This is a genomic window from Blautia sp. TF10-30 (assembly GCF_003481245.1).
In the GTDB taxonomy this organism is placed as follows: Bacteria; Bacillota; Clostridia; order Lachnospirales; family Lachnospiraceae; genus Fusicatenibacter; species Fusicatenibacter saccharivorans.
This window is the reverse complement of record NZ_QUKM01000018.1, coordinates 620-58,290: the sequence shown is the minus strand read 5'-3', so window position 1 is coordinate 58,290 and position 57,671 is coordinate 620. Positions and strand designations below refer to the sequence as shown.

General features: G+C 44.9%; 54 protein-coding genes and 3 pseudogenes (1 of these 57 cut by a window edge). 20 read left to right on the top strand and 37 right to left on the bottom strand.

Annotated features, from left to right (window positions below; genetic code table 11):
* The 5 genes from gyrB to dnaA all read right to left on the bottom strand — a co-directional run.
* Nucleotides 1–68, bottom strand: partial view of a DNA topoisomerase (ATP-hydrolyzing) subunit B gene (gene gyrB, locus DXD02_RS13785; protein ID WP_022462277.1) — the beginning only. The gene continues 1,864 nt to the left of window position 1, outside the view; the window shows 68 of its 1,932 coding nt (coding positions 1–68); the start codon lies at nucleotides 66–68; its stop codon lies off the left edge, out of view.
* Entirely contained in the window at nucleotides 69–1,166 is a 1,098-nt protein-coding gene (gene recF / locus DXD02_RS13780) for a DNA replication/repair protein RecF (RefSeq protein WP_022462276.1), read from the bottom strand. It lies immediately after the preceding gene.
* Between the two features lie 40 nt (nucleotides 1,167–1,206).
* On the bottom strand, nucleotides 1,207–1,416 hold the full coding sequence (locus tag DXD02_RS13775) for an RNA-binding S4 domain-containing protein (protein WP_022462275.1): 210 nt from the start codon (nucleotides 1,414–1,416) through the stop codon (nucleotides 1,207–1,209).
* A gap of 122 nt (nucleotides 1,417–1,538) precedes the next feature.
* Nucleotides 1,539–2,648: a DNA polymerase III subunit beta gene (gene dnaN / locus DXD02_RS13770; RefSeq protein WP_118666997.1), complete on the bottom strand. Its 1,110-nt coding sequence runs from the start codon at nucleotides 2,646–2,648 to the stop codon at nucleotides 1,539–1,541.
* Between the two features lie 342 nt (nucleotides 2,649–2,990).
* A complete protein-coding gene (gene dnaA, locus DXD02_RS13765) occupies nucleotides 2,991–4,331 on the bottom strand; it encodes a chromosomal replication initiator protein DnaA (protein ID WP_022462273.1) in 1,341 nt (446 codons plus the stop codon).
* 707 nt (nucleotides 4,332–5,038) lie between these two features.
* Between dnaA and rpmH the strand changes: the two genes are divergently transcribed.
* The 8 genes from rpmH to rsmG all read left to right on the top strand — a co-directional run bounded on the left by rpmH (nucleotide 5,039) and on the right by rsmG (nucleotide 12,308).
* The gene (gene rpmH / locus DXD02_RS13760) at nucleotides 5,039–5,173 is read left to right on the top strand and encodes a 50S ribosomal protein L34 (protein WP_005952426.1); all 135 of its coding nucleotides are present in this window, start codon (nucleotides 5,039–5,041) and stop codon (nucleotides 5,171–5,173) included.
* A gap of 98 nt (nucleotides 5,174–5,271) precedes the next feature.
* Complete coding sequence (rnpA, locus tag DXD02_RS13755) at nucleotides 5,272–5,619, top strand: ribonuclease P protein component (RefSeq protein ID WP_022462272.1); 348 nt, start codon at nucleotides 5,272–5,274, stop codon at nucleotides 5,617–5,619.
* The gene (gene yidD / locus DXD02_RS13750) at nucleotides 5,616–5,825 is read left to right on the top strand and encodes a membrane protein insertion efficiency factor YidD (RefSeq protein ID WP_022462271.1); all 210 of its coding nucleotides are present in this window, start codon (nucleotides 5,616–5,618) and stop codon (nucleotides 5,823–5,825) included. The genes rnpA and yidD overlap by 4 nt, the downstream gene beginning before the upstream one ends.
* A 23-nt stretch (nucleotides 5,826–5,848) precedes the next feature.
* Complete coding sequence (gene yidC, locus DXD02_RS13745; RefSeq protein ID WP_118666996.1) at nucleotides 5,849–7,144, top strand: YidC/Oxa1 family membrane protein insertase; 1,296 nt, start codon at nucleotides 5,849–5,851, stop codon at nucleotides 7,142–7,144.
* A 13-nt stretch (nucleotides 7,145–7,157) separates the two neighbouring features.
* Complete coding sequence (jag, locus tag DXD02_RS13740) at nucleotides 7,158–7,982, top strand: RNA-binding cell elongation regulator Jag/EloR (RefSeq protein ID WP_022462269.1); 825 nt, start codon at nucleotides 7,158–7,160, stop codon at nucleotides 7,980–7,982.
* Nucleotides 7,983–8,153: 171 nt separating this feature from the next.
* On the top strand, nucleotides 8,154–9,542 hold the full coding sequence (mnmE, locus tag DXD02_RS13735; RefSeq protein WP_118666995.1) for a tRNA uridine-5-carboxymethylaminomethyl(34) synthesis GTPase MnmE: 1,389 nt from the start codon (nucleotides 8,154–8,156) through the stop codon (nucleotides 9,540–9,542).
* A gap of 44 nt (nucleotides 9,543–9,586) precedes the next feature.
* Nucleotides 9,587–11,458 (top strand): tRNA uridine-5-carboxymethylaminomethyl(34) synthesis enzyme MnmG, encoded by a 1,872-nt coding sequence (mnmG, locus tag DXD02_RS13730; protein ID WP_118666994.1) that lies wholly within the window; start codon nucleotides 9,587–9,589, stop codon nucleotides 11,456–11,458.
* 124 nt (nucleotides 11,459–11,582) lie between these two features.
* Entirely contained in the window at nucleotides 11,583–12,308 is a 726-nt protein-coding gene (gene rsmG, locus DXD02_RS13725) for a 16S rRNA (guanine(527)-N(7))-methyltransferase RsmG (RefSeq protein WP_117805250.1), read from the top strand.
* 82 nt (nucleotides 12,309–12,390) lie between these two features.
* Here rsmG and DXD02_RS13720 read toward each other — a convergent pair whose 3' ends face one another.
* Nucleotides 12,391–13,737 (bottom strand): ArnT family glycosyltransferase, encoded by a 1,347-nt coding sequence (locus DXD02_RS13720; protein WP_158581222.1) that lies wholly within the window; start codon nucleotides 13,735–13,737, stop codon nucleotides 12,391–12,393.
* 310 nt (nucleotides 13,738–14,047) lie between these two features.
* Between DXD02_RS13720 and DXD02_RS13715 the strand changes: the two genes are divergently transcribed.
* The 5 genes from DXD02_RS13715 (at nucleotide 14,048) to DXD02_RS13695 (ending at nucleotide 20,089) form a co-directional block, all read left to right on the top strand.
* Nucleotides 14,048–15,157, top strand: coding sequence for an ABC transporter ATP-binding protein (locus tag DXD02_RS13715; protein WP_118666992.1), 1,110 nt, complete (start codon nucleotides 14,048–14,050; stop codon nucleotides 15,155–15,157).
* Nucleotides 15,154–16,017, top strand: a complete 864-nt coding sequence (locus DXD02_RS13710) for an ABC transporter permease subunit (RefSeq protein ID WP_118666991.1) — start codon at nucleotides 15,154–15,156, stop codon at nucleotides 16,015–16,017. The genes DXD02_RS13715 and DXD02_RS13710 overlap by 4 nt, the downstream gene beginning before the upstream one ends.
* A 12-nt stretch (nucleotides 16,018–16,029) precedes the next feature.
* Nucleotides 16,030–17,547 carry a GldG family protein gene (locus DXD02_RS13705; RefSeq protein WP_022462024.1) on the top strand — a complete coding sequence of 506 codons (1,518 nt, stop codon included), beginning with the start codon at nucleotides 16,030–16,032 and terminating at the stop codon, nucleotides 17,545–17,547.
* The gene (locus DXD02_RS13700) at nucleotides 17,547–19,133 is read left to right on the top strand and encodes a DUF4340 domain-containing protein (protein WP_118666990.1); all 1,587 of its coding nucleotides are present in this window, start codon (nucleotides 17,547–17,549) and stop codon (nucleotides 19,131–19,133) included. The genes DXD02_RS13705 and DXD02_RS13700 overlap by 1 nt, the downstream gene beginning before the upstream one ends.
* Before the next feature lie 146 nt (nucleotides 19,134–19,279).
* Nucleotides 19,280–20,089, top strand: a complete 810-nt coding sequence (locus DXD02_RS13695) for a hypothetical protein (protein WP_055266712.1) — start codon at nucleotides 19,280–19,282, stop codon at nucleotides 20,087–20,089.
* A 99-nt stretch (nucleotides 20,090–20,188) separates the two neighbouring features.
* Here DXD02_RS13695 and DXD02_RS13690 read toward each other — a convergent pair whose 3' ends face one another.
* Nucleotides 20,189–21,151: an alpha/beta fold hydrolase gene (locus DXD02_RS13690; RefSeq protein WP_117510633.1), complete on the bottom strand. Its 963-nt coding sequence runs from the start codon at nucleotides 21,149–21,151 to the stop codon at nucleotides 20,189–20,191.
* A gap of 2,006 nt (nucleotides 21,152–23,157) precedes the next feature.
* Between DXD02_RS13690 and DXD02_RS13680 the strand changes: the two genes are divergently transcribed.
* The 5 genes from DXD02_RS13680 (at nucleotide 23,158) to DXD02_RS13660 (ending at nucleotide 27,774) form a co-directional block, all read left to right on the top strand.
* Nucleotides 23,158–23,928: a ParA family protein gene (locus DXD02_RS13680; protein ID WP_022461756.1), complete on the top strand. Its 771-nt coding sequence runs from the start codon at nucleotides 23,158–23,160 to the stop codon at nucleotides 23,926–23,928.
* Nucleotides 23,928–24,860, top strand: a complete 933-nt coding sequence (locus tag DXD02_RS13675) for a ParB/RepB/Spo0J family partition protein (RefSeq protein ID WP_117510630.1) — start codon at nucleotides 23,928–23,930, stop codon at nucleotides 24,858–24,860. Before DXD02_RS13680 ends, DXD02_RS13675 begins: the two co-directional genes overlap by 1 nt.
* 11 nt (nucleotides 24,861–24,871) lie before the next feature.
* Nucleotides 24,872–25,387, top strand: coding sequence for a DUF4446 family protein (locus DXD02_RS13670; protein WP_022461754.1), 516 nt, complete (start codon nucleotides 24,872–24,874; stop codon nucleotides 25,385–25,387).
* A 179-nt stretch (nucleotides 25,388–25,566) separates the two neighbouring features.
* Nucleotides 25,567–26,856: a serine--tRNA ligase gene (serS, locus tag DXD02_RS13665; RefSeq protein ID WP_022461753.1), complete on the top strand. Its 1,290-nt coding sequence runs from the start codon at nucleotides 25,567–25,569 to the stop codon at nucleotides 26,854–26,856.
* Nucleotides 26,857–26,895: 39 nt separating this feature from the next.
* Nucleotides 26,896–27,774: a DUF3881 family protein gene (locus tag DXD02_RS13660; RefSeq protein ID WP_118666989.1), complete on the top strand. Its 879-nt coding sequence runs from the start codon at nucleotides 26,896–26,898 to the stop codon at nucleotides 27,772–27,774.
* A gap of 85 nt (nucleotides 27,775–27,859) precedes the next feature.
* Here DXD02_RS13660 and udk read toward each other — a convergent pair whose 3' ends face one another.
* From udk to DXD02_RS13590, 14 genes are all read right to left on the bottom strand, one after another.
* Entirely contained in the window at nucleotides 27,860–28,489 is a 630-nt protein-coding gene (gene udk / locus DXD02_RS13655) for a uridine kinase (protein ID WP_118666988.1), read from the bottom strand.
* Between the two features lie 13 nt (nucleotides 28,490–28,502).
* Complete coding sequence (deoC, locus tag DXD02_RS13650) at nucleotides 28,503–29,144, bottom strand: deoxyribose-phosphate aldolase (protein WP_022461750.1); 642 nt, start codon at nucleotides 29,142–29,144, stop codon at nucleotides 28,503–28,505.
* Nucleotides 29,145–29,392: 248 nt separating this feature from the next.
* The gene (locus DXD02_RS13645) at nucleotides 29,393–30,328 is read right to left on the bottom strand and encodes an ABC transporter permease (RefSeq protein ID WP_055225933.1); all 936 of its coding nucleotides are present in this window, start codon (nucleotides 30,326–30,328) and stop codon (nucleotides 29,393–29,395) included.
* Entirely contained in the window at nucleotides 30,328–31,449 is a 1,122-nt protein-coding gene (locus DXD02_RS13640; protein WP_117762018.1) for an ABC transporter permease, read from the bottom strand. The genes DXD02_RS13645 and DXD02_RS13640 overlap by 1 nt, the downstream gene beginning before the upstream one ends.
* 18 nt (nucleotides 31,450–31,467) lie before the next feature.
* Nucleotides 31,468–33,015 (bottom strand): ABC transporter ATP-binding protein, encoded by a 1,548-nt coding sequence (locus tag DXD02_RS13635; RefSeq protein ID WP_416388191.1) that lies wholly within the window; start codon nucleotides 33,013–33,015, stop codon nucleotides 31,468–31,470.
* A gap of 168 nt (nucleotides 33,016–33,183) precedes the next feature.
* Nucleotides 33,184–34,356 carry a BMP family lipoprotein gene (locus DXD02_RS13630; RefSeq protein ID WP_055225931.1) on the bottom strand — a complete coding sequence of 391 codons (1,173 nt, stop codon included), beginning with the start codon at nucleotides 34,354–34,356 and terminating at the stop codon, nucleotides 33,184–33,186.
* A 105-nt stretch (nucleotides 34,357–34,461) separates the two neighbouring features.
* Nucleotides 34,462–35,772, bottom strand: a complete 1,311-nt coding sequence (locus DXD02_RS13625; protein ID WP_118666987.1) for an amidohydrolase family protein — start codon at nucleotides 35,770–35,772, stop codon at nucleotides 34,462–34,464.
* A gap of 79 nt (nucleotides 35,773–35,851) precedes the next feature.
* On the bottom strand, nucleotides 35,852–36,697 hold the full coding sequence (locus DXD02_RS13620; RefSeq protein WP_022461581.1) for a purine-nucleoside phosphorylase: 846 nt from the start codon (nucleotides 36,695–36,697) through the stop codon (nucleotides 35,852–35,854).
* A gap of 174 nt (nucleotides 36,698–36,871) precedes the next feature.
* Nucleotides 36,872–37,525, bottom strand: coding sequence for a YczE/YyaS/YitT family protein (locus tag DXD02_RS13615; RefSeq protein ID WP_022461580.1), 654 nt, complete (start codon nucleotides 37,523–37,525; stop codon nucleotides 36,872–36,874).
* Nucleotides 37,526–37,954: 429 nt separating this feature from the next.
* A complete protein-coding gene (locus DXD02_RS13610; protein WP_055225924.1) occupies nucleotides 37,955–38,218 on the bottom strand; it encodes a hypothetical protein in 264 nt (87 codons plus the stop codon).
* Nucleotides 38,219–38,451: 233 nt separating this feature from the next.
* On the bottom strand, nucleotides 38,452–38,781 hold the full coding sequence (locus DXD02_RS13605; protein WP_022462474.1) for a cupin domain-containing protein: 330 nt from the start codon (nucleotides 38,779–38,781) through the stop codon (nucleotides 38,452–38,454).
* Nucleotides 38,782–38,996: 215 nt separating this feature from the next.
* Nucleotides 38,997–40,631 (bottom strand): hydroxylamine reductase, encoded by a 1,635-nt coding sequence (hcp, locus tag DXD02_RS13600; RefSeq protein WP_118666986.1) that lies wholly within the window; start codon nucleotides 40,629–40,631, stop codon nucleotides 38,997–38,999.
* Nucleotides 40,632–40,846: 215 nt separating this feature from the next.
* Entirely contained in the window at nucleotides 40,847–41,530 is a 684-nt protein-coding gene (locus DXD02_RS13595) for a Crp/Fnr family transcriptional regulator (protein ID WP_055225921.1), read from the bottom strand.
* Nucleotides 41,514–41,693, bottom strand: coding sequence for a hypothetical protein (locus tag DXD02_RS13590; protein ID WP_055225919.1), 180 nt, complete (start codon nucleotides 41,691–41,693; stop codon nucleotides 41,514–41,516). Before DXD02_RS13590 ends, DXD02_RS13595 begins: the two co-directional genes overlap by 17 nt.
* 26 nt (nucleotides 41,694–41,719) lie before the next feature.
* Between DXD02_RS13590 and DXD02_RS13585 the strand changes: the two genes are divergently transcribed.
* Both DXD02_RS13585 and DXD02_RS13580 read left to right on the top strand, forming a co-directional pair.
* Complete coding sequence (locus DXD02_RS13585; protein WP_243030692.1) at nucleotides 41,720–42,493, top strand: diguanylate cyclase domain-containing protein; 774 nt, start codon at nucleotides 41,720–41,722, stop codon at nucleotides 42,491–42,493.
* A 36-nt stretch (nucleotides 42,494–42,529) separates the two neighbouring features.
* Nucleotides 42,530–42,778 (top strand): annotated as a pseudogene (locus DXD02_RS13580) (ATPase); the annotation flags it as partial.
* A 495-nt stretch (nucleotides 42,779–43,273) separates the two neighbouring features.
* Here DXD02_RS13580 and DXD02_RS16290 read toward each other — a convergent pair.
* The 16 genes and pseudogenes from DXD02_RS16290 to DXD02_RS13495 all read right to left on the bottom strand — a co-directional run.
* Nucleotides 43,274–43,420 (bottom strand): annotated as a pseudogene (locus tag DXD02_RS16290) (GNAT family N-acetyltransferase); the annotation flags it as partial.
* A gap of 472 nt (nucleotides 43,421–43,892) precedes the next feature.
* Nucleotides 43,893–44,465: a CDP-alcohol phosphatidyltransferase family protein gene (locus DXD02_RS13565; RefSeq protein WP_005335451.1), complete on the bottom strand. Its 573-nt coding sequence runs from the start codon at nucleotides 44,463–44,465 to the stop codon at nucleotides 43,893–43,895.
* On the bottom strand, nucleotides 44,455–45,519 hold the full coding sequence (locus DXD02_RS13560) for an FUSC family protein (protein ID WP_118666985.1): 1,065 nt from the start codon (nucleotides 45,517–45,519) through the stop codon (nucleotides 44,455–44,457). Before DXD02_RS13560 ends, DXD02_RS13565 begins: the two co-directional genes overlap by 11 nt.
* Before the next feature lie 31 nt (nucleotides 45,520–45,550).
* Nucleotides 45,551–46,594, bottom strand: coding sequence for a sensor histidine kinase (locus DXD02_RS13555; protein WP_117802673.1), 1,044 nt, complete (start codon nucleotides 46,592–46,594; stop codon nucleotides 45,551–45,553).
* Nucleotides 46,594–47,304 (bottom strand): response regulator transcription factor, encoded by a 711-nt coding sequence (locus DXD02_RS13550; protein WP_044024695.1) that lies wholly within the window; start codon nucleotides 47,302–47,304, stop codon nucleotides 46,594–46,596. Before DXD02_RS13550 ends, DXD02_RS13555 begins: the two co-directional genes overlap by 1 nt.
* The gene (locus DXD02_RS13545) at nucleotides 47,283–48,716 is read right to left on the bottom strand and encodes a phospholipase D family protein (RefSeq protein ID WP_118666984.1); all 1,434 of its coding nucleotides are present in this window, start codon (nucleotides 48,714–48,716) and stop codon (nucleotides 47,283–47,285) included. The genes DXD02_RS13550 and DXD02_RS13545 overlap by 22 nt, the downstream gene beginning before the upstream one ends.
* 197 nt (nucleotides 48,717–48,913) lie before the next feature.
* Entirely contained in the window at nucleotides 48,914–50,473 is a 1,560-nt protein-coding gene (cls, locus tag DXD02_RS13540; RefSeq protein WP_055225912.1) for a cardiolipin synthase, read from the bottom strand.
* A gap of 35 nt (nucleotides 50,474–50,508) precedes the next feature.
* A pseudogene (locus tag DXD02_RS16440) lies at nucleotides 50,509–50,622 on the bottom strand (GTP pyrophosphokinase); the annotation flags it as partial.
* Complete coding sequence (locus tag DXD02_RS13535) at nucleotides 50,604–50,918, bottom strand: hypothetical protein (protein WP_330417024.1); 315 nt, start codon at nucleotides 50,916–50,918, stop codon at nucleotides 50,604–50,606. The pseudogene DXD02_RS16440 and the gene DXD02_RS13535, both read right to left, overlap by 19 nt.
* A gap of 74 nt (nucleotides 50,919–50,992) precedes the next feature.
* Nucleotides 50,993–52,246, bottom strand: coding sequence for an ATP-binding protein (locus DXD02_RS13530; RefSeq protein ID WP_118666983.1), 1,254 nt, complete (start codon nucleotides 52,244–52,246; stop codon nucleotides 50,993–50,995).
* 236 nt (nucleotides 52,247–52,482) lie between these two features.
* Nucleotides 52,483–53,154, bottom strand: coding sequence for a GNAT family N-acetyltransferase (locus tag DXD02_RS13525; RefSeq protein WP_243106526.1), 672 nt, complete (start codon nucleotides 53,152–53,154; stop codon nucleotides 52,483–52,485).
* Nucleotides 53,139–53,564 carry a GNAT family N-acetyltransferase gene (locus tag DXD02_RS13520; RefSeq protein ID WP_055195028.1) on the bottom strand — a complete coding sequence of 142 codons (426 nt, stop codon included), beginning with the start codon at nucleotides 53,562–53,564 and terminating at the stop codon, nucleotides 53,139–53,141. Before DXD02_RS13520 ends, DXD02_RS13525 begins: the two co-directional genes overlap by 16 nt.
* An 876-nt stretch (nucleotides 53,565–54,440) precedes the next feature.
* Nucleotides 54,441–54,656 carry a hypothetical protein gene (locus DXD02_RS13510; RefSeq protein ID WP_226977413.1) on the bottom strand — a complete coding sequence of 72 codons (216 nt, stop codon included), beginning with the start codon at nucleotides 54,654–54,656 and terminating at the stop codon, nucleotides 54,441–54,443.
* 161 nt (nucleotides 54,657–54,817) lie between these two features.
* A complete protein-coding gene (locus DXD02_RS13505; protein WP_171027973.1) occupies nucleotides 54,818–56,209 on the bottom strand; it encodes a tyrosine-type recombinase/integrase in 1,392 nt (463 codons plus the stop codon).
* A 1-nt stretch (nucleotide 56,210) separates the two neighbouring features.
* A complete protein-coding gene (locus DXD02_RS13500; protein WP_243108253.1) occupies nucleotides 56,211–57,065 on the bottom strand; it encodes a helix-turn-helix domain-containing protein in 855 nt (284 codons plus the stop codon).
* Between the two features lie 255 nt (nucleotides 57,066–57,320).
* Nucleotides 57,321–57,497: a helix-turn-helix domain-containing protein gene (locus DXD02_RS13495; RefSeq protein WP_003864535.1), complete on the bottom strand. Its 177-nt coding sequence runs from the start codon at nucleotides 57,495–57,497 to the stop codon at nucleotides 57,321–57,323.
* Nucleotides 57,498–57,671 lie beyond the last annotated feature (174 nt).

Genomic DNA, 57,671 nt, shown 5'->3' with positions numbered 1-57,671 from the left:
TCCAGACCCTCCAGAATCTGAATCTGGTCTGCACCATACTCTGTCTTTTCCATGTTCTCTGTACTCATTTAGATTCCTCCTGTTTCTTTGTGAAACACAGATCCCTCGACCACCTGGAATACGCTGTTTGCCTCAAAATGATTTTCGACAAACTCGTCCAGTCCGGTACAGGTAATCAGTGTCTGTATGCTGTGAATGCTCTGCAGAAGATAATTCTGCCGGCTGCCGTCCAGCTCCGACAAAACATCATCCAGCAGTAAAACCGGTGTATCGTGAATTTCCTCCTCGACCAGACGGATCTCCGCCAGTTTCAGCGAAAGCGCCGCCGTCCTCTGCTGCCCCTGGGAACCGTATTTACGGATATCAATGTCGTTGACCCGCACACAGAAATCGTCCCGGTGCGGCCCGGTGTAGGACTGTCCGAAACGCAGATCACGCTCTCTTCCGGCTTTTAACTCTTCGGAAAACGCTTCCTCGGACACATTCGGTTCATAGGTAATCAGAATCTGCTCCTTTCCTCCGGTCAGATTCTGATGGATCTCGGATAAAATATCATTCAGGCGGCTGATAAATTTTTTCCGCTCGGAAATAATGCTTGTTCCATAGCGGACCATCTGCTCATCCCAGATCTCGAGCGTATCCGCCATTCTGCCGGAAAACGAAATCTCTTTAAGCAGCTTGTTTCTCTGCGCCACCACTTTATTATAATTGGCAAGCTCGATCATGTATAGTCTTGACAATTGACAAATTTCGCTATCCAGGAAACGCCGGCGCTCCGCAGGACCGTTTTTGATGATATTCAGGTCCTCCGGAGAGAAAAACACAATATTTACAATGCCAAAAAGTTCCGACGCTTTGCGGATCGGAACTCCATCGATGGCGATTCCCTTGGATTTATTTTTTTTCAGATGCATATCGATTTTATGCGTGCTGCCGTTCCGCTCCACCATCATCCGGATATGGGCTTCCTCCCGGTCAAACTGGATGATTTCGCGGTCCTTGCTGCCGCGGTGCGATTTTGTCGTACCCGCGAGATATAAAGCCTCGAGAATATTCGTCTTTCCCTGGGCATTGTCGCCGTAGAGAATATTCGTTCCGGGGCTGATATTTATGCATAAACTCTCATAATTCCGATAGTTCTTCAGTTCTAAAGATTTGATATACATGAGCACTCGTCCGTGAAAAATCAGCTTAAGTTTTTAAGCCTTATTTTTTAATTTGTATCTCATTTCCATTGTAGCAGACAACATCTCCGTCATAGAGCTTGCGGCCGCGGCGGGTATCTACTTCACCGTTTACGGTCACTTCGCCGTCCTTGATGACGAGCTTTGCTTCCACGCCGTCTTCTACCAGAGCAGCAGCTTTTAATGCCTGGCCCAGTTTGATGTAATCTTCACGCAGCGTAATAATTTCCATTTTTTCCTCCTGCACTGCCGTGCCTTTTCCTCACGTAAGTTCGCAGTTTTCAACCTGTGTGGCTGTAAAACCGCTGAAAGTTCTTTCAGAAAAGGTTCCGGCAGATTTCAAACTTATGTGACTTATCTCACGGAATTGAAGTTTACCGGCAGAATCAGATAGATATAGCTCTCTTCTTCGTTCCGGATAAAACATGGAGCCTTCGGGTTGACCAGATAAATCGAAATCTCCTCGTCGTCAATAACACGAAGTGCATCGATCAGGAATTTCGGGTTAAAACCGATCATAATATCCTTGCCTTCTTTGTTGATATCGATCTCTTCTTTCATGGAACCCATCGCGGAATTGATCTGCAGTTCCATCGCTCCATCCTGGATGTCGATGATGATCGGTTTTTTGTCGCCCTCTTTGACAAGAAGCGTCGCACGGTCGATACAGCTTAAGAATTCTTTTTTGTTGATCGTCACTTTTGTCTCGTAATCACTCGAAAGCATCTGGTCGATGCGGAAATATTCACCGTCGATCAGTCTGGAAACGACCGTTGTATCATCGAACTTGAACATAATGTGGTTTTCCGAGAAGTAAATATCAATCTGATCATCCATCTCGCCGGACAGAATTTTGCTGATTTCGTTCAGGGTTTTTCCCGGAACAACGACTTTTCGGTCCGGATACGAATCTTTCAGCTCAATTCTGCGGATCGCAATACGGTGTCCGTCCAGAGATACGACGCGAAGTGTGTTATCTTTGATTTCAAAAAGCTCACCGGTCATCAGTTTGTTGTTCTCATTGGCTGCAATGGAGAAAATGGTCTGACGGATCAGTTCTTTTAAGGTGAACTGGGAAATGGAAACACAATCGGAAGTTTCGAGAATCGGCAGATAGGAAAAATCTTCTCCTGACTGTCCCGGAATGCTGAATTTTGCTTTTTCACACGTAATCGTAGTTACCAGATTTTCATCTGTTTCTATTGTAACCTGATTATCCGGAAGTTTTCTTACGATCTCAGAAAAAATCTTTGCATCCAGAGCAACAATACCGCGTTCCAGAATCATACCTGTGACAAGGGTCTCAATTCCGAGTTCCATATCGTTGGAGGTAAACTTGATCTGGCTGGAAGATGCATCAATCAGGATACACTGCAGAATTGGCATCGTAGTTTTACCGGAAACAGCTTTCATCGCAATGGCAACGCTTTTTACAAGGTCTGCTTTGTCAAACACTAATTTCATAATTGTGGATAACTCTCCTTTCCTCACGGCTGGGTGAGTATGCTTATAAAGAAAAAATATAGTAAAAATCCGTAGTCTTAGTCGTAGGGGCTGTGGATATGTGGATAACCCCTTCGAGAATGCGGAAATACTGGAAAAATGGATCTGTATAACTCTGTGAATAATCGAACGTGAACCTGTGTATGAAATGTTGATAACTTCAGGCTCCAAATTTGTCCACAATTCATCCACAGGCTTTCCACATCGGTTTGTGCATAAATAAGGGCCTGTAAACCGATGCGTTTCTTCTTATATAAATGTAGATCGGTTCGAACTGTTTTGACAGAGTTATAGCTATGCCGCTTATTTAGACGGGTTAATCTTCTTCTTTAAGATATCTACCGTGTTGCGGACACTGTCTTTGGCACTCATTTCCTTTTCGATCTTTTCAATGCCGTGCATGACAGTGGTATGATCGCGGTCGCCCATCATTTTTCCGATTCCGGTCAGCGGGGCATCGAGCATTTCGCGGCACAGATACATTGCGATCTGGCGCGGGAATACGATTTTGCTGCTCCGCTTGCTGCCGACAATGTCGGACGGCGTAATATCGAAGTGATCTGCAACGGTGTCGATGATAAATTCCGGCGTGATCACCTTCTTCTCGTTTGGGGAGATGATGTCGCGCAGCACCTGCTCTGCAAGATCAATGTTGATTTCACGTTTTTCAAGGTTTGCGTATGCAATGATTTTGTTGAGAGCGCCTTCCAACTCACGGATGTTCGATTTAATATTGGAAGCGATGTATTCGATCACATCGTCGCTGACGGAATAGCCGTCTAATTCCTGTTTCTTTCGGAGAATGGCGATTCGCGTCTCATAATCCGGGCTCTGGATATCGGCAAGGAGTCCCCATTCGAAACGGGAACGGATGCGGTCTTCCAGGATATCCATGTCTTTCGGGGGACGATCCGAAGAAAGGATGATCTGTTTGTTGGCGCCGTGCAGCGTATTGAAGGTATGGAAAAACTCTTCCTGCGTGGATTCCTTTCCTATAATAAACTGCACATCATCGATGAGAAGTACGTCGATATTGCGGTATTTCTCACGGAATTTGGTCATTGCGGTGTTGTTGCTGTTTCGGATAGCCTCGATGACTTCATTGGTAAATTCTTCACTCGTTACGTAGAGAATCCGCGAAGACGGGTTCTTCTGAAGAATAAAATGTGCGATCGAGTGCATCAGATGGGTTTTGCCCAGTCCAACACCACCGTATAAAAACAGCGGATTGTAGATTTCTCCCGGGGATTCGGCCACGGCGAGAGAAGCTGCATGGGCAAATTTGTTATTGCTGCCGACCACGAAGGTATCAAAGGTATACTTTGGATTCAGGTTCGGCACATAGAGATTTTTCTGGACGGGAGCAGGCGCTTTTTCCTGTTTCACTTCTTCCGGAAGAATAAAGCGGATCTCATAGTTGACACCTGTGATTTCCGCGATTGCCACTTTAATAGGAAGAGTATATTTTTTGCTCACGTAATCGAGACCCATTTTTTCGGATGGAACCAGGATTGTGATCAGATTGTCCTCAACCGAATGGATCGTAAGTGGTTCAATCCATGTAGTAAAGGAGATCTCAGATAATTCGTGCTCGTCCCGCACTCTCTGCAGTATTTCTTTCCATTTATCTTGTACGATTTCCATGCTTTTTCTGTCGCTCCGCTTCTATAATCATTGCTTTTTGGGGATAACTTCTGTCTGGAAAACGAAATTTTCCCCGAATAGTCGCATTTTTACTTCTATATGATATAATAAAATGCCGTTTTATTCAACCCAAAAATGTGGATAATTATTTTTTTATCCACAGAATGTGTAAAAAATTTTCCTGTTGATGAAATGGAGGATAGTTTGTGGATAACAGGGAATCTTATGTTGATAAAATTGTGGATAGAGGGCTGGAAAAACCGAAATGTGTAAAGTCTGGAAAACTTATATACACATTATACATGGCGTAAATACTGGAAAAATTGGAAATGCCCACAGGTTGTACACAGCAAAACCGAAAGTTATCCACAAGGTTATCCACAGATTGTGGATAATGTTGATTACGGTTACAAGATATCGTGTGGAAAGCGCAAAAATCGAACAGGTATTTGTACGCGTGTGGCGGACAGTGTGGATAAGTTGTGGATAAACCGAAAATCAGCACACGGAAGGCACGGGCAGCGGCAGACCGGAAAACCGCGTCAGAGCGGCATTTTTCCCGAAAAAACTGCGAAAATTATTGATTTTAGGGTTGACGAAATGGGGGTTTATGAATATAATTGAAATGATGTTTTCTGTCATACATGTAGTGAAATACTGCCTTGCAGGCAGTTATTGATTAGAATTTAAAGGAGGTGCCTTATCTTATGAAAATGACATTTCAGCCGAAAAAAAGATCCAGAGCTAAAGTTCACGGATTCAGAGCAAGAATGAGCACAAAAGGTGGAAGAAAAGTTTTAGCTGCAAGAAGATTAAAAGGAAGAAAAAAATTATCAGCATAAAACCAAAGGCCGCATAAAATTTATGTGGTCTTTTCTTCTATCTAAAGCTATTCAATGAAAAGAAAATTTAGACAAATCATGAAGGAAAGAATGGATTCATGAAATATTCGGAAAGCCTGAAAAAAAACAGAGATTTTCAGCTGGTTTATAAGCAGGGAACATCGTTTGCAAACCGATTTCTGGTCATGTATGTGAAGAAAAATCAGCTGGGACGGAACCGGATTGGAATTTCAGTAAGTAAAAAGGTTGGAAACAGCGTTGTGCGCCACCATCTGGCGAGACTGATCCGGGAGAGTTATCGTCTGCATGAAGAGGAATTTCAGTGTGGAATGGATGTAGTTGTGATCGCAAGAGTTAATGCAAAAAACTGTACGTATTTCGAGATAGAGGGAGCACTTTTGCATCTGGGAAAACTGCATCATATATTAAAGGAAACAGAAAAATGAAGACGGTATTGATAAAAGGTATCCGGTTTTATCAGAAGTACCTGTCTCCTCTGAAAAGGGTGCACTGCCCTTATACGCCGACCTGCTCGCAGTACGGGCTGGAAGCGATTCAGAAATATGGTGCTTTCAAAGGAAGTCTGCTGGCATTATGGAGAATACTGAGATGTAACCCGTTTTCACACGGAGGTTACGACCCTGTGCCGTAGATAAATAAGGAGGAAAAGACGTTTTGGATATCGTACTGAGTAAATCAACGTGGCCGATTATCGGGTGGGTATGCCAGATCCTCGGCTGGCTGATCAATGGAATTTATTTTTGTCTGGAAAAAATTGGAATTCCGAACATCGGTATTGCGATTATTCTGTATACGATTATCATTTATCTCGTTCTGACGCCGCTTCAGATCAAGCAGCAGAAGATGTCGAAGATGATGAGCGTAATGCAGCCGGATCTGCAGAGAATTGAAAAGAAATATCAGAACAAAAAAGATCAGGCTTCTCAGATGAAAAAATCTGAAGAAACCATGGCAGTTTATCAGAAATACGGTGTCTCCCCGACAGGAAGCTGCAGTACACTGCTGATTCAGATGCCGATTCTGCTTGCACTGTACCAGGTTATCTATCATATTCCGGGATATATCGGAAGTGTCCGCAATGTATTCCAGGGACTGACAACACAGATGATGGGTGTATCAGGATATTCTGACATCCTGACACAGTTTATCACAGATAACCGTGTTACCATGTACAGTAAAGTAAGTGAAACATTAACCGAAAATAACCTTCTGGACATGTTTTATGTGCTGAAACCGTCCCAGTGGACGAAGCTGGCCGATATCAGCGAGTTCTCCGGTATTGCGGATACCATTACAAAAACCGCCGCGGAGTCCAAGCATATCAACATGTTCCTTGGATTTAATATTACACAGTCTCCGATGGATGTCATCCGCGAGGGTATGGCAAACGGATCTGCTCTTCTGATTGCAGGAGCAATTCTGGTGCCGGTTCTGGCATGGTTTACCCAGTGGCTGAACTACAAGCTGATGCCGCAGGCACCATCTTCCAACAACGGAAATAAGACAGCAAATTCCATGGAAAATTCCATGAAGACCATGAACACGGTAATGCCTGTTTTCTCCGCGTTTATGTGTTTATCATTTTCCATCGGTATTGGTATTTACTGGATCGCCGGTGCGCTCGTTCGAAGTGTACAGCAGGTTATCATCAACCGTCATATGTCCTCGATTGACATGGATGAGGTGATCCGCAAAAATCAGGAAAAAGCGGCCAAGAAGAGAGAAAAAGCCGGCCTTCCGCCGCAGAAAATCACACAGGCTGCAACGCAGAGTGTGCGTAATATTCAGGTACAGGAGAATGAAGAGCCGTCTGCTGAGGAAAAAGAGGCAGCAAGAAAGGCTTCGACTGAGTATTATAACAGCAATCAGGAATACCGCGCCGGAAGCATCGCTGCGAAAGCAAACATGGTAAAACAGTTTGATGAAAAGAACAGCAAAAAGAAAAAATAGGGGGTAAATCTTTATGGAGTTTATCGAAGTATCCGCAAAAACCGTGGACGACGCCATTACAAAAGCCTGCATCGAGCTTCAGGCTGCCAGCGATAAACTGGAGATCCAGGTCATCAGCGAAGGCAGTTCCGGATTCTTTGGAATCGGAAGTAAACCGGCTGTGATCCGTGCCGCTGTAAAAGCCGCACCGGAAAAAGAACCGGAAGCACCCCAGAAACCAGAGAAAAAAGAGGCAGCTCCTGCACCGGTAAAAGAAGCGCCGAAAAAAGAAGCTGTAAAGAAAGAAACGGAAAGAAAATCTGCTCCGCGTCAGGCAGAAACTGCAAGACGCTCCGAGCCAAGAGAAGAGCGTGAAGTAGTTCAGAGAACAGACGAGGAAATCGCCCAGATCAAGGCAACGGCACTTGAGTTCTTAAGCGGCGTGTTCAAAGCCATGGAGCTCCCGGTTGAGATCCAGATGGAGTACAATGCCGAGAATGGTTCTCTTGAAGTTGATTTTGCCGGTGAGGATATGGGCATCCTGATCGGAAAAAGAGGACAGACGCTGGATTCCCTTCAGTATCTGACCAGCCTTGTAGTCAATAAAGAGCAGAAGGATTACGTTCGTGTCAAACTTGATACGGAAAATTACCGCAAGCGCAGAAAAGAAACACTGGAAAACCTGGCAAGAAACATCGCTTACAAAGTGAAAAAGACCAGAAGACCGGTTTCTTTGGAGCCGATGAATCCTTACGAGAGAAGAATCATCCACTCTGCATTGCAGGGAAATAAATTTGTGGAGACCTACAGCGAGGGCAGCGAGCCATATCGTCACGTTGTTGTAGCGCCGAAACGATAAGAAAGCGTAAAAAATATGCAAAAAGACGGTACCTGTGTAAAATACGGGGTACCGTCTTTTCTGGTTTTCTGCTAAAATGGAACTATTCAGAGCCATGCGAAAGGAAAGAAAAAATGTGGATCTGAATACTGGGATCCCCAAAAAGAGAGGTTTTAGAAAGGACTGGAAACAATGGCAGGATTTCATTTGGATGATACAATTGCCGCAGTGTCCACAGCGATGGCGCCGGCGGGAATTGGTATTGTAAGAATCAGCGGAAACGATGCATTCGAAGTGGCGGACCGCGTATTCCGTGCAAAAAAAGAAGGAAAAAAGCTTTCCGCGGTCAAATCCCATACGATTCATTATGGATGGATTACCGAAGGGGAGGAAGTGATTGATGAGGTCCTTGTCATGGTAATGAAAGGACCGAAAACATATACAGGTGAAAATACCGTCGAGATCGACTGTCACGGCGGTGTGCTGGCGGTAAAAAAGGTGCTTGAGGCAGTCTTACATGCGGGCGCGCGGGCGGCAGATCCGGGCGAGTTTACGAAACGGGCGTTTCTGAACGGAAGAATGGATCTGACGCAGGCCGAAGCGGTCATGGATGTCATTTCGGCGAAAAGTGCCTATGCCTTAAAAAGCTCCGAGAGCCAGCTGCGCGGAACGGTGAAAAAGGCGATCCGGGCAATTCGCGAGAAGCTGATTTATGAGATCGCGTTTATCGAGTCGGCGCTTGATGACCCGGAGCACATCAGTCTGGACGGATACCCGGAGCGGCTGGCCGTGGTTGTTGCGGAGCAGAAAAAACAGGTTGAAAAGCTCCTGGCATCTGCGGATGAGGGTAAGATGATCCAGGAGGGCATCAAGACAGTTATTCTTGGAAAGCCGAATGCCGGAAAATCGTCGCTTTTGAATCTGCTGGCCGGAGAGGAAAAGGCGATTGTAACGGATATCGCCGGAACGACGCGCGATGTGCTCGAGGAAAATCTGGTGCTGAAGGGTATTTCCCTTCGGATTCTCGATACGGCGGGTATCCGCAAGACGGCGGACACGGTCGAGAAAATCGGCGTGGACCGTGCGCTCGAACACGCAAAAGATGCGGATCTGATCCTCTACGTGGTGGATGCGTCGGTGCCGCTCGATGAGAATGATGCGAAAATTATGGAAATCCTGAAAGGGCGCAAGGCGATTGTGCTGCTGAATAAATCAGATCTGACCGCGGTGATCGAAAAAGAGGAGATGGAGCAAAAGACAGGTGCTCCGGTCATCAGCATTTCGGCGCGGGAAGAGACGGGCATGGAAGAGCTGGAGGAGCAAATGAAAAAGATGTTTTTCCAAGGTGAAATTTCGTTCAACGATGAGGTTTACATCACGAATGCGCGTCATAAACAGGCGCTTCTGGAAGCAAAAAAGAGTCTGGAGCTGACGGCAGGCAGCATCGAAATGGGTATGCCGGAGGACTTCTTCTCGATTGACCTAATGAATGCGTATGAGGAACTTGGCTCGATCATCGGTGAAGCGGTGGGAGAGGACCTTGTGAATGAGATTTTCAGCAAGTTCTGTACAGGCAAATAGTCACGAAACAGTTCGTAGAGTTTAGACAGAAAAGGACAGGAAAAATGGCAGTTTTAGAAGAAACAATTGATATTGCCGTCATCGGTGCGGGCCATGCGGGATGCGAGGCAGCACTTGCGGCAGCGCGGATGGGGCTGGAAACGGTTGTATTTACGGTAAGTGTCGACAGCATCGCGATGATGCCGTGCAATCCGAACATCGGAGGAACCTCGAAGGGACACCTCGTAAAAGAGATCGACGCGCTCGGCGGCGAGATGGGTAAAAATATTGATAAGACGTTTATTCAGTCGAAAATGCTGAATCAATCGAAGGGACCGGCGGTGCATTCGCTGCGTGCGCAGGCGGATAAGCGGGCGTACAGCCAGTCGATGCGCGAGGTTCTTGAAAATACCGATCATCTGACGATCCGCCAGATGGAGATTGCGGAGCTGATCGTGGAAGACGGTGTTCTGACGGGTGTAAAGGCCGTTTCCGGCGCGATTTACCACTGTAAGGCTGCCGTCCTCTGTACCGGCGTTTATCTGAATGCACGGTGCATTTACGGCGATGTGAGCACGTATACCGGCCCGAACGGACTGCAGGCGGCGACGCATCTGACGGATTCCCTGAAAGCGAACGGCGTGGAGATGGTGCGTTTTAAAACAGGAACACCGGCGCGTATTGACAAGCGGAGCATTGACTTTTCGAAAATGGAAGAGCAGTTTGGCGATGAGCGCGTTGTGCCGTTCTCATTCTCGACCGATCCGGAGAGCGTACAGATCGATCAGGAATCCTGCTGGCTGACGTATACGAATGAAGAAACGCACAAAATTATCCGCGAAAATCTGAATCGGTCGCCACTGTATTCCGGCATGATCGAGGGAACGGGTCCGCGGTACTGTCCTTCGATTGAGGATAAGGTCGTAAAATTTGCGGATAAAAACCGCCATCAGGTGTTCCTGGAGCCGGAGGGAAGATACACGAACGAGATGTACGTCGGCGGCATGTCGAGTTCACTGCCGGAGGATGTGCAGATTGCGATGTATCACACCGTGCCGGGCCTGGAACACGCGAAAATCGTGCGGAATGCGTATGCGATCGAGTACGACTGCATTAACCCGAGACAGCTTCTGCCGTCCCTCGAGTTCAAGGCGATCAAAAATCTGTTTTCCGGCGGCCAGTTTAACGGTAGTTCGGGATATGAAGAGGCTGCGGCACAGGGTCTGATCGCGGGTATCAACGCAGCGCTTTGCGTACAGGGAAAAGAGAAATTGGTGCTCGACCGTTCGGAGTCGTACATCGGCGTTCTGATCGACGACCTCGTGACGAAAGAGAACCATGAGCCGTACCGTATGATGACGAGCCGCGCGGAATACCGTCTGCTGCTCCGTCAGGACAACGCGGATCTGCGTCTGCGCAAATACGGCTACCGCGTGGGTCTGATCAGCGAGGAGCAGTATGAGGCACTGAAAGTAAAAGAACAGCAGATTCAGGAAGAGATTGAGCGCGTGGAGAATACGTATGTGGGAACGAGCTCGAACATCAATGAGCTTCTGGAAGAGTATGGATCAACGCTGCTTTCCGGCGGAAGTTCGCTCGCAGAGCTGATCCGCCGGCCGGAGCTGAATTATAAGATGCTGGCGGAAGTAGATCCGAAAAGACCCAAGCTGCCGGAGGATGTGCAGGAGCAGGTCAACATCAACATCAAGTACGACGGCTACATCAAGCGCCAGATGAAGCAGGTGGAGCAGTTCAAGAAGATGGAAGAGAAGAAGATCCCGGAGAATATCAATTACGACGAGATTCAGAGTCTGCGTATCGAGGCGAAACAGAAGCTGAACCTGTACCGCCCGATCAACATCGGCCAGGCGTCCCGTATTTCAGGCGTTTCCCCGGCGGATATTTCGGTTCTGCTGGTGTATCTGGGACATAAATAAAGGACAGATATGCATGGCTGAATTACATTCTTATGCAGCGAAACAGCAAGTGTTTTGATACTGCGTGGACAGGAACAAAAAGTGCAGCGGGCACTTGGAAGAATAGAGTAGAACGGAGAACAACATGAAAGAATACAATCTTGAAGGATTTGAGCGCGGCCTTTTTGAGCTTGGAATCACACTTTCCGAGGAGCAGAAAACGCAGTTTCTGCAGTATTATGAGCTGCTTGTAGAGTGGAATTCGTTTATGAATCTGACGGCGATTACGGAGTTCGATCAGGTGATTACGAAGCATTTTCTCGACAGTCTGTCGCTGGTGAAGGTCTGTGATGTGGAACAGGCGGGACGCATTCTCGACGTGGGAACGGGAGCCGGTTTTCCGGGAATCCCGCTGAAAATCGCGTTTCCGGAGGTGGAAGTTGTACTGCTGGATTCACTGAATAAGAGAGTGAAATTCCTGAATGAGGTGATCGGACAGCTTGGCCTTTCGAAAATCACGGCGGTTCACGGAAGAGCCGAGGATTTCGCACGCCAGAAGGATTACCGGGAGCAGTTTGATCTCGTGGTATCACGCGCGGTGGCGAATTTAAGCTCGCTTTCGGAGTACTGTCTGCCGTATGTGAAGGTGGGCGGACGGTTTGTTTCGTATAAATCGGGCAAATTGAATGAGGAGCTTGCCGCAGCTCAAAAAGCGATTCATGTGCTCGGCGGCGAAGCAAAAGAGCCGGTCTATTTCCAGCTTACGGGAACCGAGGATGAGCGATCGTTTGTCTGTATCGAGAAGGGGAAGGCAACGCCGAAAAAGTACCCGAGAAAAGCGGGAACACCGGCGAAGGAGCCGATTCAGTAAAAAATTCAAAAAAATAAAAGAAGCGCTGCAAAGAACAGAAGAAAAAAGTTCTTTGCAGCGCTTTTTGACGTTCTGAAAACGTTTAGGATGCCATACAGCAGCCCGGAATCAGAAATCCGATGTAGCTGATGAGGAACAGTACCAGCCAGATCGTTCCAGGCAGGAGTGTCAGATGGCAGGAGGCGCGCTTCCACTCGGCGGGAAGTTTCGCGGTGAGAGAAGAGTAGCCGTCGTCGATCCAGATCATCAGAGGGACGAGCGCCGGCATCAGGTAGCGGCCCTGAGACTGGTAATCGCTGAAATACGTGTTGTACATGTCCATGAACAGCGTGACCAGGCAGGCGAGGAACAGCATCACAAAGAGGAGAAGCTGCGGCTTTTTGCGGAACCAGTGCGGAACCATGCCGAGGAACAAAAACACTAGGAATCCGAATGCCATCAGGGCGCCGTACAGCAGATAAAGCACCATCGGGAGATGGACGGTCATGTAGGAGAACGAGCCGATGAAGCTGCTGACGGTCGAGAACAGCCAGTTGGAGGTGCGGCCCTCCGGGGTCTGTAAATACGTCTGCTGGAAGTTCCAGCCTTCGGATGCCGGGGTCTGACGATTCTCTGGTTTGTATTCATCGGCTGCGTACAGCGCTGCGGATTCATTCGAGGTGCGCATGCCGAGCAGATCGCCGTCGTGGATGACGGCATTGCGGATGAAGAACCAGCCGCCGATCAGGAAGGCGATAGCGAAAACAGCCAGCGCTTTGACAAAAATTTCTTTTGCCGGTTTCCGGAAATGAATCATCAGCGCGAAGAACAGCAGAATGCTGCACAGCAGGTACGCGTAGGCGTTATAGTACGACAGCGCGCAGAGTCCGCAGCCTGCTCCCAGGCCGATACAGTCTTTTTTGCAGAATGCGCTTTTCATGCCGCGAATCCAGAAATAGATGATCAGTGCGACCGTGAAAACGGCGAACGAGTCGTTGTTCACATAGCAGGAGAGGAACACAAACTGCGGCAGAAAACCGACGAAAATACCGCCGAGCAGTGCGGATTCGCGCCGTTCAAAGAGCTCTTCGCCGATCAGAAAGACAACGATCAGTGTGCCGGTGCCGGAAAGGACGCTGGTGAGGCGGGCGGCAGTTAAGAGAACCGCTGCACTTCCGTTGAACAGCGCTGCAATGCCCATAAATACCGCGCTGATGAGTGCAGTCAGATACGGATACAGCGCATAGGAAAAGCCCCACAGCGGGTGGCGCACCGCTTCCTCCATGCCGTTCGGCAATGCGTGGTGTGAGACGATGTATTCCGGAATCAGCATCCGCATCGCCTCATCGGGGGCGTGTTCGGTTTTCAGGAAAATCGAGGTGCCAAAAGAGATGCAGAAAAAGCCGAAAATCAGCATATACTTGGCCCAGTAGTAGTCTTTTTTATTCATAGAGTCTCCTAAAATCTCCAGTCCCGGACGGGAAAAAGTCCGGCGTAATATTTTGCGGCGGAACAAAAATGGAAAAGCGTCTGTCCGCGGATACGTTATAGTATACATGATTCTTATGGTAAAAGAAATTGATTTTTCGTCGAAAAACAAACAAACTGCTCCATGGCTTCACTGTTTTTTCACAAATTTTCCAGCAAATTATCACATTTTCAGAATAAGATAAAGTGTCTTTAGAAAATGAGAGCATCTCCGGCTCTTTCACCCCCAAGGGCGGGCCGGAACTGCTTTAAGAAACAAGGAGGAAGGAACATTGATAGAGGTTAAAAACCTGGTGAAACGCTATGGCGACCACGTAGCTGTCAATAACCTGAGTTTTACCGTAGAAGAAGGCCAGATCTATGGATTTCTTGGCCCGAATGGAGCCGGAAAATCAACGACCATGAACATCATCACCGGCTATCTGGCATCTACGGAGGGCGAAGTGCTGATCAACGGCCACAACATCCTGGAGGAGCCGGAGGAGGCAAAAAAATGCATCGGCTATCTGCCGGAGCTGCCGCCGGTCTACACGGACATGACCGTTCTGGAATATCTGAAATTCGTGGCGGAATTAAAGAAAATTCCAAAGGATCAGAGAAAGAAACAGATTCTTGAGGTCATGAATCTGGTGAAGATCACCGATATGCAGAACCGTCTGATCAAGAACCTGTCGAAAGGATACCGTCAGAGAGTCGGACTGGCACAGGCGGTGCTCGGTTATCCGCCGATCATCATTCTCGACGAGCCGACCGTAGGTCTGGACCCGAAGCAGATCATTGAGATCCGCGATCTGATTAAATCACTGGGCAAAAAACATACCGTTATCTTAAGTTCCCATATCCTTTCCGAGGTCAGCGCCGTCTGCGATTACGTCATGATTATCGCAAAGGGACAGCTCGTTGCGAGTGATACCCCGGAAAACTTAAGTAAACTGATGCTTGGATCAAACACGGTTACATGTACCGTTCACGGAACGAGAAAGCAGCTGGTTCCGGCGCTTAATGCGCTCGATGCAAAAGAGATCCAATATGAAAATACGCCGAATGAGGAGCAGATTAAGGTAAAAATTACCACTGAAAAGGATAAGGATATCCGCGAGGAGCTGTTCTATGCACTGGCAAAGGCCAACTGCCCGATCCTCGAGCTGACTTCCTCCTCGATGTCTCTGGAAGACGTCTTCCTGGAGCTGACCGATGATTCCGGAAAGGCTGCAAGAAAGCTGAAAAAAGCAGAGAAAGAACAGCTGAAACAAAAAGAATGTGAAAAAGAATGTGAACCGGAAGCAGACAAAACGGCTGTCGGGGAAACGTCGGAAGAAGAAAGCACAGATACAGCAGAATCAGCCGCTGAAACAAAACAGGAGGAGGGAGACGCACAATGACGGCGATTTATAAAAAAGAGTTAAAAAGCTATCTGACAAGCATGGTCGGATATCTGTTTATGGCGTTTACTCTGGCGCTGTTCGGTCTGTATTTTACGGCCATCAACCTGCAGCAGGGTTACCCGGAGATCGGATACGCACTGCAGAATTCCGCATTTATTCTGCTGATCGCAGTACCGGTTCTGACGATGCGTGTCCTGTCGGAGGAGCAGAAAAATAAGACGGATCAGCTGCTCCTTACCGCACCGGTAAAAATTTCCGATATTATCCTTGGAAAATATCTGGCACTTCTCACCATTTATGTGATTCCAGTGCTGATTATGTGCCTGTATCCGCTGCTTCTTGGAACCCACGGAACAGTTTCCTACGCTGTATCCTACACTTCGATCCTTGGCTATTTCCTGCTGGGAGCAGCCTATATTTCGGTCGGCGTGTTTGTTTCCTCCATCACCGAGAGTCAGGTCATCGCAGCCGTTGTCGGCTTTGTGATCCTGTTCCTGTGCTACGTGGAGAGCGGTATTGCAAATTTCTTCCCGGAGGGAGCCGGAAGTTCCTTTTTTGCGTTCTTTATCATCATTGCGCTGGTATGTCTCTGGATCGGCAGTATGATTAAAAACCCGATCATTACCGGCGTGATTGCCGTGATTGGCGAGGGCGCGCTGACAGCAGTTTACTTCATAAAATCCACCCTTCTTGAGGGAAAAATCCAGGATCTGCTCGGTATATTCAACATGGCAGGCCATATGGATAACTTTGTGAACGGTATTCTGGACATCGGCGGTGTTGTTTATTACCTGTCCGTTATTGCAATCTGCACTTTCCTTGCAATGCAGTCCCTGCAGAAAAAACGCTGGAATTAGGAGGTGGAGACGATGAGCAGCGAAAAGAAGGAAAAGAAACAGCATAAAATGAATTTTAACATTAAAGAAAAGCTGAAAAAGACGTTCTCCAAAGAACATCTGAAGGAAGTGTTCACCGGCGAGGAGCAGAAAAAGCACCTGAAACAGGGCTCTTATTCTTCGATTATGACGGTGATAGTTCTGGCTGTGATTGTGGTCATCAACCTGATCGTGGCGCAGATTCCGACCAGTAAAACGCAGATTGACCTGAGTACCCAGAAAATGTATTCCATTACAGATGAGACGAAAACGGCATTAAAGGATCTCGATCAAGACGTTACCCTGTATTATATTGTGCAGAAGGGCAGTGAGGATGACACCATCGAGAAGCTGCTGGAGCACTACGATGAGCTTTCTGACCATATCAAAGTAGAGACAAAAGACCCGGATCTGTATCCGAAATTTACGAGCCAGTATACCGATCAGACGGTAGCTGCAAACAGTGTGATTGTCGTATGCGGCGATAAGAGCAAGGTGGTCAGCAACAGTGATATGTGGGAGACTTCCACAAACTATCAGACCTATCAGACACAGACGACCGGCTTTGACGGCGAGGGTCAGATTACCAGCGCCATCACGTATGTGACGAGTGAAAACAACCCGAAGGTTTACTGGGTAACCGGCCACGGCGAGGCTTCCGAGAGTGATCTCTCTACAAACTTCAGTGATGCCATTAACAAAAACAATGTGGAAATTAGTGATCTTGCCCTGATGACAGACGATATCCCGGAGGATGCCGAGGAGCTTGTAATCATGTCCCCGACCACCGATTTTTCAGAGGATGAGGCAAATAAAGTCATTACCTACCTGGAAAACGGCGGAAAACTTCTGATGTTCACCAGCTATACCGGAACGGATATGCCAAATCTGGATTCCATTCTGGAAAATTACGGCGTGAAACGCTCCAGCGGAATTGTTGTGGAGACCGATTCCCAGCATTATTATCCGCAGATGCCGTATTATCTGCTGCCGAACATTCAGAGTGATGACATTACAACCGAAGTAAAGAGTAATTACATTCTGATGCCGGTTGCACAGGCAATTCAGAAGCTCGATTCTTATCGTGATACCATTACGATCAAGAGCCTTCTGACGACCACCGAGGACGCTTATATTGAAAATGACCCGGAGAACAGCACCTGGTCGAAGAGTGCGGACAGTGAGACGGGCGCATTTGACCTTGGCGTTTCCATTACAGAAACTGTAGATGATAAAGAGACACAGATCATTTATTTCTCGAGTGCATCGATGCTGAGCAGCCAGATTGACCAGGCAATCAGCGGTGCGAACTCGAAGCTGGCAGCGACTGCACTGACCTCCATGTGTGATGTGGAGCAGACCGTTGTTATTCCAAGCAAGAGCACAAGCTATACAAACCTGGTATTTACACAGGGAGCAGTTAACACCTGGTCTATTATTACCATTGCGGGAATTCCGCTGGTACTTGTTGTGATTGGCGTGATGATCTGGATGAAGAGGAGAAAACAGTGATGAAGAAAAAAGGAAAGATGGCGGCCTGCCTGATCCTTTTGGTACTGCTTCTTGCCGTACTGGTGGTGCTGACGAAGAAAAACAGCACCGCCGATGCGGACAGCGGCAGTTCGGATTCTGGTGCAGACGCCGAAAAAGTGGTTGATTTTTCAAAAGATGATGTAACAGCGCTTTCGTTCCAGATCAACGGAGAGACGGTGTCCTTTACGAAAACAGCAGGAGACGATGATACCGATATCTGGACATACGATCAGGAGGATGGATTCCCACTGGATGAGGGCAAGATAACGAACGTTTTAAGCTCTCTTAGCAGCATGACAGCAGAAAGAGTCATTGAAGGCGATGAAATCGATTCTATGGCCGATTTTGGGCTCGAGACGCCGTCTCAGGAGGTTGTAGTGACTGCGGGAGACGAGAAAACGACGATTCATGTCGGAGATAAGAACAGCTCGAGCAGATACTATATTTATCTGAACGATGATACGAGTAAGGTTTATCTGGTAAGCACATCGCTTGGAACGATGTTCCCGTCCGATATGATGGAGTGGGCGACAACGGAATCCATGCCATCTGTGACGGCGGAAAACATTACAAAGCTGCAGGTGGATGGTGAGAACGGATATACGCTGACAAAAGAAGTAAGCGCTGCTGATTCGGCACTCCAGACGGATGAATGGCAGGTTGTGAACGCAGATGGAGCGGCACATGGCGGTGATGCGGATTCGATCGGCACCATGACAAGTGCAGTGGCATCTCTTAGCTTTGGAGATCTTGTTACGTACAACGCATCGGATCTTTCCCAGTACGGACTGGATCAGCCAAAGACGACGATTCGCGTGCATTACACGGAAGAGCAGGAGGTTGAGGCTGACGATACAACAACGGCAGATACTTCTTCGGATTCCACAACAGATTCTGCATCAAGCGACAGCACTGCAACGAGCTCTTCTTCCGAAACGACAACCGTTACGGTGGAGAAAGATCTGGTATTGTATGTCGGCAATGCAAATGAGGACGGCGGTTCTTATTACGTGAAGCTGGACGGCTCGAATGAAGTTCATCTGATGACGGCTTCGAACGTTGAAACCTTCACCGGAAAGAAGGCATCTGATTTTTGGAACATGTATATCGGCATGGAAAATGTATCGGATCTGACGAGTCTTGATATTACGTATAACGGCGAGACGAAGACGTATGTACGCCATGTGGAAGAGAAAAAGGATGACGACAGCGATTCCACAACACAGGAAATCAGTTACATCTGCGGCGATGAAACGATTGATAAATCAACGTTTACCACGTTCTATTCTTCGCTCATTGGCCTGAAGGCGCAGACGAAGGATGAAAGCCTCGTGCAGGCCAAGGATGCCGAGTTTACCGCAGTCTTCCATATGACAGACGGCGACCTGACATTTGCTTACAGCCCGTATGATTCGAGCTTCTATTACACGGTAGATGAGGACGGAGTGCCGTCTCTTGTGAATAAAAATAACGTGAAGACCATGCTGGAAAATTACGGGAAACTGCTTGCGGCAAAGACGGAAGATGACAGTTCTTCAGACAGCACGTCAGAATCAGCGGAATAAAGAGTCATTAAAATCTGGTTAAAATTGAAAACGGAGGATTTACTGAGAGTGAAAAAATCAGTAAGTCTTCCGCTTTTTTATGGGAAAATGAAAGCGGAAGAAGTATAATGGGAGTATAACAAAGACGGTGGATGGGGGGTGAAAGGATGAAAAAGGTTTGTTTGACAGTATTGTGTATTCTGCTGGTGGGCTGCGGTAATGCAGAAACGGCGGAAACAGAGGAGAAAATGCGGTTTGAAAATCTGGATCCGGCAAAGGTAAATATGCAGTACGGAGGGTTGAAGGAGTGGGATCGGTTTTATAATAGCTTTTATGAGCAGAAAGAGGGAAGCGATCTCATTGTTCTAGGAACGGTAGAGGATTATAGCTGTTTTGCCGGGGGAATTGAGATTGCAACCGATATTTCACTGCGGGTGGATGACGTTTTGAAAGGTGATATGGAAGCCGGAGAACATATTACGGTTCGAAAGCCGGGCGGAGCAGTTACGGTGGAAGAGTATCTGCAGTCCATGGAGGATGCGGGAATTACGTACTGGAACGCAGAGGAGCTGAAAGCGGAGTATTCGGAGGAGGAACGGCGGGAGAACTATATACAGATCAGCTTCTGCGACCTTGATCCGGTGATCGGGCAGAAATCCTTGTATTTTCTGGAGAAAGATGCGGAAAAGGAGCTTTATTACCGGCTTTGCGACGGGTTTGGACAGTATGTAGAGACTGCGTCGGGTGAATATGTAAACGCGTATGAGATTGCAGATGAGAAAAGAAATGCGGATGAGCCAATGATGCTTGCACTGGGAGAAACGGTGGAATTTGACCCGGATGCAGCGCCGGAGGAGAGAATTAATATTTATACGATGGATGAAATAAAAGAGGGAATGGAAACGTATACAGCGCCGCCAACGGATTATCCGGGCGCAGAGGAAGATGCGTTGGAAATGGACTGTGAGCCGGGTTAAAAATGGAAAAACGGAGGATTTACTGACATGGAAATATCAGTAAATTCTCCGTTTTTTTGTCTCATTTTTTTCGCTCGAGGCCGGGAGCAGAAGGGGGTATTACTGTACCGGTGCGAAGAAGATCTGGATCTGGTCTAAGAGGGCCTGTGGGGCCTCCATCTGTGGCATGTGCTTTGTTTTCGGCAGGATCTGGGTTTCGATGGAAGTGTTGAGTGCCGTGTACAGCGCAAAGGTTTCTGCGATGCCTGGTTCCTCCTCACCGCCGATGAGGAACATGCTGTTGTCGATGTGTTTTAAGGCGTGGCCGATGTTGAGGTTCACGTAATTGCCCGCAAGGCTTGCAAAAAGGTACTTTCCGGCGCTGTTCTGGAGGTGTGCGGACTCGTAGAAGGCGTCTACGTCCTCCGGTGAGCGGTGAAATGGGTTGTGATAATAGCTCTCGGTGAATAAAAGCTCGATGTTGGAGCGGCCGGTGAGCGTGTGGTACAGCAGCGTGCCGACAAGCGGGAGCTCAATCATGCGTTTCAGGAAGCGGCTGCGTTTATCCGGAATTTTGTTGAGCTTGGCAAGGTCGGTCGGGTTGATCATCATGATTCGGCCGAAGCATTTCGGGGCTGTATTGCAGGCGGTTACGACGAAAGAACCGGATAAACCGGATGCAATTACGTCGGTTGGACATCCGATGACCTGCTTGATGAAGGTGACGATGAGCTGTACGTATAAAAAGTTCGTGTACGTGATCGCCGGCTTGTCGGAACGGCCGCAGCCGAGAAGATCGAGTGTGTAGACGGTGTGATCCTTTGCGAGAGTATCCTCAATATACTGCCATTCGCGGCCGCTGGAGGCACAATGTAAGTCATGAAGTAAGAGCATCGGGGTTCCGGTGCCTTTTTTTGTGTAAAAAATATCGCCGAACTGCCAGGAAAAGATCTCTTTTTCAGCCGAGGCGAGCAGGTTTTTCCGTACGGCGGCGGTATCGAGCGTTTTATTCAGAAAGTAAATCGCTGCGCCGGACATCGTGGTGAGGACACTCAAGGTGACCAGTTTTTTGCTGTGTTTCATATGATAAAACTCCTTTCAGGGGTCTCCCGGAGGGGAGGAATCGGTTCGAAACGTTGTGTTGAGCTTATTATAAGCGAAAAAAGGGAAAGATACAATGCAAAAATTAAGGGAAAAATGAGAAAAAGAGACGAAAACAAGGCGCAATTTAACAAAAAGCGTAGACAATTCAGGAGAACTACGTTATGTCAACTACTGGCGAATGGCATATTTAAATAGTTTACATAACTGCAAAAAACAGAGAAAAAATGATGCAATAATACACATAAAAGCATGAAAACGGCACTATGGGATAAAATCCTTCCAGATTGGTAAAAATCCATGAAAAAATGGTCCCAAAATGCGTTTAGTAAATGGTTTGGAAAATCCGAAAAAACGAATGTAAAAGTTCAATTCATACGAAAATATAAAAATATAATTAAATAATTTAATAAAAGAGAGAAAACAGAGACGAAAAACTACGTGAAACACGCGAAAATACAGGAAAAATGTAGAAAATACGGAGAAAATCAAAAATAGAATAGAAAATACGATTATTTTAAAAATAAGAGAGGTGAAAAATGAGAGTGATTTTCGGAAAGCCGGGAAGCAAATCGCTTCTCACTGATCGCCGAAGACCGAAAATCGTAAAAAACGATGTTTCACGTGAAACATTTTGAGAGACGTGAAACGTGAAAAATGAGACGGGAAAAGTGACATAAGTAGAAACGAAAAAATGAAGGACGATCTAAAAAAATAGCAAAAAGAGGGTGTAAAACGACGGAAGAGGCGGAAAAAGCAAAAAAGATAAAAATGAGTTGAGAAAAGGCAAAAAACGACTGAAAAGGGGAAAATGTAGTATAGACATGGGCGAAAAGAATAAAAACGGGAGGGAGAGGCAGTGAAAGGCAAGAAAATGGTGTGAAATGGCGATGAGGGATAAAAAACGGAGAGAAGGAATAAAAAATGTTGATAAAAGAGAAAAAGTGAGATTGTTTACAAAAAAAGAAAAAGGTAAGCCAGAAAGATGGAAAAGAGGATAAAAGACGTGGCAGCGAGAGAAAAATATTAAAACCATAAAAACAGAAAAATTATAGTGAAATCAAATAAATCGATAAAAAACAGAAAATGTGCAGCTTGGCCTGTAAAATAAAAAAAATCAAAGAAAAACCGCCCGAAAAGAGAAAAACTGGAGAAAAAATGAAAAAGAGGATGTCTCACGGATTATGCCTCTTACTGATGAAAATAAAGAGAAAAATGCTGCAAATTTGAAAAAAGCGAGGAAGAACGATGAAAAAACAGAGCCCTGGTGAATAAAAATACATTTTATATACAAAAGAGACATTTACGATCACCGAACAACCATAAACAGTTTTGATTCCTGATCTATGTATCAATAATATCCTGATAAGTTGATTTTTTCTTCCTAATCACCTGAGATTTCCTTGAAAAAGAGCATCACACGATTAAAATAACGTTTCCAGTATATTTATACCTCAAAAACGTCAAAAATTAAAATGTTTCACGTGAAACATTTTATAAAAACTGTGTGAAACAGAAAAAATGTTCTGACATTGCAGAATTACTTGGAAACCATCAAAAAAATGCAAAATCATCGCTGAAAAAATTCCAAAAAGCCTTTAAACAGCGTAAAAACCGAGAAAAATTATTGTAAAACAGTGCTTTTCAAAATGTTTCACGTGAAACATCGCCAAAAATCTCCAATTTTCTTATGTTTCAAACCGCCTAATCATGCAAAAATGCAGAAAATGTTTCACGTGAAACATTTCCAGTAGTAAAATCCGGCGTAGTATGATAAAATATCTTTGTCCCAAATTGGGGCAATTTTGAGATAGAATCTGAAGAATTCCTCAGATAGACTGGCATAGAAAAGGAGATTTTTCCTATCTATATGCCAAAACACCTGCCGCATGAATCATTTTTTTGAAAGAAGTGCCGGCAGGTCATTTCCTGTAAAAAGGAAAAACTGCAAATGGAAAACAAAAAGATGAAAGGAGGCAATACATATTTTGGGAAGAACAATTGCAATTGCAAACCAGAAAGGCGGCGTAGGCAAATCTACCACCGCAATTAACCTTTCTTCCTGTTTAGGAGAAATGGGACAAAAAGTTCTGACCATTGATATGGACCCGCAGGGAAATACCACCAGCGGAATGGGAGTAGAGAAAAATGAAGTGGAAAATACCATCTATGAGCTGCTTCTTGGAGAGTCAAAACTGGAGGACTGCATCATTCCTCTGAATTTTGACAATCTTTCCCTTATCCCTTCCAATGTCAATCTGGCCGGAGCGGAGATCGAGCTGATCGGGGTGGAAGACAAAGAATTCATCCTGAAAAACGCAATTGATCAGGTTCGCGATCAGTACGACTTCATTATTATTGACTGTCCGCCATCCTTAAATATGCTGACAATCAACGCGATGACCACCGCGGACACCGTTCTGGTGCCGATTCAGTGTGAATATTACGCACTGGAGGGCTTATCCCAGCTTATGCACACGATTGAGCTGGTGCAGGAGCGTCTGAATCCGGAACTGGAGATGGAAGGCGTTGTCTTTACCATGTACGATGCGAGAACGAATCTTTCTCTGCAGGTAGTAGAAAACGTAAAAGACAGCCTGGATCAGAATATCTACAAAACCATTATTCCGAGAAATGTCCGCCTTGCGGAGGCACCGAGCTACGGTATGCCGATCAACTATTACGACAAGCGGTCCACCGGTGCAGAGAGCTACCGTCTCCTGGCAGACGAAGTGATTCACAGGGGGGATGAAGAGTAATGGCAGCGAGAAGAGGAGGATTAGGCAAGGGCCTGGATTCCCTGATTTCACCGGGACATTCGGCCAAAGCAGAAGCAAAAGAGAAACCGGTAAAACCGGAGGTCAAAGTAGTCGAGAAGGTTGTTGAAAAAGTTGTCGAAAAACCAGTTGAGATGAAACTGAAAATCTCCGAAATTGAACCGAACCGCGAACAGCCGCGAAAATCCTTTGACGAGGACGGCCTGATCGAACTTTCGGAATCCATTAAACAGTTCGGAGTTCTACAGCCGATTCTGGTGCAGAAAAAAGATGATTATTATGAGATCATCGCAGGGGAACGGAGATGGAGGGCTGCAAAGCTTGCCGGAATCAAAGAAGTACCGGTCATCATCAAAGATTTTACCGAGCAGGAAGTTGTCGAGATTTCCCTGATTGAAAATATTCAGAGAGAATCCCTGAACCCGATTGAGGAGGCACATGCATACAAACGCCTGATGGAAGAGTTCCATCTCCGCCAGGATGAAATCGCAGAGCGCGTTTCCAAGAGCAGAACGGCGGTTACAAACTCGATGCGTCTCCTGAAACTGGACGACAGGGTACAGCAGATGGTTGTCGATGAAATGCTGACAACCGGTCATGTGCGTACGCTGCTGGCGCTGGAGAATAAAGAGCTCCAGTACAATACGGCAATGAAAATCTTCGATGAAAAGCTCAGTGTCCGTGAGACCGAGCGCCTGGTCAAAGAGATCCTGAATCCGAAGGTGAAGAAAGAAAAGAAAGTCAATCTGGAAGAGGAAGCCATCTACGAAGGTCTGGAAGAGAAAATTAAGAGCATCATTGGTACGAAGGTTTCCATTCACCGCGGGGCAAAGCACAAAGGAAAGATCGAGATCGAGTATTATTCCCAGGAAGAGCTCGAGAGAATCATGGATCTGTTTGAATCAATACAGTAAGAGGTAGAATAATGAGCGATTTATTTAGTAAGGTAGGAATTGACCTTGGCGTTGTTGTACTTCTTCTGATTGTACTGATTATCGTGATGATGATTATGACGGTCAGCATGTCGCTGCGTCTGAGCAGACTGAACCAGAAGTACAGAAGCTTTATGAAGGGAAAAGACGCCCAGTCACTCGAAAAGCTGTTTCATCAGCGGTTCAAGGAAATTGACAAACTGAACAAGCAGAATGAGCTGACGAAAAAAAATCTTGCGGATCTGAAAAAGATCCAGGGCATGACGCTGAACAAATACGGAATCGTAAAATATGATGCGTTTGACGATGTGGGCGGAAAGATGAGTTTTGCGCTGGCAATGCTCGACAAAGAAAACACAGGTTTTATCCTGAATGCAATCCACAGCCGTGACAACTGTTTTTTATATCTGAAAGAGATCGTAAAAGGCGAGTCCTATATCATGCTGAGCGCCGAGGAAATCGACGCGCTGCGCCAGGCAATTACGATGAATTCGATCGATCTGATGTAAAAGCGGACCGCAGAAAAACAGCATGAAAGAACGCTTGAAAAAATGCATATACTGTTATATGATGGTACTGGAACGCGCCAAACCCGCATAAATGCTGGAAAAACGGCAGTGGTTCCGGGCTGGAAAGAACAAAAAGAATCCCGCCAAAATGAGGGGATAAGATCTACTAGGAGGAAATTATGTTAGACATTAAGTTTTTAAGAGAAAACCCGGAAGTTGTAAAACAGAATATCCGAAATAAATTCCAGGATCAGAAACTGGAGCTGGTTGATAAAGTCATCGAGCTGGACAAAGAAAACCGTGATATCAAACAGGAAGTAGAAGCACTTCGTGCAAAAAGAAACAAAATCTCCAAACAGATCGGCGCACTGATGGGCCAGGGCAAGAGAGAAGAGGCTGAGGAAGTAAAGAAACAGGTAGCTGTTGACGGTTCCCGCATCGAGGCTCTTTCTGCAAGAGAAAAAGAAGTAGAAGAAGAAATCAAGAAGATCATGATGGTGATCCCGAACATCATCGATCCTTCCGTACCGATCGGAAAAGATGACAGCGAGAACGTAGAAGCAGAGCGCTTCGGCGAGCCGGTTGTACCGGATTTTGAAATCCCGTATCACACCGACATTATGGAGTCCTTCGACGGAATCGATCTGGACGCAGCAAGAGAAGTTGCAGGAAACGGATTCTATTATCTGATGGGCGACATTGCACGCCTCCACTCTGCCATCCTTTCTTATGCAAGAGATTTCATGATCGACCGCGGATTTACCTACTGCGTACCGCCTTTCATGATCCACGGCAACGTCGTAAACGGTGTTATGAGCTTCGCTGAGATGGAGTCCATGATGTACAAAATCGAGGGCGAGGATCTGTACCTGATCGGAACCAGCGAGCACTCCATGATCGGTAAATTCATCGACAGCATCATCCCGGAGGAGAAACTGCCTCTGACCCTGACCAGCTACTCTCCGTGCTTCCGTAAAGAAAAAGGAGCACACGGCATCGAGGAGCGTGGTGTTTATCGTATCCACCAGTTCGAGAAACAGGAGATGGTTGTTGTCTGCAAACCGGAAGACAGCATGATGTGGTATGACAAACTGTGGAAGAACACCGTAGACCTGTTCCGTTCCATGGATATCCCGGTTCGTACTCTGGAGTGCTGCTCCGGTGACCTGGCTGACCTGAAAGTAAAATCTGTCGATGTTGAGGCATGGTCTCCGCGTCAGAAGAAATACTTCGAGGTAGGAAGCTGCTCCAACCTTGGTGATGCACAGGCAAGACGTCTGAAAATCCGTGTCAACGGCGAGGACGGAAAGAAATACCTGGCACATACCCTGAACAACACCGTAGTTGCTCCGCCGCGTATGCTGATCGCATTCCTGGAGAACAACCTGAATGCAGACGGAACCGTAAGCATTCCGGAAGTTCTTCGTATGTACATGGGCGGAAAAGAGAAACTGGTTCCGAAACACTAATCGCATAAGAAATACAAAGGAATGAGAGGAGGTGTTCTTATGCACGCTTACCTGAAAACCATTGGATTTTCAAAGATCAAGACGACGAAGGAACTCCAGGAGATTCTTCGTGATGTAGTAGAAAACTACGACCGTAAAAAGATTGTGGAAACAGAAGAACACCACCTTTTTGCTGAATTTTCGAAAGAATATGCATATGACTGTGGTATCACGGTCTGTGGGGAAATTGATGAGAACAACCGTTTCCAGATGGAATATTATTATCCCTATTTCGAGGGCGGGCAGATCAGCTCCTACGAGGAGGTATCGGTGGAGCGCCACGTCGATAAGGAATCGTTTGCAGGCGCCTGCGACGATATGCGGCTTGGCATCACGATGATCTTTTATCTGACGCATGCAGCGGAATATCTTGAGATGAAACAGAAAAATGCGCTGCAGCCGCTTCCGCTCCCGCTTTCTGTCTCCGGTCTTGCAGCGGAAGGAACAATTTTGCTTCCGATCCAGAAAGACCCGGAACAGGTCGAGAAGGAGCGCCGCAGCACGCAGCAGAAGAATTCACTGATCTCGGCTGCCAGAAACGGGGATGAGGATGCGATGGAAAGTCTCACCATGGATGATATTGACACATATGCCATGATTTCCCAGCGTCTGACGAAGGAAGATGTCTTTTCTATTGTAGATAGCTTTTTCATGCCGAGCGGTCTTGAATGTGACCAGTACAGCGTGATGGGTGAAATTACGGAGATGAATACAACGAAGAACGCGGTAACGGGCGAGCAGGTGTATGAGTTCGGCCTCGTCTGCAACGATGTGCCGATAGACATCTGTATCAACGAAAAGGATTTATTTGGAGTACCGGAAGTGGGAAGACGTTTCAAAGGCCAGATCTGGCTGCAGGGAATGCTGGAACATCTGTAAGGGAAAAATAAAAAGAGCGAGGGCTGAAAAGAGAAAATTCAGTCCTCGCTCTTTTTTGCAGATTTTTATAACGATAAACGGATGTTTACTGGTTCTGCACCAGATTCAGATGCTTACGCACCCGCTCGATCAGCATTTCAAGCGCAACGGTGTTCTGTCCGCCCTCCGGGATGATCACGTCGGCACGGCGCTTGCTCGGCTCTACGAACTGCTCGTGCATCGGTTTTACGGTCGTCAGGTACTGCGTTACAACGCTGTCCAGAGAACGGCCGCGCTCTTTTACATCGCGCAGGATCCGGCGGAGAATCCGCACGTCCGCATCGGTATCGACAAAGACTTTGATGTCCATCAGATCGCAGAGATCCTTCTCAACGAAGAGGAGAATGCCCTCGAGCACGATAACCGGGGCAGGATGGACCAGAATCGTTTTATCCGAGCGGTTCTGCATGGCATAATCGTAAACCGGCATCTCGATGGATTTTCCGGCTTTCAGCTCGAGAATGTGCTGGCATAACAGGTCGGTATCAAAGGCATCGGGATGATCGTAATTTAATTTGGCACGCTCCTCAAAAGGAATATCGTCATGGCGTTTGTAATAGTTGTCATGGCGCAGAATGCTCACTTCATCGCGTCCAAAACTTTCTACCAGCTTATCTGCCAGTGTCGTTTTTCCACTGCCGGTTCCTCCGGCAATTCCTATCAGTATCGTATCCATAAGAAACTCCTTTTTATCCGATGATAGCCAGTGTTGCGCTTGTTCCGAGACGGCTTGCGCCGGCATCTACCATAGCCTGTGCCTCGTCTGCGTTGTGGATTCCGCCGGAAGCTTTTACGCCCATATCCGGGCCTACGGTCTTTCTCATCAGGGCAACATCAGCCGCTTTTGCACCGCCGGTAGAAAATCCGGTGGAGGTTTTTACGAAGTCAGCGCCGGCTTCTTTTGCGAGCTCGCACGCTTTTACTTTCTCTTCATCGGTTAAAAGGCAGGTCTCGATGATGACTTTCAGAACGATGTCCTTGCCGCATACTTCTTTTAAGGTCTGGATATCGGAGCGTACGAAGTCGTATTTGCCGTCTTTGAGGGCTCCGACGTTGATGACCATATCAACCTCCTGTGCACCGTCTTCGATGGCCGCACGGGTCTCAAACGCTTTTACACGGGTATCGGACATGCCCAGAGGGAAGCCGACAACGGTGCAGACTTTGACGTCAGATCCTTTGAGCTTTTCAGCAACGAATTTGGTGTAGTACTGGTTGACGCAGACAGAAGCAAAATCATGTGCAAGTGCCTCGTCGCAGATCTTTGCAACCTGTGCTTCGGTTGCGTCTGCTTTTAAGATAGTGTGGTCAAATAATTTGGTGTTCAGCATAATTTTTTCCTTTCTTTGATGAAAAATAAATTAGAATGATAGAGAAAAGGCAGAGCCGAAAAAACACAGTTCGGATTTAACGGCTCTGCCTTTAAAAATTGTAACTATTCAGAGCCACATCTCGATTCCGCTGCGCTGCATCTCGATGTGGCTGCTCGCCATATGAAATTCCAGAAAAAACCGCTCATTCATGCAAGCATGATTCGCAATTTTTTCTTCCATTTCACATGGCTCTGAATAGTTACATATTATCTTGCGCCCTTATCGTATGGAATACCTTCGGCTTTCGGAGCCTGGGAATTCTTGGATGTGAAGGCGAGAATAATCATGGATGCGATAAACGGCATCATGTTGTAAATGTTCTTGGACAGTCCCAGATGGGAGAGGACGGTGGAGTCCGCAATGTTTGCCAGGGAACGGAATACCGCAAAGAATACGGCTGCTCCGGCAATGTGGAACGGTTTCCACTGACCGAAGATCATAACAGCGAGGGCAAGGAATCCGGCACCGGCTACGCCGACTTCGAAGTTCCAGGTGGTAACGGACGGAACGATGTAGGCAAATCCGCCGATACCGCCGAGTGCACCGGAGATGATAACACCGGTGTATCTCCACTGGTATACGTTGATACCAACAGAGTCGGCTGCCTGTGGATGCTCACCGCAGGCACGCAGGCGCAGTCCCCATTTCGTTTTGAAGAGGAACACGTAGCTGCAGATCAGAAGGATGATGCCGATGAACAGGAAGATGTTCACGGTAAATGGTCCGATCTTGTAAATGAAAGCGGCGTTGGTGTAGTTCAGCTTTGCGGAAGCTGCACCGTTTCCGGCATCCGAGCCGTTGTTGAATGCTTTTACCAGGACGATGGCAATGGCAGTAGCCAGCATGTTCAGCGCGGTTCCGCCGATCGTCTGGTCTGCTTTCAGTGTGATGGCGGAGAAGCCAAGCAGCAGAGAGTAGATCATACCGGATACGGCGCTCGCCAGAATGGAAAGTGCCACAAGTGCAGGAGCCGGGAGGTCCGGGAACAGAACCAGGACGAAGACACCGGCAAGGCCGCCGATCGCCATGATTCCTTCCAGCGCGATGTTGATGACACCGCTTCGCTCGGAGAACATACCGCCCATCGCAACGAGCATCAGAACAACGGCGTACAGTAAGGTAAATTTAATTAAAAGGAACATTATTTCTTCTCCTCCTTTCCGTTGTCTGCATTGGCATTTGCTTTCTGCTCTTTTTTGCTCTTGAACAGGTTTGCAACGATGCCCTTGAACAGGGTAACGAATGCGCAAAGGTAAATGATAACGGCAACGATCAGGTCCGCGATCTCCGGCTGATAATATTTCGTAGGCAGGTAAGCACCGCCGACCGAAATATGAGCAACGAAGAGAGCAGCGAAGATAACGCCGATCGGGTTGCTAAGTGCAAGAAGCGCAACCGGGATACCATTAAATCCGATGGCCGGGAGTGCTGTCGATACCTGCGGGTTCCACTCGGATGCACCGGAGAGGAAGTAGAGGCCTGCACCGATTCCGGCAAGCGCACCTGCGATGGTCATGGAGAGAACAACGTTTCTCTTCTCGTTGATGCCGGCGTATTTGGCAGCATCCTTATTGAACCCGCAGGCTTTCAGCTCATAGCCGAAGGTTGTTTTGTTCAGAACGATGTAGATGATGACCGCAATGGCAATCGCAATGAAAATCGCAATCGTTGTGGAACTGGTACGGAAAATGGAGTTCATGCCGCAGTCCGGAATCAGGGATTTCGGAGAAGCGGAGCTTAATTTGTAAGTACGTGTGGTCTTCTGATCATACATGTCCGGGATGGTGTTGTACATCAGCTCATTGACAAGATAAAGACCAATCCAGTTGAACATGATGGAAGTAATAACTTCATTTACGTTGAAGTATGCTTTGAAGATACCAGGAACTGCTCCCCAGATGGCTCCGCAGACCATAGCAGCCAGAAGGCATACATACCATGGCATGTGGAGGATGATGGCAAAATACAGGGCGCCGAAGACACCGACGGTGTACTGTCCGGCAGCACCGATGTTGAACAGACCTGTTTTAAAAGCAAATGCAACCGAAAGTCCGGTCATAATCAGGGGAGCGGACTGAGCGATTTCACTTCCGATTCCTTTCGGCTTTAAGTAAAAGCCGCCTTTGATGATTCGTGTAAATCCATCCACTGCGTTCTCCGCGTTGATGCAGTATAAAATGATAAATCCCACAAGAAGACCGATCACAATACATACAAGAGAAGCGACAATGGACAGAAGAGCGTTTTTCGTTTTTTCGTTCATGCTTTTCTTACCTCTCTTTTATACTTCTTCGGGAACCGGATCCCGTTTTGCACCTGCCATGTAGAGACCGAGTTCTTCGACAGAAACGGTTTTCGGATCCAGCTGGCCGACCAGCTCTCCTTCGTACATAACAAGAATACGGTCGGAAACATCCATAACCTCATCCAGTTCCAGAGAAACCAGAAGAACGGCTTTTCCCTTGTCGCGCTGTGCAACGAGCTGGCTGTGAATGTATTCGATGGCTCCGACATCAAGACCACGGGTAGGCTGTACCGCAACGAGAAGATCAGGATCTTTGTCGATCTCACGCGCGATGATCGCTTTCTGCTGGTTTCCGCCGGACATGCTGCGGGTGATGGTCACAGGACCCTGGCCGCTGCGGACATCGTACTGCTCGATCAGGCGCTCGGCATATTCGCGCACGGCTTTTGATTTGATAAAGCCGAAGGATTCAAATTCCGGCTGCCAGTAACGCTGCAGCACCATGTTCTGCTCGATGGAGTAATCCAGCACGAGGCCGTGTTTATGGCGGTCCTCCGGGATGTGGCTCATGCCCATCTTGGAGCGGTCGCGGATGGAAGCTTTCGTGATGTCCTGTCCGTTGAACAGAATTTTACCGCCGGATACTTTTTCCAGTCCCGTGAGGCCCTGAACGAACTCGGACTGGCCGTTTCCATCGATACCTGCGATGCAGACAATCTCGCCTTTTCTTACATTAAAGGAAACATCTTTGACGGCGTTGTTTCCGTGCACCTTGCTCGGTACGGTTATGTGCTCTACTTTCAGAACGGTGTCGCCCGGTTTTGACGGCTTTTTGTTGACGGAGAAGCTGACGTTTCTTCCGACCATCATGCGGGAGAGCTCTTCTTTGGAAGTTTCGCTGATGTTGACGGTTCCGATGTATTTTCCTTTGCGGAGAATCGTACAGCGGTCGGCAACTTCCATGATCTCGTTGAGTTTATGGGTGATGAAGAGGATGGATTTTCCTTCTTTTGCGAGGTTCTTCATGATCTTCATCAGCTCGTCGATTTCCTGCGGCGTCAGAACCGCGGTCGGCTCGTCGAAGATCAGGACTTCGTTGTCACGGTAGAGCATTTTCAGAATTTCGGTACGCTGCTGCATACCGACGGTGATATCTGAGATCAGAGCGTCCGGATCGACCATCAGACCGTATTTTTCGCTCAGCTCCATGACTTTTGCACGGGCATTCTTTTTCTCGAGGAAAAGGCCTTTGGTCGGCTCTACGCCGAGGATGATGTTGTCGAGAACCGAGAAACATTCGACCAGCTTAAAGTGCTGGTGAACCATACCGATGTTGAGATCGTTGGCGTCGTTCGGCGTGTTGATATGGACTTCCTGCCCATTCTTCTTGATGATTCCGGAGGTAGGCTGATACAGACCAAAAAGAATACTCATCAGGGTTGATTTTCCTGCACCGTTTTCTCCAAGCAGAGCATGGATTTCTCCTTTTTTGAGCTGTAATGTAATGTTGTCGTTCGCCTTGATACCCGGGAATTCTTTGGTGATGTTCAACATCTCAATAATGTACTCATTTTCCATATACATATTCCCTTTCAAGCGTGGTTTTGCAGGACTGCCGAAGGCATGGAAAACAGGGCAGAACTGCGGGCTTTCATTATGTCTAGTATAGCATTTTGTGTGACAGAAAAAAAGGGGAAGAGAAATAATATTCTCTTCCCCAAAAGGCATATTGTTACAGAAACAGTATGCACATTAGCTGATGTAATCAACGGTTACGTGAGAACCTACTTCCGGCTGATTTTCTGTATCGCTGGAGATTTCGATGGAACCATCGCGGATACCAGCCAGTACAGTTTCATACTGATCCTGTGTGAAGGTTGTGAATCCCCAGGATTCGGAATCGGTAGGAAGGCCGATGTAATCTCCGTCTTTCAGTCCAAGCTGCTGAGCAGTTCCGCCAAGTTCAGAGAAGTTTCCGCTGAAGTAGGAATCCAGAGCGTTGTTGATGGCGCTTGGAAGACCTTTCATAGCGGAAGTCAGGCAGCGCTCGCCGATTTTGGAACGCTGGTCAACGTCTACACCAATAACTTTTCCGTCGTGTGTCTCAGCTGCATCCAGAGCAGATGTCCAGATACCGCCGCCGCAGGCGAATACAACCTGTGTTCCGTCTGCATACCAGCCCTCCATACGGGCGGTGATGGAGTCATCGCCGTAGAACTGGCCGCCATAGTAATATTTTACGTTTACATCTACGCCGTCTTCTTCAGCAGCAGCGTTGATACCCTGTACATAACCGTAACCGAAACGGATAACGGCCGGAACAGCGATACCGCCGAGGAAACCAAGACTTGTGTAGCCGTCTTTTACTGCAGCGTATCCAGCCAGGTAGCCGGCCTGCTCTTCTTCGAAGGAGCAGATGTACACGTTCTTTCCGAGATCAACAGCTTTGCCGTTTTTTACAATATCACCTTCGGTAACATCGACTGCGATGAAGGTTACATCCGGATAGGTGTCCTGCTCTTCAGCGATGGCAGGTCCGAACAGGTAACCTGGCATTACAACAACGGTAGCACCCTCGGAAACAGCAAGATCGATGGAGTTGATACGCTCTTCATCGGTATCCTCTGCCGGTTTGTAGTACTCGTACTCTACGCCGTTTGCATCGCCGTAGGCGCATACAGTTTCCCAGGTGATCTGGTTGAAGGATTCGTCGGTGATATCTCCGGAGTCTGTGATCATGGCAATTTTCTCACCTGCGGCGTCTTTTTTTTCTCCATCTGTGGAAGCAGAAGCGGAAGTTGCGCTGGTGGAATCGGCGCCTGTGGATGCGTCGGAGGAAGAGGAGCCGTTGGAGGAACCGCATCCTGCGAGTGCAGCAGTTGTCATGGCGGCTGCAAGCAGTAAGCTAACTACTTTCTTTTTCATAATAGTATTCTCCTTTCAAGAGGTACAGCGTTTTTGCGTGTATGGCTACATTATAATATAAAAGAAAAAAGTATGTCAAGCAAAGGAAAAACTGCGTGAAATCCACTAATTATCTGCATGCGAGCCGGAAATTCTTCGGATAATGGCGTTGGATCTTGCATAAATTTCTTCCGGGTCAAAGCCGATATGGAATTCGCCGTTTTCGTAGAGGATTTGACCGTTTACCATGGTAAGCTTTACGTTCTGTTTGCTGCCGCTGTAAACGAGGTTTTTGATCAGATTATTCTCCGGCTGCATGTTCGGCTGATGGAGGTCAATCATGACGAGATCGGCCTTTTTGCCGGCAGCGAGACGGTCGCAGTCAGTAAGCTGCATCGCGTGTGCGCCGCCTGCGGTTGCCATGTAGAGTATCGCATCAGCCGGGATTCCTGCGGCGTCCATCTCACGGACTTTGGAAAGACCGGTGGTCAGGAACATTTCGCGGAACATGTCGAGGCAGTTGTTGCTGGCTGGCCCGTCAGTGCCGATGGCGAGGTTGATGCCGTTATCGTAAAAACGCTTCAGCGGGCAGATGCCGGAGGCGAGCTTCAGGTTTGAGGAGGGATTGGTAACGGCCGTCAGTTTCCGGTCACGGAAGATCTCAAAATCGCGGTCCTCCATCCAGATGCAGTGGTAGCCGCCGCCTCCGTACTGGAACATGCCTAAGCGTTCCATCAGCTGTGTCGGGGTGAGTCCCCAGCGCTCTTTACAGCCCTCGACTTCGCTTTTTGTTTCGGCGTTGTGTGTCCAGACAGGGGAATGGTATTTTTCGGCGAGTTTGGCAACGGATTCAAGAAGCGGGCCGCCGGTCGTATATTCGGCGTGGAAACCGAGCAGATACGAGGTGCGGTCGGAGAGTTTGTTGACATAGTTATACATCTCTTCGAGAATTTCCGGGCTGTCGACGAAGTTGTTGAGACCGCTGGTAAGAACGGTGCGGAATCCGGTGTCGACCGTGGCAGCGATGCTGTTTTTCTGCTGGATGTACATGTCGAAATTGGAGGTGATGCCGCTCGTCAGATATTCCATGATGCCGAGGATATTGAGCCAGTAAACGTCGTCCCCGGCGAGCTTTGCCTCGTTCGGGAAGACCTGGCGCTCGAGCCATTCGTGGAGCGGGAGATCGTCCGCGTAGGAGCGGAGGAAGGTCATCGGGGTGTGCGTGTGTGCGTTTTTAAAGCCCGGGATCAGAAGATTGCCGCGGGCGTCAATTTCGCGGTCGAAGACAGTGGTCTCTGCGGCATCTGGATCTGCTTTTCTACCAGGTCCGATATAGGTGATGGTGTCGCCGGTGACATGAAGTTCGTCTTCGGCGATGGAAAAATGGTTTTCAGCGTCGAAGACGAGAATTTTGGCGTTGTAAAAACGTGTATTCAAAAAAGATCTCTCCTTTATTTTACGTGCTGTTTTCAGCGGCCGGGGCCTGTTTTTTTGACAGACCCCGGCCGCTGTGTGTTTACAGTGTCTTTGCGATGCCCTGAATCGTTGCGGCAACGAGTTTTTTGAACTGCGGTGCAACCATGTCAGCTGCCTCCTGAACTTCCGCATGGCACAGAGGCTGCGGGGAGATGCCGGCGGCAAGATTGGTAATGCAGGAAATACCGATGACGCGCATGCCCATATGGCGTGCAGCGATGGCTTCGCAGGCGGTGCTCATGCCGACCGCGTCTGCGCCGAGGGTGCGGCACATGGCGATTTCCTGCGGGGACTCGTACTGCGGGCCGGTGAGCTGCAGATAAACGCCTTCCATCAGGTCGATATCAAGGCTGGCTGCGGCTTTCCGTGCGATTTTCTGGAATTCAAGGTCGTAGATCTGGCTCATATCCGGGAAACGGGTGCCGAGCTCGTCGATGTTCGGTCCGATAAGCGGAGATGGAACGAAGCAGGCGATCTGGCCGTTTAACAGCATCAGAGAGCCTGGTTTTGTGCCCTGTTTGATGCCGCCGGCGGCGTTGGTTAAGAACAGTGCTTTTGCGCCCATCAGCTTCATGAGGCGGGTCGGGAGAACAACGTCGGTCATCGGATAGCCTTCATAATAATGAACGCGGCCCTGCATGCAGACAACCGGCACATCGCCGACGTAGCCGAAGATAAAACGGCCCGCGTGGCCCGGAACAGTGGAAACCGGGAAGCCTTCGATATCGTGGTAATCGAGGGTTGCGGTAACGCGGATATCATTCGCAAAATCACCGAGGCCGGAACCGAGAATCAGTGCGACTTCCGGCTGGAAATCGATCTGGGAGCGGAAGCTCTCGTAGCATTTCATCAGTTTTTCGTAAACAGGGTTTGGGGTGTTGCTCATAGGAAAAACCTCCTTAATATAAATGATTTTCTGCTTTTTGAGTCTTTTTTCGGTTATTTTTAGGGAAGAAAAGCCTGCCACAGAGATGTGAGTCCCGGAGGCAGGCTTTTCTTTTAGAAAAAAGATCATCTGGTAGTTCTATTGTAGTATAGAAAGCGCGGAAAAGCAATGATTTCAGTCATCAAAAATATTCAGATGCTGTTTCATGATATTTCCCAGCCATTCAATGACCGGACCGAGGGTAATAACCATCAGCACGGTGACAATGCCGAGTTTTCCGCCGAGCAGAACGGCGATCGCAGTGACAACGAAGTCGTAGACGATGCGGATCACACGGAACGAAACGTTCGGCAGGTGGGTGGAGATAATGAAGGATACTGCGTCGTACGGTGCAGTTCCCATATCAACATCCATATAGAAGGATGCGGCAAGGATAAACAGGATCAGCGCCGGGATCAGCACGGCGATTCGCACACCCATCGAGGTGAAGAGGTCTGCCGGAAGGACTTTCGCCCAGATCCAGGAGAAAAAGTCGATGGAATATCCCACGAGAAACATGTTTGCGAGAGTTCCGAAGCCTAAGTTTCTGCCGCCGAAAATGATAACGAAGATGAGCAGGACGGTATTGAAGAGCGCCTGCCAGTTTCCGATGCTGATGCCGAGGCGGGTGGAGATGGTCTGGTTTAACAAGGTACACGGATCGGTGCCGAGATCGACGAGAAGCAGCCATGAGAGCGCAAAGCCCATCAGGATGACGGCAGCGATGACCAGAATCAGGCGGGTCCAGAAATGTTTCTTCTGGTAGAAGCCCTGGATGATTTCTTTCATAGTATGAGTTCCTCCCTGTGATTTATGCTTGGTTTTTCACCTTTTCGGGCGGATTTTCTACGCATTTCCTTCGAAATTTTTCGATCGTCTTTCCAACACGTTTTTCGCCCTTCTTTCCAGAAAAATCTCCGCCGTTTTTTGGCGGAGATTTGACCGTTTCTGTTATTTTAGTATATTTTTTCCAAAATGTAAACTATTTTCTTTTGATGATGTCAACTTAATGTTCACAAAATGATGAATAATAAATGAACATAAATTAACACAAAACATAAAATTGAAAAAACACGTTCATTAACAAATTAACGAAATGAACATGTAAGCTGAATGAAATTTGTGCATTTTACAATGTGTCCACGCGAGACGGACAGAGCCTTGAAAAGAACTACAATATACGGATATACGAATTAACACCATAAACAGAAACCAAAGTTATAGAACCAGCTCCACGTTTTTACCGAAGACTTCGCGGTATAACTGTTCGCGTTCCGCGGTGATCAGCCGCCCGACGGAATCGGTTGCCGCACCGAGACAATCGGCGCAGGTGAGGATCTGGTAGAGAATGGCGTTGTCGTTGCCTTTATGGGTATACTCGCGCGGATAGCCGCCTTTTTCGTCGTACCAGAGATGGTGGTAGAGCGCCGCCTCGGCGTATGGTCTTGTGGAATCCCATTTGCTGAGGAGCTCATAGCCCATCTGTGGGTGGAGACGGATCAGATCAAAGAGAAAAAGTACATTGCATCATTGGAACCGTATATTGGAGATATTCTACTGGTTGGAATTAATTATGATAAAAAGACCAAAAAGAATGAATGCCTGATAGAAAAGGCGTAAATGAATAAAAAGGCAAGGCAGCATATCACAGGAAATCCTGAGACATGCTGCCTTATTTTGCCAGGCATATCAATAATTGGTTCAAAAAGGATACGTTAGAATACCACTACCAGAAGCATCTTATACTGCTCTTTGCCATACACTGCATGCGGATGTTTTGCCGGCATGACGATGGATTCGCCTTCGTGGAGTTCGTATTTTACGCCGTCGATGGTGATTTCACCGGTTCCGTCGAGGCAGGTGACGAAGGCGTCGCCGCCGGACTCGTGGGTGCTGATTTCTTCGCCTTTGTCGAAGGCAAATAAGGTGATGCTGACGGATTCATTCTGTACCAGTGTTTTGCTGACGATCTGGCCTTCCTGGTAGGAAACCTGATCTTTTAAGACCATAACCTTGGCTTTATTGATATTTTTCATGATGCTCATAGTTTATAAATCTCCGTGATAGAATGAGAACGTGTCTGAAAAAATTCCCAGGCACGTTCTAAAAATGTGTGATTAAGATGAGATGACTCATCGGTGTCGGGCGTGTATAGAAATGGAATCTGAGGTCCGTTTTCTGATATGCCCAAATTCAAAGATATTTTTGTCTGAACATATACAGTATACGTGGAAAAATGAAAGAAAGCAAGGGGTTTTCTTTATTTCCCGAAAAACAATTCCATATCGTTTTCAACGGTATCGATTCCGGCGATGCCGAAGTTTTCAACGAGAAGAGCTGCAACATTCGGGCTTAAAAATGCCGGGAGTGTCGGGCCGAGGTGGATGTTCTTGACACCGAGCGACAGCAGTGCCAGAAGAACAATCACAGCTTTCTGCTCGTACCAGGAAATATTGTAGATGATCGGCAGATCGTTGATATCGTCGAGGCCGAAGACCTCCTTTAATTTCAGTGCAATCACGGCAAGAGAGTAGGAATCATTGCACTGGCCGGCATCGAGGACGCGCGGAATGCCGTTGATGTCGCCGAGGTTCAGCTTGTTGTATTTGTATTTTGCACAGCCGGCGGTCAGAATCACGGTGTCTTTCGGCAGTGCCTGTGCAAAATCAGAGTAATAGCTGCGGCTCTTTGCACGGCCGTCACATCCAGCCATGACAACGAATTTTTTGATCGCGCCGGATTTCACGGCATCGACGATCTGGTCTGCCAGGGCGAGTACCTGTGCATGGGCGAAGCCTCCGACAATGGTTCCCTGCTCGAGTTCCGTCGGCGGTGCGCAGTGCTTTGCCTGTTCGATGAGCAGAGAGAAATCTTTTGTCTCACCGATGACGCCGTCGATGTGCGGGCATCCCGGATAACGAACCGCTCCGGTTGTGTAAATACGGTTTTTGTAGCTGTCCTTCGGCGGCACGATACAGTTCGTCGTCATCAGAATCGGGCCGTTGAAGGCTTCAAATTCTTCTTTCTGCTTCCACCAGGCGTTACCATAATTTCCCTTAAAATGTTCATATTTTTTGAACGCCGGATAGTAGTGTGCAGGCAGCATTTCAGAGTGGGTGTAAACATCGATGCCGGTGTTCACGGTCTGCTCGAGCAGCATCTCGAGGTCGCGCAGATCATGGCCGGAGACGAGAATACCCGGGCGGGTGCCGACACTGAGATCGACGGTGGTGATCTCCGGATTGCCGTAAGCGGAAGTATTGGCCTCATCGAGCAGTGCCATTCCCTGCACGCCGTAGGAGCCGGTCTCGAGTGCGAGAGCCGTCAGTTCCTCTGCGGAGAGGGAATCGTCGAGCGTTGCGGCGAGAGCACGCTGCAGGAAGGCATCGATTTCCTCGTTTTCTCTTAAGAGAACATTGGCATGGCTGGTGTACGCGGCAAGTCCTTTCAGACCGTAGGTGATGAGCTCGCGTAAAGAGCGGATGTCCTCATTTTCCGTGGAAAGTACGCCGACGGTTACTGCTTTTGCGGCAAACTCATCGGTTGTGCCGTTCCAGAGGGCGGCTTCCGGCAGAGCGGAGCAGTCGGCAAGCTGAGCGAGAAGCGCTTTGGTCTCAAGCGTTGCCTCAATTCGTGCGCGGATCGTATCATCATCAAAGTTCACGTTTGTGATGGTCGTAAACAGGTTTTCGGTGATGAGATGATTGACGCTGGCATCGACGGTTTTTCCTTCGCGGCGGAGCTGTGTCGTCACGGCGGAAAGTCCTTTCGTCGTCCAGATCAGCAGATCCTGCAGCGCCGCTGTCTCCGGGCGCTTTCCACAGACACCGGATTTTGTACAGCCGGAGCAGCCGGCAGTTTCCTGACACTGGTAGCAAAACATATTCTGTTCCATAAAAATAGTTCCTCCTGTAGGGTATTTCCGAGGGGTTAAGCGCAGAGGGAAAAACAGATCTGCGCGGAGTTTCATAATTTACACGTACAGAATATCGGATATAACAGGAAAAGTATGTGGTTATAACCACGGAAAATACTTTTTGTGTATATTCGTTTATGAAAAATAAGCATTTGAAACGATGAAACGGTAAAAAATTTACGCTGCGGTACCGCCTAGAGAGACGGATGACGCAGCGTAAATTTGTTTTTATGAAATTCGAGGATTCCCTCTTTCTGCATTTTTCCGAGTTCTTTGGAGAGGGCGCTCCGGTCGAGGTTCAGGTAGTCGGCGAGGCCCTGGCGGTCGAAGGGGATCGTAAAGGTGTCGGCGCCGGTTTTGGCAGACTGCGCGGCGAGGTAGACCAGCACGCGCTCGCGGATCGTCTTTGGTGTAGTGCAGAAAATGCGGTTGGAGAGGGTAAGATTTTTCTGCATGGAGATGCGGAGCATGTTACTGCGAAGCTGGGACAGCCATGCATCATCACCATCGGCGGTCTGGTCGAGGTTTCGAAGATTGAAAAAGAGAACCGTCGAGGCTTCGGCTGCCGTGACATTCACCATCATCGGCTCCCGACAGAAGGCATACGTTTCGGCAAATACCTGGCCGGGGGTGATCTTGCTTAAGATACTGCGGTTGCCCCAGAGATCCGTATTCTCCACGAAAACGCTGCCGGACAGCACAATCCCCAGTTCGGACACGCGGTCACCCATGTGATAAATGGTCTGGTTTTTCTCAAACGAACACGTCCGCAGCCACCCGCTCGAAACAAGAGCCGTCCGCCCGGTTTCCGAGATGCCATGAAAGAGCGGGAGAGAAAACACCTCGGCCGGAAAAACAGCATCAGCCAATGATTTCATACTGCAGCATCTCGTATTTCAAAATACTGCCCTCCATAATTTCCGGCGGCAGCAGTGCGCGGGCAACCAGTTTCATTTCATTGTCCTCCGGTTCGATGTCATTGCGGCGTAAATGCGCGTAATCACCATCGATGGCGACTACTTCGTAGGTGCAGGATAACATAAGAAAACAACCTCCTTTTTCTTTACATGATACCTATTATACCGTGTGCAGAAACGGATGTCGATGGAATTTTTAATGCCGGAAACAAAAGTCTATCCGATGCATTACTTGGAAGAAATGGTGGTGACGAATTCTGCATTCTTTTACCAAATTGTACCTTTGCAGAAGCAGCTATACAGCTGCAGAAATTCACCAAACTTCCTAAATCATTCTCATACCGTGGTAAGGAACATGCATTTTATATTTCTCTAGGATATGCAGAATATCCAACATTTGCATCCAATCGTTCACAGCTCATGCGCTTCGCAGATGCCGCTCTTTATGAAATAAAACTTCATGGAAAAAATGGATGTATGGTCTACAGAGAAGGACTTCGGTCAGGTGCCCGCAAACAACTTGGATTCGCATTCAAGGATATCTCTGAACATCTTCCAGGTGCATTCATCATATACAGAGCTGACAAAGAAGATGATGAACTATTTTTTGCAAATGATGAATTTCTTCATATGTCCGGATATAAAAATATAGATGAACTGTTCAGACTTACTGAGAAAAGTTTTCGCAACTTGATTCGTGAAGCTGAACAGCAACAGATAGAATCGAGTATCTGGGAACAGATTGACAACGTCAATGAAAATGACTATATTCACTTTCATCTTCGAAAAGCTGACGGAACTTATTTTTCTGTTCTTGATCATGGAAGAATTGTAGAGAGTCCGCAATACGGGAAAGTATTTTATGTATTGTTCATGGATTGGGAAGATATGCATATTCGTTACAATGATAAATTCGCAAGATAAAATATTGCAAAAAACAGAGCGTATGATCTATTTTCATATAATGTTTATGTCGGCAAGCTCTATCAAAAGGAAATCGACTTTGTTGCGCAGAGAAGCAACGAGAAGTTTTATATTCAAATCAGCGACAACATTTCCGGGCAGTAAACATTTGAGAGAGAATGCTTTCCTCGGCTTCAGATTCGAGATGCTTATCCGAAAATGATTATTGCTAGAACCAAACATCCCCAATATAGCTATGAAGGAATCGTAATTTACGATATAGCCGATTGGTTACTACAAGAATAAGCAAGGCGAAATATCTCCAGCATTCTCTTTTGAAATGATGGAGATATTTTTATTATGACGGAGATTGCAGATGAATTCAGACAAAGCATCCTACGAAAAGAGTTTTATATGGATGTACTGAACTGTGATCCGATGTCTTTTGACAAGAAATGCGAACTGACAAACCCAAGCAAAAGCTTTTTCACTGTAGCTGATCCGTTCTCTGTGAAGATTAGAATAACATCTTTTTTCTGACATTTCTTTATCCTCTTTTCTTTGAAATATGAAAGAAAAATTATCCCTTCATATAACGAAACGCTCAGAGCATGTTTTACAGTGGTCAAAAGCAAATTTTTTTACTTTTTTTCTTACGAGTTTTCTTGCGAGTTTTTTTAATGCAACTCGTAACATTAGATTTTTACATTTTTCATGAAATTAAGTAAAGAAAAAGAGCATATGGAATTGAATCCATACACTCTATGATTACTGGAACTTTATTTCATTTTTAATTCAACAAACTTCGGATTGTGACATCATTTCTTTCACTAATTCATAATCACTTTTCCAGTATTGATTGGAAATAAAATAATGTGCTTTCAGATTTGTCTTTAACCATATGTCAGTGACTCTATCGATATCTCTGTTCAGCAACTTTCTAATCATAACAAATATTCTCCACAACAACATCCTTTATGCTTTTCTCTTTATCTATTCTATCACAAGCTCACCATTAATCATCATTTTTTTGATATTTTTTCTTTTCCCCCACTGTAAAACAGCCTCTGAGCGTTTCGTTATATAGAGGGATACGAATAAGAGCAAGATCCACCCATGTTTAACGGTATTGCCATTTGGCCTCCCGTCAACCTATGGATTTTATCTTGATGGGGATCTCCCCATACCCTCTCAATAACAGACGTTTCACTTGTCTGTTGGTTTCACCTAAAGGTGTTCACAGCACTATTTCTAATATCGGAAGGGACAGCCGATATTGAAATACGTGGACTCCCGGTGGGAGGAATAGTCTCAGCGCAAGGAGGAGTATGAGAACAAAAAACAAAGATAAAGAACTGAATCACAGACATTTTATAGGATTCTCCTAAATATTTTTCTAGTCATTGCAATATAAAATTGCTTATACAGTCTCTCCCTTAAGAGTCCTGGTATTCTGGATAATATACAGAGCGACCGATATGACCATCATTATAGCGCACAAACCAATCAACAGATCTGATACCATCGGTGTAATGTGGAACCATATAATATGCACCGCTGCAGTTCCATATAATAAAAAGGTTACTATCTTTCCATGCCAGTCTGCACCATGTACTTTTCCTGTCTTTCGTATCACAAGACATCCACTGACTACCATATACAGCTCCTTACCTGCCATTATTACGATTAAAAGAAGCACATGCGGAAAACGAGTAAACAGACAGATTAACATCGCTGCCTGTGTCAGCTTATCAGCCACCGGATCAAGTATTTTTCCTAAATTACTAATCCTATGGAATCTTCTTGCGATATATCCATCAGCAAGATCCGTAAGCCCAGACAGCAATAAGATTTCACCAGCTAACAGAGGATTTTTCTTTACACAATAACTCCATATAATTACCGGAATCAGACAAAGCCGAAAAAAAGAAAGAAGATTAGGAACCGTAATAATTCTATTCAAATTTTCTTCCTGATTCACTTCACTCTGCATGTACGGTCACCTTACTTTCCTTTTTTTTAGACATAAACCAATAAAATATAACACAAAATGCTAAAGCAAACACAACACCAAAAACATTTTGAATCACTCTAAGACTAACCGCTCCTTGTAGTCCATAAGTCTCTGCAGCAATGGCTAAAGCACCAAATGTGTTAAATACTGCCTGCCAGCCATATTGTGCTGAAAATCCTACACCGATTCCACCAAGAATTCCTATATATGCATAGATTGACGAAGGAAGCAGAAAATATAATACTGTAAAACATATAACACCTGCAATATTTCCGACAATCCTTTTACGGACTCTGTAGTGCATATCTTCCATAAACGGCAAAATCGTGGACATGGCCGCAATACCAGCCCACATTGCACGTGGCATATTACAAAGTTCTGCAATGCAAAGGACAATCGGTACGCATAAAATCTGACATATCTGCCATTTTGTTCTGGAAGAAGTGATATCAAATTCTTGTATCAGATCTTTCAGATTTCTTTTATAGGTTCTGTTTTTATGATTTCGATAAAATACGAAGCAGGTAAGTGCTGCACCTAAAGCCATTCCGACTAATCGCATCTGATAGCTTTTTCCCGTAACATCATAACCATATAGCAGTAGATACCCAAGAACCAATGTAGATTGATTAAACATGAATGGATTATGGCATCCGAACAGAATCAACACAGCCAGTGCCGCAATATTTAACAGCATTCCCAATACCGGTGAAAACTGATTTGCTAAATGCGGACATACAGTCATAATTACAAAGAACAGAGCCAAAAGCATCGTAGATTGTCCGGTGTGGATCCCCAGATCCGCATTTCTAAACACCATGAGACATAATAAGACTACTACACCTACAATGCTGTTCTCATTTCCAAATAGGATACTGAAAATACTAACAAAGCAAAAACAAAATGCCATTGTAGCAGCTATCTTCACCAGATATACCCACATATGATATGATTTTTCTTTTAGTGTTTCACTCTTTTTCAACAGGTTTTTAGAACCTGCCTGATTTAACTGCAACTCCTGATAAAATGTCATGTAATTCCTCCTCTATCTGTTTTTCTTAAACTTATATGGCCTTATCTTTCTGGATTGGAAGCTCTACAACAAATCTGCATCCACCATATTCACGGTTTTCTGCTTTGATTGTTCCTCCGGCACTATCTACAATCCGTTTTACAAGTGCAAGACCTAGGCCATTTCCTTCTGCTTTATGAGATCCATCTACCTGATAGAACTTGTCAAATATTCTGGATTTTACATCATCCTCTATTCCTGGTCCTTCATCTTCCAGAATGAACTTAACAGAATCCTGTTCTTGTTTCAGAAACATCGTAATTGTCCCCTTTGAAGGACTGAACTTAATCGCATTATCCAAAAGATTTATCCAGATATGCATAAAAAGTCCTTCATTCCCAGTATATTTAACTTCCTCCAATTCTACCTGAAAACCAATTTCTTTTTCTGTCCATTTTGTTTCCAATGAAAGAAATGCCTGGCGGATCTGTTCATCCAGACGATATTCTTTTTTTTTCATTGGTATATTCTGATTCTCTAACTTGGATAACAGCAAAATATTACCAACCAATCCGGAAAGTCTTTGGGTGTTAAATAAGATTTTTTCTACATATTCCTCTTGATCCGGAGACAGTTCTTCTCCCTGAAGCAGCATTGTATATCCTTCAATGGCATTAATCGGGGTCTTAAACTCATGAGAAACATCAGATACAAAATCCATCTGCAGCACCTCTGTTGCACGAAGTTCTTTTGTCATAACGTTAAAACTTTGATAAGATTCTCCAACTTCTGCTATACGGCTGTTCGTTTCCAAATGCTGTTCAAAATCTCCCTGAGAAACTTCCTTCATTGCTTTACTAAGTCTGGTAATTGGTTCCAGTAACTTTGCATTGATAAAGGAAGTGATCAGCCCTGCAATCAATGTATTGAAAATCAAAAGCCAGCCAAGCACAGATATGCTGCCCGGCAGATTAAAAAAATGATTCAAAAAAGCAAATAATAAAGCAGATATGACTGTTGAAAATACAAGTGCCAGCCAGATTGCACCAGTCAGACAGGATCGGATCCGCAATCCTTTTTCTTTCTTTTGTTCCATTATTTTTTCACCACCTTGTATCCAATTCCACGCATTGTTACGATTTCAAAATCAGGGTTATCTTTAAAACGCTCTCTGATTCTTCCTATATGTACCTCTATCGTATGTGGGTCTGCCTCCGTCTCGTATCCCCATACTTCATCCATCAACTGTTGTTTTGTAAATGTTCTGCCTGGCGAAGCTGCAAGCTTATATAAAAGCAGGAATTCTTTTTTAGGCAAAACAAGACTTTCCTTATCAGTTGTAACCGTCATTGCATCATAATCAAACTCTGTTGAACCGATCACAATTTTGTGTTCATTCAGTATCTGTGCACGGCGAAGCAGTGCTCCAACTCTTAAAACCATTTCATTCACATTTACCGGTTTTACCATATAATCGTCACTTCCCGAAAGAAATCCCTGGCGCATATCATCAAAGGAACCTTTCGCAGTGATCATAAGTACCGGTATCTGATATCCTGCTGAACGGAGTTCCGACACCAGTTCATAACCATCCATAACCGGCATCATAATATCGGAAATGATCAGATCAATATACTCTTTATCCAATATTTCTAATGCCAGTGCTCCATCCGATGCACTTTTGACCTGATATCCATTCTTCTCAAGCACTTTTTGGAATAGCTGGCTTAATTCTTTATCATCTTCTACAATCAATATTTGAAACACGTTTTCCTTCCTCCTTATTAAAACAGATACCTTGCCCATCCAAGCAGATGCTGTACCAAAAATATTTTTCTCTGACGTTTCTTTGTTAATTCGATTGGCTCTACATGATATGGATCACGATAGGTTCCATCTTCCAATACCTGTCGGGACACTCTTTCATATTCCATCATGCCTTCTTCCAACTGTTTATTAATCTCTTTGCTACGTATTACAAGCATCAGTTCCGTATCCAGATACGTGCTTCTCATATCCATGTTAAAGGAACCGATTACGGATAGATCATCATCAATCAGGATGCTTTTTCCGTGGTAAGAATAGCCGCCTTCATACTCCCAGATATCAATTCCTGTATTTAAAATTCTGTTTCTGTTTCTCGCATAATCAGCAGAACCAAACGGATTTCCATTGTTGGCAACCGAATTGGTCATGATAGAAAAATCCGGAACTCTCTCCGCAATCTCTTTCCATGTATTATACATCATATCATTGCAAATAATATATGGTGTATGAATTTTCACGCGCTCTTTTGCATTTTTCATTAGTTCTCCCAGTTGATACCAGACTACTGGTTCCTTGGAACCTGTGTGGATAGGATTTGACACTAATGCAATCTTTTCTGTATCAAAAGTTTCGTCCGTGTAATCGGTATCGCAGATTCTTTCCTTATTCTCTTCAAAATATTTCTGATAGCCGTTCTGCAGTTCTAAAACTGCGTTCTTTACAGATTTTCTATTTGCCAGTTTTTTATTGTCATGAAAATAACCACTGTCTTCTTGTTCCCATATCGTTTCAAAATACTCTAACAACTGGTTAACTGAATTTTCTTTCTCAGGTTCATCGCAAACCACTAACACGTCTCTGTCATAGTTCTTATGTCCCGGAAAATCACCCAGGAAATAATTGTATGTATTTCTTCCCCCAAGAATATATCTCTTTCCATCTGCAATCAAATATTTATCATGCATTCTACCCATCATTTTCCACGGTTTCAACGGATTGGCCTTATTATATAGTTTAATTTCAACATTCTCATGGGAAGATAATCCATAGAAATACGGATTTCCTTCCATATCAATCCAGCTCTCCATTCCATCTACTAACAGACGAATATGTACACCCCTGTCTGCCGCATCATGCAGTGCTCCTAAAATCAATTTTCCACTTTCATCGGATTGAAATGCAAAAGTAGAAAGAATAATTTCCTTTTTTGCATTCTTGATCAAACGCACTCTTTGTAAAAGCGCTTCTGGATTCTTTTCTATGATTACTGCCCGTTCTGTATTTTCACTGCATTCGTTCCATGACCCATTTTTTGTTTCTTTTTTGGTTGTATTGGACACTTCCGGCTGCTTTTTATATGCAACGTGGATTCCGAGCAATTCATAAAAAGCCACACATAAAAAAATTGCCAGTATAACAAGAAGGATTTTACATATTTTATACTTTTTCATTGTACATCACCTGATTCCTTTTTATTTCATACTTATACAATACAAAGTCAATCTCAATTTAACCTCAACAAGGTTTGTTTTTTCATCAATGCAAAATCTTCTTTGTACAACAGACTGTTAGATATAGCAAAAACGGCCTTTCAAAAACAGTTAACTTCTAAATCAACTGTTTTTTGAAAGGTCGTTTCATCAGATTCTTATAGCAATCCAGCAAATAATCTCATAAATAATTGTCCCAGTCGCAAATATGCACTTCGTCCGGTTTGATATTGGTCTGTCACATCACGACATTCTCCCATCGTTCTTATCAGATCATTTTTTATTTCCACAACTGCCTGACAATCTGCCATAAAACAGCCGTTTTCAAAATGGTGATATAAACTTCGATAATCCAGATTAATTGTTCCACAAGTTGCCATACAGTCATCTGCCACACTCATTTTTGCATGACAGAAACCAGGAGTCCACTCATAAACACGAACACCATGTTTAACCAATCCATGATAAAAAGAACGAGTTATATTATAAATGAATTTTTTATCAGGGATACCAGGTGTGATAATTCTTACGTCTACCCCTCGCTTAGCAGCCAGACATAACGCATGCGTCATTTCATCTGTTATGATTAGATATGGAGTCATAAACCAACAATATTTTTCAGCTTTATTTATCATACTGATATAAACTTCTTCTCCTACTTGCTCATTATCCATAGGGCTGTCTGCATAAGGTTGAACAAACCCAGTTTGCTGTGCCGCATAATCATAGTGGAAAAGGTATTTACTAAAATCAGAATCATTAGCATCCTTATCACTTACTGCATTCCACATTTCCAAAAATGTCACCGTAAGCGACTGAACAGCATCTCCTTCTAAACGAATACCTGTATCTTTCCACTGTCCATACGGGTGTGTGTAATTAAAATATTCGTTTGCTAGATTATATCCACCTGTAAATCCGACTTTTCCATCAATAACTGTTATTTTTCTATGATCACGATTGTTCAAAAACAGATTTAAACCTGGCATAAACGGATTGAATACACGGCAATGAATTCCTATTGCCTCCATCTTTTTCACAAAATCTGTGTTAATAAAGCCTATAGAACCCATATCATCGTAGAATACTCTAACTTTCACACCTGCTTTTACTCGCTCTTCCAGAACATCTTGAATCTTATGCCATGCTTCAGCGTCTTCTATCGCATGATATTCCATAAAGATAAACTTCTGTGCTTTCCCCAAATCCTTAAGCTGTGCCTCTAATCCTTTCACTGCTTCATCAAAATACACAATATCCGTATTCTGATAGATTGGATACTGCGAATTTCTTTGTATGTAACTTGCTATATTTCCTGCTTTCGGAATTGTTTCTTTTATTCTGCTCAAACACTCCTGACTGTCCGGGAGCATTGGTAACAATTTGCTATCAATTTCTGCATATCGCTCACGCATTTTATGTGTGCCGCCATTCAAACCAATCAACAAATACAGGCCTACACCCATAATTGGGAAAATTAGAATTAAGATGACCCAAGGCATTTTCATAGAGGATGTCTTATTTGATGCGTACAATCCCAAAACCAAGATCCCACTCAAAATCCTTGTAAATAAATTTATGATTTCTGCATATTCATTCAAGCGTGTTACGATAGTAATAATAAAAATCACTTCCAGAAGAATGCAGATTATGGAAAAGCACAGCCGTTTTACCCCATTTTTTGTTTTTGCTTTGCCCTCTAAAGTATCTTGTTTCATATATATTCCACCTTCCTACTTGCTCAGTTTTCTCCCTAAATTTCGTGTAACATACCAATTTTGTCTTTTATTCTCTGCATTTCATTATCTGCTTCAAGGATAGCTCTTGCAGAATGAAGTAATTCTTCACTTATCTCATCATAGCCAGGATGAATTGACTTACGTCTGGCAATTCTTGCAGCATTTCGTTTAGGGTTTTGTGCTTCACATATTTCTGCACATACACCCAACAGGCAACGCTACTGGCTTCTGATACAATGTCAGCTATGGTTTTGCGCATAAGCTCTTCAAATTCAGCAATTTCTTCTTTCGGAACAACATCATACAGTGTTGGTGCCTGATGACTTATTTTTACTCCATTTTCATTTGCATCTTTAAGCAGATTCTTAACTTTTTCTCTTGAATCCTCCGGTACTTTCATGTACTCCCACATAAATGCTACCACATCGGCTGGCCTTATTTATATCATTTCACTCTTTTTTGAAATAGAACAACACCACAGCAACAACTCAAATCGACTTAAAATTCCAGACTATTCGCATTCAGCAAGAAATACTTCATTCCCATGATGACAAAACCTTCATCATTTCTCCAAGGCTTTTTGCTGCCATTTACAATGACGATCTTCTTGAAAGAGTCCGGGATATTACGCAGAGAATTGAACTCCTGCGTCTGTTTTTCTTCCGAAGTCCTGTCATATGCAACCTGGATATAGTATCTCTGGTTTCCTTGATTCACCACAAAGTCAACCTCCAACTGCTTGCGAACACGTTTGCCCTCTTTATCCTTATCGAAGATATCCACGACACCCACATCAACATTGTAGCCACGGATCAACAGCTCGTTATAAACAATGTTCTCCATGATATGAGTAGGCTCCTGCTGTCTGAAATTCAAACGTGCATTTCTCAGTCCCAGATCCGTAAAGTAGTATTTCAGATTTGCACCGATATACTTTCTGCCCTTAATATCGTATCGGCTTGCCTTGGAAATCAAAAAGGCATCTGTCAAATAGTCGATATGCTTGGAGATGGTTTTATTAGCATAAGTCATCTGGCGCTCACTGGCAAAGGTATTGGCAATCTTTGAAGGGTTGGTCGGTGCGCCGATTGCAGATGCAAGCACATCAACCAGAATCCCAATCTCATCCACGTTCTGAATCTTATTTTTTTCAATAACATCCTTCAGATAGACATTTGCAAAGATGTTCTTCAGATAGTCCGCTTTCTGTCGTTCGCTCTGGAAACTTACGATCTGCGGCAATCCTCCGTAGATCATGTAGTCATCCCAGGCATCATCATAATCGCCGTCATAGACAGAATAAAACTCTGCAAAGGAGAGAGGGTAGATTCTAATCTCATCACCTCTGCCACGGAATTCGGTCACAATGTCGCTGGACAGGAACTTGGAATTACTTCCGGTGACATACACATCAATATTGCTCATGCGGAGCAGGCTGTTCAGCACTTTCTCAAATTGTGACATAAACTGCACTTCATCAAGAAGCAGATAGTATTTGCCATCGTCTTTCATGGCATCTTTGATGTACTTGAAACACATCTTAGGATCTCTTAGTTCCTCATTTTCAATACCGTCCAATGCAATCTCAATAATATGATCAACATCAACGCCGTTCTCCAGTAAGTATCTCTTAAAGATGGTAAACAGCAAAAAGGATTTGCCACATCTACGAATGCCGGTAATCACCTTTATCATTCCATTATCTTTTCGCTCGATCAGCTGCTGTAGGTAAGCGTCTCTTTTAATCTCCATCGTTACACTCCCCATTTCCGTGCATCTACACACTTTTATGTAATGTTGATAAATATATTTTCAGATTTTTTTGATTGCAGTGTCTATAATCGATTACTCCAATCGTTATTATAGGTAGACAACAAAAAGAAGATGGTTCCGATGTTTCATTAAATATGTTCGTTAGTCTTTTACGCAAAGGATTCTATCTCCTCTGCGCCCTAATGCTTTTCGGATTCAGTTCAACAAACTGGATTTTACCAATTTTCGGAGATTAAGGTTTCCGGATGTGAAAAAACTAATTTAATATTCTTCTTGGAATTCAGCAACAACATCAATGTACCTTGTTCTTTTGTCTCCATTTGCGTTGTCATGACCAATGAACGATATGGTTTGAAGCCACATTTTGTCTGAACTCGTTTTGATTGTTCATTGAAATCATAGTAACCACAAATCAGAAAATCATAATCCAATTCGCCAAATAAATAATCTTTAACTGCATTTACGGCTTCGGGCATAAGTCCTTTTCCCCAATAATCTTTACTCAAAACATATCCTAATTCTCTGCCGTAATAATCCTTGAATTCTGTCAAAGCATCTTCTAACCCATATTTTTCTATGCCAACAGTACCGATTACTTTATTGTTTTTCTTTAAGCAGATTGCAAATATTTTATCCTCACTGATAAAGGAATTCATAATACTTTGAGATTCAGCAATATTTTCATGATGTTTCCATCCTGCCATCTCCCCAACACCTTCGACAGATGCATACTCATAGAAATCCTCCAAATCTGTTTGTTTGAATGATCTAAGAATGAGCCTTTTTGTTTCTATTACTTTTCCGTCTATTCTGAAGTCAGCATTCATATTTTTACGCTCCTCATAACGTCTAATTCTCCAAACTCCGATTTCTATTTTCGTTTCCATAGCATAGTGTACTCTTTTTCACCAGTATCTTCATCCAAATCTTCACATTGAATAATGAACCCTTCTCTTTGGTAAAAAGAGATTGCTCTGGCATTCTTCTGGTATACATTTAATCGTAAGCTAACTTTTTTATCCTTAATATAATCTAATAAAAGCTTACCTATGCCACATGACTGCATTTCATCGGAGACAAAAATACCTTCGATATATTCATCATTTAGTCCTACAAATCCTTGTATCATTTTATCTGCTTCAAACACATAGACTTCGGATTGTGACAGCATTTCTTTTACTAATTCATAATTACTTTTCCAGTATTGATTGGAAATAAAATAATGTGCTTTCAGATTTGTCTTTAACCATATGTCAGCGACTCTATCGATATCTCCGTTCAGCAACTTTCTAATCATAACAAATATTCTCCACAACTACATCCTTTATGCTTTTCTCTTTTTTCCATTCTATCACAAGTTCACCATTAATTATCAATTTTTTGATATTTTTTCTTTTCCCTCACTGTAAAACAGCCTCTGAGCGTTTCGTTATATAGAGGGATACAAATAAGAGCAAGATCCATCCATGTTTAACGGTATTGCCATTTGGCCTCCCGTCAACCTATGGGTTTTATCTTGATGGGGATCTCCCCATACCCTCTCAATAACAGACGTTTCACTTGTTTGGTTCAGTCATCTTGACTCCTTTCCTCCAGGATTCAGGAAATAAAAAATGCCTGCCTGGAACTTTTATAGATAGTAAAGTTCCAAACAGACATTGCTGTTTGACCATTAGCTGTAGCTAATAGAATTGAAGAACGTGATTAGAAAATAACAAAAGCGTTCGTTGTCAGCTAATCCAGCTAACATTTTCGAACGCTTTGAAGCCCGTCGCCAAGAGGATTTGAACCTCCGACCCCTCGCTTAGGAGAGCTCCAACCTATTGTCACTCTCTGTCAATCTGAGGTAAGGTAAACCCATATGGGACACTATATAAAACTGTTTCCGATTCAATTCGAGTTATTCTGAATACCCCCTCTGTCAAGCTCTGTAAAGCTCTGAAAGTTAGCTGATTGTTTGCCCCAGCTAATAATCGGGGAATGCCTTGATATTACCATCGACATCTGTTATATGACCACCATGCTTCGTACGTTCGATCATGGTAAACAGTATTCAATTAAACTTTCCTATCATAAGTACAAGATATTTTCTTGTCTATAAATAATATAACGCATACGAGACGGTTTGTCCATGCGTTTTTGACTGGCAAATTTATAAGCTGCTTTCATATTTTTAAACACGGACATAACCAGTAGATATACCTTCGATTCGGTTGGATGCTCCCGTACTCTGAATCAATGCAACTTCTAAGAGTGTTTTCAATTCATCTACATTGGCTTCGAGAAATAATTCCTGTTTGCCTTTATGTTCATGGATGCTGCTAACCATCTGAACAATTTCAGGTGTTAACAACTTCGCAGGACTTACAATAAAATCAAAGTCTCTCATAGGAATCTCCTTCATTTCAGATTTATCTCCGTCATTCTATCATCAAATGATGGAGATAGAATATCCATATACACAATAAATATCCTCATTTCATCCATATATTATATCGTTTTATGAATCGTTTTTTCACTAAAATTACACTATTTTTTCACTATTTTTCATTACTTCATCGTCTTCGCCAGTGAATTGAGCAATGCCCGCATCTCTGGATTCGCCAATACTTTTGCCAGAAGTTCCGGATCGACTTCATCAGCAACAGTAGTATTATTATTTTCCTGCTGTACATGCATCTGTGGATCCAGATTCTTTTTCTCATAAAATGCTTCTTCAAAAAGCTCTGCATTTTTCCTTCTGTCATCATCCAGAATATGAGAGTACACATCTGTAACCATATTGACCTGAGCATGGCCAGAATCACCCTGTACCGCCTTGATGTCTCCACCATTCAGTTTCAGCTTATAAGTAACACTGCTATGACGAAAACTGTGAAATACAACCGGTGGGAGATTATAGTCCTCGATCAATTTCTTTAAAGGGCCACGGATTGCTCCATCACCAAGAGGAAGACCAAAGGTACTTGCCATAACCAGGTTATAGTCCATATATTCGTCACCCAGGATTTCTTTCATTTCATCCTGCTCAGCTTTCCAGTCTACAAGCATATTAGCAACGCTCTTCGGTAAGAATATCTTACGTACACTACTTTCTGTCTTCGGTGTTTTCAGAATACGGACCGTAGAATTCTTCTTATGATTTGTCGGAAATACCAACAACACATCTTTTCCATCCAATGCATTTAAAGATTCTTTTCTTATACGCTGTGATTCTTTGTTGATGAAGACATATGCACGGTTTTCTTCAATTGCCTCATGAGAAATATCTACACAATCCCAGGTAAGACCAAGCAGCTCACCAAGTCGCAGGGAACATGAGAAAGATAGATTAATTGCGAGCTTTAATCGTTCATCTTCACAGACACTGAGCGCATACATCAATGTATCCGCTGTCCAGATGTCTCTTTTTTGTGATTTATGTTTTGGTACAGTCGCATGGGTGCAAGGATTCTTCTCCATCAACTCCCATTTCACTGCCTGTTCAAAACAGTTTCTAAGCAGCTTATTAATATCCCTGACCGTACTGGAAGATACAAATTCATTTCGACTGGTTTTATTCAATGGATTGATAACTGCACGTCTCTTCAAAAGACTCTGATAATATCTTTCGATGAAACGGGTATTGATCTCTGAGAGTTTCGTATCACCAATGATCGGAAGAATATAGTTATTGATAAGAGAGACATTTCCTTCATATGTAGAAAGCGCCCAGTTTTCTTTGCCATAAAGTGCAACATATTCTGTAATAAGCTCGTCCAGTGTTTTGCATTTACGGACGACAAATGATCCCATCTCTTTTTTATATTCAATTTCTTTTTTTCTTCTCTTTGCTTCGGCTTTCGTTTCATAGGTTTCCCACTTCTGTTTCCTCTCACCTTTTTCATTCGTATAAGAATAGATTACATTAAATTTTCCGTTTCGTTCTCTTATAGATGCCATATTATTGCATACTCCTTTCCAAATCTCTTTGCTCCATCCAGTCCTCAAATTCATCCCGACGGATCCTAACTCGACTGCCAACTTTTATTACTGTGAACTTTCCTTTATCCGCCCACTTGTTGATCATGCTTCTGCTGACCTTTGCCAGATAGGAAGCTTCATCAAAAGTAAGATACTTTATATTTCCATTGCTTCCTCGTATTCCGGTCTGTGATAATTTCTTCCGCCGGAAATTAGCCAGGGCAATATTTTGTTCCTGTGCAAGTTCTTCATAATCATTCGATGGATCCAGCTTATACCGATCCTGACCTTCCAGGAATTTTCGAAAACTCTCTTTTGTGATCCTTTTCTTTTCTGCAATCACAATGAATTCAAAAAAATGACTATACTTTGGATTATCAAGAATTGTATATACTGCGCTTCTGGTTGTTCCAAGCAGCTGTGCCATCTCAGGCATCGTAATTGTTGCATCTTCCAGAAGAGCGTCTTTTTTTCTGTCTTCCTTTGTTCGATACCGGGACTGGCTTTTATACCAGTTCTGAAAAGATTCTTTTGGTATTCGTTTCCAGTAATCGACAATAACAGCTTCCATTTGATTTTTCTTGAGTAAATCATAAACAAGATACTCATCAACACCCAACAGATCCGCAACTTCCTTAACGGAATAGGACCAGGATTTCAATTCTTTCCCTGGTTCTTCTCCGGTAACTTTATGGTATTTAATCTGATTGGCGTACCATTTTTCAAAGCTGGCAATATTGATTCGTATCTTTCCAGCAATCTCTTTAGATTCAAAAACATTTTTATGCACCAGCCAGTATCGATCTGTCTTTTTTAATCCCAGCAGCTTTCCCATTTCCGGCACGGTCATCCAGGTTCTCTTTTGTGTCGGACGCCGTTTGTAAGGACTGTCTTCTGATATCTTTGAAATGATCTCTTCAACATCGTCCATTTCCGGAACTTCTTTTTGTTTCATAATTGCTGTTGCCATTTATTCTTCACTTCCTGTCTTTTTTAGTGTTAGTTTTTTTTCTTATATCATATCTCAAATCCAGATAAAAATTTAGGATGTCGATTGCAGACAAAATCTGCCTGATCAACACCCTGTTTTTTATTGTTCCAAGTTATCGAGCCAGTCATCGAAACTCTTCTTAGAGATGCGATACTTTCCGCCATCCAACTGGATCCACCGGAATTCCTTTTTCTTTAAAAGGTTATAAATAGTAGGTCTGCTGACTCCTAAGATTTCCTGTAACTCTTGAACTGTATAACATCTTTTTTCTGACATTTCTTTATCCTCTTTTCTTTGAAATATGAAAGAAAAATTATCCCTTCATATAACGAAACGCTCAGAGCATGTTTTACAGTGGTCAAAAGCAAATTTTTTTACTTTTTTCTTACGAGTTTTCTTTAATGCAACTCGTAACATTAGATTTTTACATTTTTCATGAAATTAAGTAAA

Coding starts and splice junctions, on each gene's coding strand:
- recF (WP_022462276.1), bottom strand. CDS start 1,166: ATGTATATCAAATCTTTAGAACTGAAGAACTATCGGAATTATGAGAGT.
- DXD02_RS13775 (WP_022462275.1), bottom strand. CDS start 1,416: ATGGAAATTATTACGCTGCGTGAAGATTACATCAAACTGGGCCAGGCA.
- dnaN (WP_118666997.1), bottom strand. CDS start 2,648: ATGAAATTAGTGTTTGACAAAGCAGACCTTGTAAAAAGCGTTGCCATT.
- dnaA (WP_022462273.1), bottom strand. CDS start 4,331: ATGGAAATCGTACAAGATAAATGGAAAGAAATACTGCAGAGAGTGCGG.
- rpmH (WP_005952426.1), top strand. CDS start 5,039: ATGAAAATGACATTTCAGCCGAAAAAAAGATCCAGAGCTAAAGTTCAC.
- rnpA (WP_022462272.1), top strand. CDS start 5,272: ATGAAATATTCGGAAAGCCTGAAAAAAAACAGAGATTTTCAGCTGGTT.
- yidD (WP_022462271.1), top strand. CDS start 5,616: ATGAAGACGGTATTGATAAAAGGTATCCGGTTTTATCAGAAGTACCTG.
- jag (WP_022462269.1), top strand. CDS start 7,158: ATGGAGTTTATCGAAGTATCCGCAAAAACCGTGGACGACGCCATTACA.
- mnmE (WP_118666995.1), top strand. CDS start 8,154: ATGGCAGGATTTCATTTGGATGATACAATTGCCGCAGTGTCCACAGCG.
- mnmG (WP_118666994.1), top strand. CDS start 9,587: ATGGCAGTTTTAGAAGAAACAATTGATATTGCCGTCATCGGTGCGGGC.
- rsmG (WP_117805250.1), top strand. CDS start 11,583: ATGAAAGAATACAATCTTGAAGGATTTGAGCGCGGCCTTTTTGAGCTT.
- DXD02_RS13720 (WP_158581222.1), bottom strand. CDS start 13,737: ATGAATAAAAAAGACTACTACTGGGCCAAGTATATGCTGATTTTCGGC.
- DXD02_RS13710 (WP_118666991.1), top strand. CDS start 15,154: ATGACGGCGATTTATAAAAAAGAGTTAAAAAGCTATCTGACAAGCATG.
- DXD02_RS13705 (WP_022462024.1), top strand. CDS start 16,030: ATGAGCAGCGAAAAGAAGGAAAAGAAACAGCATAAAATGAATTTTAAC.
- DXD02_RS13700 (WP_118666990.1), top strand. CDS start 17,547: ATGAAGAAAAAAGGAAAGATGGCGGCCTGCCTGATCCTTTTGGTACTG.
- DXD02_RS13695 (WP_055266712.1), top strand. CDS start 19,280: ATGAAAAAGGTTTGTTTGACAGTATTGTGTATTCTGCTGGTGGGCTGC.
- DXD02_RS13690 (WP_117510633.1), bottom strand. CDS start 21,151: ATGAAACACAGCAAAAAACTGGTCACCTTGAGTGTCCTCACCACGATG.
- DXD02_RS13675 (WP_117510630.1), top strand. CDS start 23,928: ATGGCAGCGAGAAGAGGAGGATTAGGCAAGGGCCTGGATTCCCTGATT.
- DXD02_RS13670 (WP_022461754.1), top strand. CDS start 24,872: ATGAGCGATTTATTTAGTAAGGTAGGAATTGACCTTGGCGTTGTTGTA.
- serS (WP_022461753.1), top strand. CDS start 25,567: ATGTTAGACATTAAGTTTTTAAGAGAAAACCCGGAAGTTGTAAAACAG.
- DXD02_RS13660 (WP_118666989.1), top strand. CDS start 26,896: ATGCACGCTTACCTGAAAACCATTGGATTTTCAAAGATCAAGACGACG.
- udk (WP_118666988.1), bottom strand. CDS start 28,489: ATGGATACGATACTGATAGGAATTGCCGGAGGAACCGGCAGTGGAAAA.
- deoC (WP_022461750.1), bottom strand. CDS start 29,144: ATGCTGAACACCAAATTATTTGACCACACTATCTTAAAAGCAGACGCA.
- DXD02_RS13645 (WP_055225933.1), bottom strand. CDS start 30,328: ATGTTCCTTTTAATTAAATTTACCTTACTGTACGCCGTTGTTCTGATG.
- DXD02_RS13640 (WP_117762018.1), bottom strand. CDS start 31,449: ATGAACGAAAAAACGAAAAACGCTCTTCTGTCCATTGTCGCTTCTCTT.
- DXD02_RS13635 (WP_416388191.1), bottom strand. CDS start 33,015: ATGTATATGGAAAATGAGTACATTATTGAGATGTTGAACATCACCAAA.
- DXD02_RS13630 (WP_055225931.1), bottom strand. CDS start 34,356: ATGAAAAAGAAAGTAGTTAGCTTACTGCTTGCAGCCGCCATGACAACT.
- DXD02_RS13620 (WP_022461581.1), bottom strand. CDS start 36,697: ATGAGCAACACCCCAAACCCTGTTTACGAAAAACTGATGAAATGCTAC.
- DXD02_RS13615 (WP_022461580.1), bottom strand. CDS start 37,525: ATGAAAGAAATCATCCAGGGCTTCTACCAGAAGAAACATTTCTGGACC.
- DXD02_RS13610 (WP_055225924.1), bottom strand. CDS start 38,218: ATGGGCTATGAGCTCCTCAGCAAATGGGATTCCACAAGACCATACGCC.
- DXD02_RS13605 (WP_022462474.1), bottom strand. CDS start 38,781: ATGAGCATCATGAAAAATATCAATAAAGCCAAGGTTATGGTCTTAAAA.
- hcp (WP_118666986.1), bottom strand. CDS start 40,631: ATGGAACAGAATATGTTTTGCTACCAGTGTCAGGAAACTGCCGGCTGC.
- DXD02_RS13595 (WP_055225921.1), bottom strand. CDS start 41,530: ATGAAATCATTGGCTGATGCTGTTTTTCCGGCCGAGGTGTTTTCTCTC.
- DXD02_RS13590 (WP_055225919.1), bottom strand. CDS start 41,693: ATGTTATCCTGCACCTACGAAGTAGTCGCCATCGATGGTGATTACGCG.
- DXD02_RS13585 (WP_243030692.1), top strand. CDS start 41,720: ATGATACCTATTATACCGTGTGCAGAAACGGATGTCGATGGAATTTTT.
- DXD02_RS13565 (WP_005335451.1), bottom strand. CDS start 44,465: ATGCAGAGTGAAGTGAATCAGGAAGAAAATTTGAATAGAATTATTACG.
- DXD02_RS13560 (WP_118666985.1), bottom strand. CDS start 45,519: ATGACATTTTATCAGGAGTTGCAGTTAAATCAGGCAGGTTCTAAAAAC.
- DXD02_RS13555 (WP_117802673.1), bottom strand. CDS start 46,594: ATGGAACAAAAGAAAGAAAAAGGATTGCGGATCCGATCCTGTCTGACT.
- DXD02_RS13550 (WP_044024695.1), bottom strand. CDS start 47,304: ATGGGCAAGGTATCTGTTTTAATAAGGAGGAAGGAAAACGTGTTTCAA.
- DXD02_RS13545 (WP_118666984.1), bottom strand. CDS start 48,716: ATGAAAAAGTATAAAATATGTAAAATCCTTCTTGTTATACTGGCAATT.
- cls (WP_055225912.1), bottom strand. CDS start 50,473: ATGAAACAAGATACTTTAGAGGGCAAAGCAAAAACAAAAAATGGGGTA.
- DXD02_RS13530 (WP_118666983.1), bottom strand. CDS start 52,246: ATGGAGATTAAAAGAGACGCTTACCTACAGCAGCTGATCGAGCGAAAA.
- DXD02_RS13525 (WP_243106526.1), bottom strand. CDS start 53,154: ATGGAAACGAAAATAGAAATCGGAGTTTGGAGAATTAGACGTTATGAG.
- DXD02_RS13520 (WP_055195028.1), bottom strand. CDS start 53,564: ATGATTAGAAAGTTGCTGAACGGAGATATCGATAGAGTCGCTGACATA.
- DXD02_RS13510 (WP_226977413.1), bottom strand. CDS start 54,656: ATGAGAGACTTTGATTTTATTGTAAGTCCTGCGAAGTTGTTAACACCT.
- DXD02_RS13505 (WP_171027973.1), bottom strand. CDS start 56,209: ATGGCATCTATAAGAGAACGAAACGGAAAATTTAATGTAATCTATTCT.
- DXD02_RS13500 (WP_243108253.1), bottom strand. CDS start 57,065: ATGGGAAAGCTGCTGGGATTAAAAAAGACAGATCGATACTGGCTGGTG.
- DXD02_RS13495 (WP_003864535.1), bottom strand. CDS start 57,497: ATGTCAGAAAAAAGATGTTATACAGTTCAAGAGTTACAGGAAATCTTA.